46 protein-coding genes (1 of these 46 running past the window's edge) are annotated in these 57,671 nt (G+C 48.4%); 14 read left to right on the forward strand and 32 right to left on the reverse strand.

Annotated elements, in window-relative coordinates:
• Window positions 1-402 precede the first annotated feature (402 nt).
• Window positions 403-531, forward strand: a complete 129-nt coding sequence (locus QZT80_RS00780; RefSeq protein WP_295116636.1) for a hypothetical protein — start codon at window positions 403-405, stop codon at window positions 529-531.
• A 270-nt stretch (window positions 532-801) separates the two neighbouring features.
• On the opposite strand, the gene QZT80_RS00785 is transcribed toward QZT80_RS00780, so the two are convergent.
• From QZT80_RS00785 to QZT80_RS00795, 3 genes are all read right to left on the reverse strand, one after another.
• The gene (locus QZT80_RS00785) at window positions 802-1,320 is read right to left on the reverse strand and encodes a hypothetical protein (protein ID WP_295116638.1); all 519 of its coding nucleotides are present in this window, start codon (window positions 1,318-1,320) and stop codon (window positions 802-804) included.
• A gap of 361 nt (window positions 1,321-1,681) precedes the next feature.
• Window positions 1,682-2,122, reverse strand: a complete 441-nt coding sequence (locus QZT80_RS00790) for a tetratricopeptide repeat protein (RefSeq protein ID WP_295116640.1) — start codon at window positions 2,120-2,122, stop codon at window positions 1,682-1,684.
• A gap of 31 nt (window positions 2,123-2,153) precedes the next feature.
• Window positions 2,154-2,552 (reverse strand): hypothetical protein, encoded by a 399-nt coding sequence (locus QZT80_RS00795; protein WP_295116642.1) that lies wholly within the window; start codon window positions 2,550-2,552, stop codon window positions 2,154-2,156.
• 140 nt (window positions 2,553-2,692) lie between these two features.
• Between QZT80_RS00795 and QZT80_RS00800 the strand changes: the two genes are divergently transcribed.
• Complete coding sequence (locus QZT80_RS00800; RefSeq protein ID WP_295116643.1) at window positions 2,693-3,022, forward strand: hypothetical protein; 330 nt, start codon at window positions 2,693-2,695, stop codon at window positions 3,020-3,022.
• A gap of 35 nt (window positions 3,023-3,057) precedes the next feature.
• Here QZT80_RS00800 and uxuA read toward each other — a convergent pair whose 3' ends face one another.
• The 9 genes from uxuA to kduI form a co-directional block, all read right to left on the reverse strand.
• Complete coding sequence (gene uxuA, locus QZT80_RS00805; protein ID WP_295116645.1) at window positions 3,058-4,224, reverse strand: mannonate dehydratase; 1,167 nt, start codon at window positions 4,222-4,224, stop codon at window positions 3,058-3,060.
• A gap of 2 nt (window positions 4,225-4,226) precedes the next feature.
• Window positions 4,227-5,036 (reverse strand): SDR family oxidoreductase, encoded by an 810-nt coding sequence (locus tag QZT80_RS00810; protein ID WP_295116647.1) that lies wholly within the window; start codon window positions 5,034-5,036, stop codon window positions 4,227-4,229.
• A 326-nt stretch (window positions 5,037-5,362) separates the two neighbouring features.
• A complete protein-coding gene (locus tag QZT80_RS00815; protein WP_295116649.1) occupies window positions 5,363-7,618 on the reverse strand; it encodes a cation:proton antiporter in 2,256 nt (751 codons plus the stop codon).
• A 145-nt stretch (window positions 7,619-7,763) separates the two neighbouring features.
• Window positions 7,764-9,023, reverse strand: a complete 1,260-nt coding sequence (locus QZT80_RS00820; protein ID WP_295116651.1) for a DUF2264 domain-containing protein — start codon at window positions 9,021-9,023, stop codon at window positions 7,764-7,766.
• A gap of 11 nt (window positions 9,024-9,034) precedes the next feature.
• Entirely contained in the window at window positions 9,035-10,222 is a 1,188-nt protein-coding gene (locus QZT80_RS00825) for a glycoside hydrolase family 88 protein (RefSeq protein ID WP_295116653.1), read from the reverse strand.
• A gap of 93 nt (window positions 10,223-10,315) precedes the next feature.
• On the reverse strand, window positions 10,316-11,368 hold the full coding sequence (locus tag QZT80_RS00830; RefSeq protein ID WP_295116655.1) for a LacI family DNA-binding transcriptional regulator: 1,053 nt from the start codon (window positions 11,366-11,368) through the stop codon (window positions 10,316-10,318).
• 29 nt (window positions 11,369-11,397) lie between these two features.
• A complete protein-coding gene (locus tag QZT80_RS00835; RefSeq protein ID WP_295116802.1) occupies window positions 11,398-12,162 on the reverse strand; it encodes an SDR family NAD(P)-dependent oxidoreductase in 765 nt (254 codons plus the stop codon).
• Between the two features lie 18 nt (window positions 12,163-12,180).
• Complete coding sequence (locus tag QZT80_RS00840) at window positions 12,181-13,323, reverse strand: DUF4861 domain-containing protein (protein WP_295116657.1); 1,143 nt, start codon at window positions 13,321-13,323, stop codon at window positions 12,181-12,183.
• Between the two features lie 29 nt (window positions 13,324-13,352).
• On the reverse strand, window positions 13,353-14,180 hold the full coding sequence (kduI, locus tag QZT80_RS00845; protein ID WP_367112844.1) for a 5-dehydro-4-deoxy-D-glucuronate isomerase: 828 nt from the start codon (window positions 14,178-14,180) through the stop codon (window positions 13,353-13,355).
• A gap of 251 nt (window positions 14,181-14,431) precedes the next feature.
• Here kduI and QZT80_RS00850 point away from each other — a divergent pair, with 251 nt between their 5' ends.
• Complete coding sequence (locus QZT80_RS00850) at window positions 14,432-16,078, forward strand: UxaA family hydrolase (RefSeq protein ID WP_295116661.1); 1,647 nt, start codon at window positions 14,432-14,434, stop codon at window positions 16,076-16,078.
• A gap of 915 nt (window positions 16,079-16,993) precedes the next feature.
• Here the strand turns inward: QZT80_RS00850 and QZT80_RS00855 are convergent.
• Genes QZT80_RS00855 through QZT80_RS00875 form a run of 5 tightly spaced genes read right to left on the reverse strand, consistent with a single transcriptional unit; the run spans window position 16,994 to window position 22,890 of the window.
• The gene (locus QZT80_RS00855) at window positions 16,994-18,283 is read right to left on the reverse strand and encodes an MFS transporter (protein ID WP_295116663.1); all 1,290 of its coding nucleotides are present in this window, start codon (window positions 18,281-18,283) and stop codon (window positions 16,994-16,996) included.
• Window positions 18,284-18,315: 32 nt separating this feature from the next.
• On the reverse strand, window positions 18,316-18,978 hold the full coding sequence (eda, locus tag QZT80_RS00860) for a bifunctional 4-hydroxy-2-oxoglutarate aldolase/2-dehydro-3-deoxy-phosphogluconate aldolase (protein WP_295116665.1): 663 nt from the start codon (window positions 18,976-18,978) through the stop codon (window positions 18,316-18,318).
• A 2-nt stretch (window positions 18,979-18,980) separates the two neighbouring features.
• Window positions 18,981-19,982 carry a sugar kinase gene (locus QZT80_RS00865; protein ID WP_295116667.1) on the reverse strand — a complete coding sequence of 334 codons (1,002 nt, stop codon included), beginning with the start codon at window positions 19,980-19,982 and terminating at the stop codon, window positions 18,981-18,983.
• Window positions 19,982-21,376: a glucuronate isomerase gene (gene uxaC, locus QZT80_RS00870; RefSeq protein ID WP_295116668.1), complete on the reverse strand. Its 1,395-nt coding sequence runs from the start codon at window positions 21,374-21,376 to the stop codon at window positions 19,982-19,984. Before uxaC ends, QZT80_RS00865 begins: the two co-directional genes overlap by 1 nt.
• Window positions 21,377-21,381: 5 nt before the next feature.
• Entirely contained in the window at window positions 21,382-22,890 is a 1,509-nt protein-coding gene (locus QZT80_RS00875) for a tagaturonate reductase (RefSeq protein ID WP_295116669.1), read from the reverse strand.
• A gap of 224 nt (window positions 22,891-23,114) precedes the next feature.
• Between QZT80_RS00875 and mnmA the strand changes: the two genes are divergently transcribed.
• Entirely contained in the window at window positions 23,115-24,218 is a 1,104-nt protein-coding gene (mnmA, locus tag QZT80_RS00880; RefSeq protein ID WP_295116670.1) for a tRNA 2-thiouridine(34) synthase MnmA, read from the forward strand.
• 82 nt (window positions 24,219-24,300) lie between these two features.
• Window positions 24,301-25,965: a S8 family peptidase gene (locus tag QZT80_RS00885; protein WP_295116672.1), complete on the forward strand. Its 1,665-nt coding sequence runs from the start codon at window positions 24,301-24,303 to the stop codon at window positions 25,963-25,965.
• Here the strand turns inward: QZT80_RS00885 and QZT80_RS00890 are convergent.
• From QZT80_RS00890 to QZT80_RS00900, 3 genes are all read right to left on the reverse strand, one after another.
• A complete protein-coding gene (locus tag QZT80_RS00890) occupies window positions 25,955-27,115 on the reverse strand; it encodes an Fmu (Sun) domain-containing protein (protein ID WP_295116674.1) in 1,161 nt (386 codons plus the stop codon). The genes QZT80_RS00885 and QZT80_RS00890 overlap by 11 nt on opposite strands.
• Window positions 27,116-27,291: 176 nt before the next feature.
• Window positions 27,292-28,863 (reverse strand): 2-oxoglutarate dehydrogenase complex dihydrolipoyllysine-residue succinyltransferase, encoded by a 1,572-nt coding sequence (gene odhB / locus QZT80_RS00895; protein ID WP_295116676.1) that lies wholly within the window; start codon window positions 28,861-28,863, stop codon window positions 27,292-27,294.
• Window positions 28,864-28,932: 69 nt separating this feature from the next.
• Window positions 28,933-31,677, reverse strand: coding sequence for a 2-oxoglutarate dehydrogenase E1 component (locus QZT80_RS00900; protein ID WP_295116678.1), 2,745 nt, complete (start codon window positions 31,675-31,677; stop codon window positions 28,933-28,935).
• Between the two features lie 299 nt (window positions 31,678-31,976).
• Between QZT80_RS00900 and rpsT the strand changes: the two genes are divergently transcribed.
• Both rpsT and QZT80_RS00910 read left to right on the forward strand, forming a co-directional pair.
• A complete protein-coding gene (gene rpsT, locus QZT80_RS00905) occupies window positions 31,977-32,231 on the forward strand; it encodes a 30S ribosomal protein S20 (protein WP_295116680.1) in 255 nt (84 codons plus the stop codon).
• Between the two features lie 125 nt (window positions 32,232-32,356).
• Window positions 32,357-34,087 carry a M14 family metallopeptidase gene (locus tag QZT80_RS00910; RefSeq protein WP_295116682.1) on the forward strand — a complete coding sequence of 577 codons (1,731 nt, stop codon included), beginning with the start codon at window positions 32,357-32,359 and terminating at the stop codon, window positions 34,085-34,087.
• 150 nt (window positions 34,088-34,237) lie between these two features.
• On the opposite strand, the gene QZT80_RS00915 is transcribed toward QZT80_RS00910, so the two are convergent.
• The 12 genes from QZT80_RS00915 to QZT80_RS00970 form a co-directional block, all read right to left on the reverse strand.
• Entirely contained in the window at window positions 34,238-34,426 is a 189-nt protein-coding gene (locus QZT80_RS00915; RefSeq protein WP_295116684.1) for a hypothetical protein, read from the reverse strand.
• Between the two features lie 144 nt (window positions 34,427-34,570).
• Window positions 34,571-37,909, reverse strand: a complete 3,339-nt coding sequence (locus tag QZT80_RS00920; RefSeq protein WP_295116686.1) for a ThuA domain-containing protein — start codon at window positions 37,907-37,909, stop codon at window positions 34,571-34,573.
• A 59-nt stretch (window positions 37,910-37,968) separates the two neighbouring features.
• On the reverse strand, window positions 37,969-39,042 hold the full coding sequence (locus QZT80_RS00925) for a beta-ketoacyl synthase chain length factor (RefSeq protein ID WP_295116688.1): 1,074 nt from the start codon (window positions 39,040-39,042) through the stop codon (window positions 37,969-37,971).
• Window positions 39,035-40,243 carry a beta-ketoacyl-[acyl-carrier-protein] synthase family protein gene (locus QZT80_RS00930; RefSeq protein WP_295116690.1) on the reverse strand — a complete coding sequence of 403 codons (1,209 nt, stop codon included), beginning with the start codon at window positions 40,241-40,243 and terminating at the stop codon, window positions 39,035-39,037. The genes QZT80_RS00925 and QZT80_RS00930 overlap by 8 nt, the downstream gene beginning before the upstream one ends.
• Before the next feature lie 12 nt (window positions 40,244-40,255).
• Window positions 40,256-40,513: a phosphopantetheine-binding protein gene (locus QZT80_RS00935; protein ID WP_295116692.1), complete on the reverse strand. Its 258-nt coding sequence runs from the start codon at window positions 40,511-40,513 to the stop codon at window positions 40,256-40,258.
• Between the two features lie 118 nt (window positions 40,514-40,631).
• Window positions 40,632-41,921, reverse strand: a complete 1,290-nt coding sequence (locus tag QZT80_RS00940) for an ABC transporter permease (protein ID WP_295116694.1) — start codon at window positions 41,919-41,921, stop codon at window positions 40,632-40,634.
• Window positions 41,922-41,928: 7 nt separating this feature from the next.
• Window positions 41,929-42,675 carry an ABC transporter ATP-binding protein gene (locus QZT80_RS00945; protein ID WP_295116696.1) on the reverse strand — a complete coding sequence of 249 codons (747 nt, stop codon included), beginning with the start codon at window positions 42,673-42,675 and terminating at the stop codon, window positions 41,929-41,931.
• A 12-nt stretch (window positions 42,676-42,687) separates the two neighbouring features.
• The gene (locus QZT80_RS00950) at window positions 42,688-43,689 is read right to left on the reverse strand and encodes a BtrH N-terminal domain-containing protein (RefSeq protein ID WP_295116698.1); all 1,002 of its coding nucleotides are present in this window, start codon (window positions 43,687-43,689) and stop codon (window positions 42,688-42,690) included.
• 48 nt (window positions 43,690-43,737) lie between these two features.
• A complete protein-coding gene (locus QZT80_RS00955) occupies window positions 43,738-44,136 on the reverse strand; it encodes a hypothetical protein (protein WP_295116699.1) in 399 nt (132 codons plus the stop codon).
• A gap of 102 nt (window positions 44,137-44,238) precedes the next feature.
• Complete coding sequence (locus QZT80_RS00960; protein ID WP_295116701.1) at window positions 44,239-45,375, reverse strand: beta-ketoacyl-ACP synthase III; 1,137 nt, start codon at window positions 45,373-45,375, stop codon at window positions 44,239-44,241.
• A 140-nt stretch (window positions 45,376-45,515) separates the two neighbouring features.
• Window positions 45,516-46,436, reverse strand: a complete 921-nt coding sequence (locus tag QZT80_RS00965; protein WP_295116703.1) for a hypothetical protein — start codon at window positions 46,434-46,436, stop codon at window positions 45,516-45,518.
• A gap of 72 nt (window positions 46,437-46,508) precedes the next feature.
• Window positions 46,509-47,246 carry a head GIN domain-containing protein gene (locus QZT80_RS00970; RefSeq protein WP_295116705.1) on the reverse strand — a complete coding sequence of 246 codons (738 nt, stop codon included), beginning with the start codon at window positions 47,244-47,246 and terminating at the stop codon, window positions 46,509-46,511.
• Between the two features lie 301 nt (window positions 47,247-47,547).
• On the opposite strand from QZT80_RS00970, the gene guaA reads away from it, so the two are divergent.
• From guaA to QZT80_RS01005, 7 genes are all read left to right on the forward strand, one after another.
• Window positions 47,548-49,086, forward strand: a complete 1,539-nt coding sequence (gene guaA / locus QZT80_RS00975) for a glutamine-hydrolyzing GMP synthase (protein ID WP_295116707.1) — start codon at window positions 47,548-47,550, stop codon at window positions 49,084-49,086.
• A 126-nt stretch (window positions 49,087-49,212) separates the two neighbouring features.
• A complete protein-coding gene (locus tag QZT80_RS00980; RefSeq protein ID WP_295116709.1) occupies window positions 49,213-50,538 on the forward strand; it encodes an ABC transporter substrate-binding protein in 1,326 nt (441 codons plus the stop codon).
• 162 nt (window positions 50,539-50,700) lie between these two features.
• A complete protein-coding gene (locus tag QZT80_RS00985; protein ID WP_295116710.1) occupies window positions 50,701-53,121 on the forward strand; it encodes an outer membrane beta-barrel family protein in 2,421 nt (806 codons plus the stop codon).
• 80 nt (window positions 53,122-53,201) lie between these two features.
• Window positions 53,202-54,311 carry a sensor histidine kinase gene (locus tag QZT80_RS00990; RefSeq protein WP_295116712.1) on the forward strand — a complete coding sequence of 370 codons (1,110 nt, stop codon included), beginning with the start codon at window positions 53,202-53,204 and terminating at the stop codon, window positions 54,309-54,311.
• A gap of 4 nt (window positions 54,312-54,315) precedes the next feature.
• The gene (locus QZT80_RS00995) at window positions 54,316-55,044 is read left to right on the forward strand and encodes a LytTR family DNA-binding domain-containing protein (protein WP_295116714.1); all 729 of its coding nucleotides are present in this window, start codon (window positions 54,316-54,318) and stop codon (window positions 55,042-55,044) included.
• A 130-nt stretch (window positions 55,045-55,174) separates the two neighbouring features.
• Window positions 55,175-56,188, forward strand: a complete 1,014-nt coding sequence (locus QZT80_RS01000) for a ligase-associated DNA damage response exonuclease (protein WP_295116716.1) — start codon at window positions 55,175-55,177, stop codon at window positions 56,186-56,188.
• 4 nt (window positions 56,189-56,192) lie between these two features.
• On the forward strand, window positions 56,193-57,671 hold the 5' portion of the coding sequence (locus QZT80_RS01005) for an ATP-dependent DNA ligase (RefSeq protein ID WP_295116718.1). 120 nt of this gene lie beyond the right edge of the window; 1,479 of the gene's 1,599 nt are visible here — the first part of the coding sequence; the start codon lies at window positions 56,193-56,195; the stop codon falls past the right edge of the window.

Here is a 57,671-nt window from a genome sequence, read left to right on the forward strand (position 1 = left end):
GGATTTGATAATATGAGGGAGGGGAAATGCTAATTATTTAAACCAGCCATTAAACTGGTTTAACCGGTGGTTAACCCCGGTTCACCATTCATTAAACCGGGTTAACCAGCCATTACCCGCGGTTAACCGTTCATTTAGTTACCGGACGACCGCAAGGATGATGCCCGCAAAAGCAGGCCCATATTGCGGTTTAGTGCCATTCGGGCGATGCGCCTTGTCAACATGTACGAGGAGCAGTTGTGTATGGTATCACCAGCATTGTGAAGTAAATTCAATAACATTATTCAAAAAATATCCGCTCTTAAACACAGGTCATCGCGAATGAAGTGAAGCAAACCGTCGCTACAGTCGAGCCTATACCACGTTGCCATTGTTGATCTGGCTGGCCTTCCCCCGACCGTCATGGCGAGGAACGAAGCCATCTTCGTGCGCAGTCTTCGCTTAAGTAAAAGCACCGCACACGAGCAACGTTGGCGAAGCAATGCACTCACCAACCGTCGTGGCGAGCAACAAAGCCATCCTCCGCACTAGTAAAAGCTTTGCGAAAGGCAGCGTACCAGTTACGAAGACGATGCGCATTGCTATTATTCAATGGCATGTACAAAGGACGTATCTCGAGCTAAGACTACGCACGAAGATGGCTTCGTTCCTCGCCATGACGGCCTGGGTGATGCCCGCAAAAGCGAGCCAACATTAGGATTTGGCATCCGTCGGACGATGCGTATCGTCCCTCCAGCACTAAAAATAGGCTGCCCCCTCACGGAAGCAACCTATTCTTCTAATTCCAGATCAAACGTTATCTTATGGAGTTACCCCTGTAATCGTAAACGTTCCCGAAAACGTTGGCTGACCAGGATAATATGGCCCGTTCACCGTACCCACCATCTGTGCCGAGAAGTTAAACAACGTAGCCGTATTAGCGGAGTTTCTAACGGTACCGGTGCCAGTGTAGGTAGCCGTGTTTGTTGAGCCGGAGGAAGAACCGGTATGGCTAACCGCATACGTGGAACCTGAATAGGTATAGGAATTAATCCCTACTCCAATGGTATACACTTTCGTGTACGCATAATTACCATTATAAAAATTATGCTCCAGGGTGCTGAAGACGGTGTAGTTCACCGTAAGTGTACCACCGTACGTGGGTACCGTGGCGGAGGCTGTCAAAGTGCCGGACGGGTAGGTATACTGTACGGTATAACCTGTACCACGACTGATCTGCGGCAGTAATTCAAAAATAGTGCGGCTTTTAGCACCAGCTTCATGGCAAACGGAGAGTAACACGCATAGCGATGCTATGAGCATTTTTGAAACAATTCTCATGGGTTTAATTTATTAAGTGATTAAGAAAAAACGAGGTCCACAGCGGGCAGGGTCACGGGTTCAAAATAATAATGTTCACTAAACAACGACACGGGATTATTAACGTAATCAAATATATTAAACAGAATTGGAAATGGGTTTGCGTGAATTAACTGGTTGTGGACGGATTTTGTTCAAAGGTTCTTCTGAAAGATGAATGTTGCAAACAATAACACTAACCCCATGAGTATCGCAACGCCAACCAGGCCATTGCTGGACTCATTTCCCTTTATTATCATTTTAAAAGGCAGTCTAAAGCCTTTGAACAGCTATACTAAAAAAGGATCTGCTTCAAGAATGAGGTTACGTATCCTGATAATAATCATTCCCCCTTCCCCTCACTCCTGCTCAACCAAACCCTCGCCAGCTCCTGATCTGCCGCCACGCCCACACCATGATAAAAGCAACGGCCCACTTCATAAATAGCGCCCTTATCGCCCAGCAACGCTGCTTCCATATAATACAGAAAAGCCTGCCGCTCGTTTTTCGCCGTTCCCTGACCGGTTTCCAGCGAAACGGCCAGGTCGAAGTAGGCTTCGGGTATATCTCCTTCGATGGCAAACTGGAGGTACGGGATGGCCTGTTCGAAACTTTGCGCTACATGGATGCCTGACAAATGCCAGGAGGCGATCATGTAGGCTGCATCGTGATTGCCGGCGGAATGTGCGTCCTTTAGAAGGGTATATGCCGCTGTTAAATTTTCGCTCTTGTGCTCCCGCAAAAGTTTTACGGCTTCGCGGTATATCTTTTCGTGCTTTTTCATGTATGGTAACTTCTATCCGATTTTTAATTCTCTAACCGATCGCACTTAAAACTGCCAGATTTGCTGCTGTTAAAGTCAGCATAACAAATATCGAAATGAGTTGCAAAGTCAATCCGATTGATTCCGGATTATGAGACATATTCTCATAATCATTGCGATCGTAACAAACGTCAACATCTTCGCCAGGCAACGGAGAAATAAGCCGGTAGGAGGCGCTATCAACTTTATTGATCCCACCATCCATATCTCTGTATTCTACTACTATATTAAAAGGACCTTCCACTGATACAATTTTTCCAATAGTGTGCAGACCATCCTTTTGCAACCACTTTATTCTTCGAACCTCTAAAATAAGCGGCAGCAATAAAAACTTTACTGCCAGGATATCAACCACCAATAAAACAAGAGAGATAATTAGAATAGCATTCATAGTATAGGTATTTCAACCGTTACGAAAATATATATTTTTCCTCGAGGTTGGCACTTCCGATTTTAATTCAATTTTAAGTCTTTGGCATGTTAATATTATAAAAATTAAATCTATCTTTCCACCCTAATTCCGAACATACTATGAAAAAATTACTGACTGCCGCACTGGCATTACTCCTTACCGTATCGTTCTCTTTCGCACAGGAAAAAAAGAAGGCTGACACGAAAAAGCCTGCTACTGAAAATGTGAAAAAAGACGGTACGCCTGATAAACGTTACAAGGAAAATAAAGAAACTGCTAAAACTGAAGGCCCGAAGAAGAAAGATGGCACGCCTGACAAACGTTACAAAGAAAACAAAGAAGCCAAAGTAGAAGGCCCGATGAAGAAAGACGGTACGCCTGACAAACGTTACAAAGAAAATAAAGACACTAAAAAGAAAGAAACACCGAAAGCTAAAAAAGCTGCATAAAAAAGAAGCCGTCCCGCGGGACGGCTTTATAATTTCTACCAGCCTTCATTCTCTGCAATCCCCAACTCTAATCCTCTCAACTCTGCTAACCCACGTAATCTTCCAATAGCCGAATAACCCGGTACGCCTGTCTTTTGCAGATCGTCGAGCATCTGGTGACCATGATCGGGACGGAAAGGGATTTGATATGATAAGGATTGCTGCGTGCGCAGCAGCTCTTTCATTACAGCATACATATTCACACGACCGCCGAGGTGCGCATCTTCATAAAAATTACCTTCTGCTGTACGCGATACATTGCGCAAATGCGCGAAATGAATACGGCTGCCGAACTGTTTTACCATGGCAGGTAAATCGTTGTCAGGATTGGCACCCAAAGAACCTGTGCAGAAGCAAAGTCCGTTGGCCTTGCTTCCCGTGGCATCGAGAATAAACTGCAGGTCGGCCTGTGTACTCACAATGCGCGGAAGGCCCAGTATATCGAACGGCGGATCGTCGGGGTGAATGGCCAGGCGGATACCGGCTTCTTCGGCCACAGGCGATACCTGCTCTAAAAAGTATTTTAAGTTATTCTGCAACTGCTCACGACTGATGTTGTCGTACACCTCAATTCTTTCCAGCAGCGTGGCGGGCGTCAGTTTCTTTTCGCCGGGTATGCCTAATAGTATGGTGGTAACTAATGCATCTTTTTGGGAAGATGAATACTGCTTGTTTTTCTCCGCTGCTTTGGCCAGCGTGTTGTCATCGTAACTGGCTTCCGCATTTTTCCTTTTCAGGATGTAGATATCGAACATCGCCAGTTCGGCCAGATCGAAGTACAGGGCTTTAGCGCCGTCGGGCATTTCGTAATCAACACTGGTGCGTGTCCAGTCCTGCACGGGCATAAAGTTGTAAGTTAACACCGGTATACCACATGCCGCAATGTTACGGATGCTTTCCTGGTACTGCGCGATGTACTGTTGATAGTTGCCGCTGCGCGTTTTGATGTCTTCATGCACGGTAACGCTTTCCACAACATCCCATGTAAGCCCGGCAGCTTCTATTTTTGCTTTATGCTGACTGATCTCTGCGGCTGTCCATACATCGCCGTGCGGTACGTGATGAAGTGCCGACACAATGCCCTGCACGCCTGCCTGGCGGATGTGTGCAAGGCTTACCTGGTCGTTAGGGCCAAACCAGCGCCATGTTTGTTTTAGTCTCATATTTATACGCCTGAATAAATACTAAATCCACCGTCTACATTAATTACCTGCCCGTTTACAAATACGGAAGCATCACTCAGTAACCATACCAGTGCGCCAATCAGTTCGTCGGGATTACCGAAGCGGCCTGCAGGTGTATTGTTAATTACTTTGCCGCCACGTTCTGTATAAGTACCATCGGTATTGGTGAGCAGGGCACGGTTTTGATGCGTAACGAAGAAGCCGGGTGCGATGGCGTTCATCCTTACTTTATCGCCGAAGCGTAACGACATCTCGGTACTCATCCACTTTGTGAAATTATCTACCGCAGCCTTAGCCATTGAGTAACCCAGTACGCGGGTAATGGCCTGGCCGGCGGCCATCGATGATATATTTACGATACTGCCGCCGTTCTTTACGATCACTTCACCGAAAATACGGGTAGGTAAAATGGTGCCGAACAGGTTCAGGTCAAAAGCCTTGCGCATACCATCGATGCTAAAGCCGAACAGGTCATCGTTAGGGCCAATAATCGCTTCGGGCATATTACCACCGGCACCGTTTACCAGCCCGTCTATCCTGCCCCATTTCGCTAACACCTGGTCGCGGATGGCAGTTAAGGCGGCTTCGTCCAGCACATCTGCTGCAGCCGCTATAGCCTCACCGCCGTTTGCATTTACTTCGTCGGCACGTTGCTGTGCAATGTCGAGTTTACGGCCGATGAGTACCAGTTTGGCACCTGCCGTTGCAAGGCCGCTAACGAAGGCTTCGCCCAATACGCCGGTAGCGCCGGTTACGATAATTACTTTGTTGTCGAGAGAAAACATTTTCATACGTGTTAATTTGCTGTTTCAGCAACCCTTCTAAGTGTTATTATTATTGTTGAAGCACCCCGTTATGTGCGCAATTACTTTCTGCCATTAAGATACAAAGTAGTTTCGGACGATTTGCATAAACATTCGGCCACAGGCAACACTTCAAAAGTAATCGGCAAAGCAGCAAAATGAAAGTCGCTAACGCAGTTTAATCCCTAAACCCTTAAGTACAACGGTTGACTAAACAAGGTGTTGCGTATCGTCAGAACGACTATCTCCCCAAATACAAAGAGGCTGCTCATGATGCAGCCTCTTTGTAATCGTATTGTTGTAAAAGTTATGTGCTACTTTGGCTCCTGCTTCCTGGGTGCTTTCACGCGGAACAGGGCAGGCATCCTTTTGGGATTACCCACGATCCAGGCGATATCGCCTTCCTGAAGCACCAGCGTACTGTCGGGATTAAGTATCCTGTCGCCATTACGTTCTATACCTACTACCAGTCCATGGCCCAGTTCGCGGATGCCGGACGAACGGATGGTTTTGCCCAGTATAGGCGCACCGGCCAGTAACTCGTAACTGCGCAACACCACTTCCGAACGGCGCTGCTCATCGTCCTGCCCCTGCAGGGGTTCCAGGAAGGCGCTAAACTTCTTCACCTGTTCATCGGTGCCAATTACGTCGAGCTTATCCCCGGGGTACAGGCGTTCGTCTTTGGCAGGCAAACTTAACATGAGTTTACCCCTTTCTATCATGGCTACGTTTACACCGTATTGTTCACGTAAACCAAGTTCCATCAGGGTTTTACCGACTACGGGCGACTCGGCCCGTACCTCAAACGATGCCATATGGGCATCCCATGGAGCCAGCGCATTACGGCGGGCCTGTGCTTCGTTGGCTTTCGACTCGCGTTCGTTGAAGTTGCGGATAAAACGATTTTCGAGTTTATCATAGAATTTCTGGATCCTCTTAGAGAAGATCAGTAAGATCATGGCAATACCTAAAGTGGCGCCCAACGCTACATAAAACGAAAAGAACTGGCCTAATACAAAACCTACAAAAAACACCGCCAGTACTAATCGCGAGGTACGCAGGATGACAATGGGACCACGGTACTTCGACTGCTCCCACAACCTTGCTGTAATCTCTGAATGCACCTGCCGTACCGCCAGTGCCCAAAGGAACGGCGACATGATCAGCAATGTAACGACTGCCACGCCGATGGTAACCCAGCCATTCCCGTCGAGCGTACGCTGTATTAACGGAAGCAGGTAAAACGACGATACCAGTGTAATGGCCAGCAGTATCACCGAATAAATCACCACATTACTGAAATAACCACGCAGCACCCGCTGCCAGTCGCTCACCACAGAAATAGACTGCGCACCGCTGCTGTAACGGGCTAACGCATCTCTCCATTTAGCGGGTAAATTTCTTTCTATCCAGTAATAAAAAGGTTCTGCAAATTTGATCAGGTAAGGGGTAGTAAAGGTGGTTAAGGCCGATACAGCTACAGCAATAGGATACAGGAAATCGCTGGTTACTTTTAAGGTAAGACCCAGTGTCGCAATAATGAACGAGAACTCCCCGATCTGCGCCAGGCTCATACCTGTTTGCACGCTCGACTTCAGCGGCTGCCCCGAAAGTAATGCGCCACCGGTGGAGCTTAACATCTTTCCAACAATGGTAATACCTGATATCAATAACACGGGGCCGATGTATTCAACCAGCATTTTCGGATCTATCAGCATACCTACCGATACGAAGAAGATAGCGCCGAACAGGTCTTTTACGGATTTTACCAGGTGTTCAATTTTCTCTGCCTGCGTGGTTTCTGCTAAAATAGATCCCATAATGAAGGCGCCAAGTGCGGGCGAAAAACCTACCTGCACGGCTAATATCACCATCAAAAAACAAAGCCCAAGGGAAGTAACCAGCAGGGTTTCTTCGCTCATGAGCTTTTTAGTTTTCTTTAATAAAGTAGGAATAAAGAAGATGCCACCCACAAACCACAATACAAGGAAGAAGATCAGTTTCAATACGGAGATGATCATTTCTGTACCGGCAAACTGCTGGCTCACGGCCACGGTAGAAAGTAATACGAGCAATACGATGGCCACCAGATCTTCTACGATCAAAATCCCAAATACCAGCCCGGCAAACTTTTGTCCCTTCACCCCCAGTTCCTCAAATGCACGGATAATAATAGTGGTAGATGAGATGGATAACACGCCGCCGAGGAAGATACTGTCCATTGTTGACCATCCCAGCAACTTACCCGTACCGTATCCCAACCCCAGCATCACGATAACTTCCACTAAGGCTGTGATGGAGGCTGAACCTCCTACCTTCACCAGTTTTTTGAAGCTGAACTCCAAACCAAGACTGAACAGCAGGAATATCACCCCTATCTCTGCCCATACTTTAATATTTTCTTCGTCAGATATACTTGGAAAGAACTGGAAATGTGGTCCCACGAGGAACCCGGCTATCAGGTATCCTAATACGAGCGGCTGCTTTAATTTCTTAAATATAAGGGTGGTTAACGCTGCCGAACATAATATTAAGCCGAGATCTATAACAAGGTGCGGGAGATGAATCATTTATTTTTCCAGTTTTTACACATTTCCATTGGCAATACTACCAACCCCTAAAATAAGTAAAATCTGGCGGTGGGCAAAGGCGAAAACAGCAGAGGGATGACAATGGCCATCCCTCTGTTGCATAAATGCCCGTAAACAGGGCTCATCAGATCGCATGGTCTTTCATTACTTTTTTTCCGCTCCAGGCTTTCTGCATAGTCCACTCCTCCGCCGGGGCCGTCCAAAACGGGTTATCGGCAGGTAAGCCCATGTGCAGGAAGCCGGTGAGGGTCAGGTAAAGACTGCCTGTACAGGTATACACATCTGCGATCTCCGGCTGATGGCCGCAAAAGCCCAACTGTAACCAACCTTTATCGTCGAAGGTACCGGGTGCGTTAAATATTCTTTTAGATACGGCCGTAAGCGCGCAACGTACCTGGGCCGGACTCACCCCTTCCGGCAGTTTGCCCTCCAGCGCCAGCTGCGATAGCGGCTGGAACACGGAAGTACGGTAGGTCATTGACCTGCCCACTACCGGGAAAGTGGCTTCCGGGGAAATCAGGCGTTCAAGGATGGCGCCGTAACGCTGCATACGTGTCATGGCCAGGTCGTAATCGGCTTTGCTGCCGCGGCGGGCATCCATCATCACTTTCAGGATGTCGACCAGCATGGGCTGTATCACGAAGCTGTTATAATAATCGTAGTGGAAGTTCTCCCCATCTCCATACATACTATCGCCTTTGTACCAGCGGAAGTGGCTGGTAATAGCGTAGTCGATGCGTACACGGTCCCAGTCGGCCTCGCCAAACTTCAGCAGCGCCGCTTCGTTGATGGCCATGAACAGCAACCAGTTGCTTTGTCCGGGTTTCACATAACGCAGCTTGCGGAACATGGCGAACACCTGTTGTTTAGTAGTATCGCTCAGCGGTTCCCAGAGTTGCTTCGGCGCGCGGATCAGGCCATGGGCCAGGAACGCCGCATCTACCAGGTGCTGCCCGTCGTCGCCGTGAGCAAAAGCGTAGTCGGCCGACTCCGGATTTACCAGGTGCGCAATGCCTTTGCGGGTATAGTCAATGTAACGGGCACGAAGTTTACCTTCTTCCGTATTATCGCCACCCAGTTCCAGCCAGGGCGCTATGCCGGCAATGGTACGACCAAACCCCTCGAGGTTTTGCACCACGGCGGTCTTTTTATTATAGCCAGGTCCTTTTTCTTCGGGCATTATCTTACGTAACTGTCCTTTACTGATGTTCTCCAGCAAAGGCCCGGCGATTTTCACCATCAGTTTAACCCAATATTGACGGTCACTTTCGGGCGCCGCAGCTGCCTCTTCTCCTGTGCCTTCTGCAAAAAGTTTGCCCTTACCCGGTATTGCGGTAGCGATGCCGGCCAGCGGAACTGCCCTTATAAAATTTCGCCTGTCCATATACAATGTTTTTATTTTTTGCCTTCCATTTGTTTGTAACGCATCAGCGCTTCCACGTAGTAATAATCTGCATAAGTAAGCGGCACGTCTACTTCCGAGTTGGCCATTTTATGACCGGTGCTGTGCATCAGTATAAAATTGTTGTTCTGGCCTTCTTTTGCCCGGTAAGCAGGGCTGCTGAGGCTTACGAGCATTTTAGTGGCAGCGTTTTTATATTTAACCGCTGCTTTTTTAGGCACGTACGTACTCAGTTCCAGCAAGGCCGAAGCGGTGATGGAAGCGGCAGAAGCATCGCGTACAGCGTTCGGGATCTCTGGTGCGTTGTAATCCCAGTAAGGGATCATATCGGCCGGCATGCTGGGATGGTTTAACATGTACTCGGCAATATGAACTGCCTGGTCGAGGTACACTTTGCTTTTAGTTTCACGGAACATCACTGTGTAACCATACAATCCCCACGCCTGGCCACGTGCCCATGACGAAGCGTCGTTAAAGCCCTGTGCTGTTTTCTTTTCGTTTACAGCGCCGGTTTCGGGATTGTAATCAATCACGTGGAAAGAACTGTAGTCGGGACGGAAATGATTCTTGATCGTGGTATTGGCGTGCGTAACAGCGATATGCCTGAAAGAAGTATCGCCGCTGATTTTTGTAGCCCAGAACAGCAGTTCCAGGTTCATCATGTTATCGATGATCACCGGGAATTTCCACTTGCCATGGTCCCATGATTTAATACAACCTACGGTTGGATTGAAGCGGGTGGAGAGCGAACGGGCGCTGGTGAGCAGCACTTCTTTCGCTCTTTCATCTTTATACATATTATACTGAGGCCCCCAGCTGCAATACATCATAAAGCCCAGGTCGTGCGTGCCTTTATTGTTCTTTTCTTTTTCTACCAGTTCCATGGTCCTTACCGCCTCGGCCTTTACTTTCTCATCGTTAGAGAATTCGTACAGGTACCATAAGGTGCCTGGATAAAATCCGCTACACCACCAACTGGTATTGGATGTTTCGAGCCTGCCGGTTTTGGCGTTCGTAGTTCTCGGCAACACATTCGGGGGCAAACTGTCCATCATGTGTTTGTACTGTTTTACAGAAAACGCCAGGCTTTCGTCGGCTATTTTCAACATTTTTTTCTTAGACACCTGGGCGGTGGCGCCAATGGTACCGAATAACAGGAAGATCGCTAATAGTTGTTTCATACGTTTAAATTGTGGATGCCAGTTAAGTGTTTATACCAACGCAAACGATTGCGTAAATAAACCCACCACCGAAGTTGTATACAGTAACGTGGATTATTTTTTAGTTGACCTAGTTTTTTTCTGTTCGCTGCTGCTGGAATCGCGTTCCACCAGCTGTATAGGAATAATTTCCTGGGAATGCCTGTAGGCTGCGGGATGTTTCGCCTGTATCAGTTCCATTAACGCTGCAACAATCCTTTCAGCCATGGTAGACGGATATTGGTCTACCGAAGTAATAGAGGGTGTAATGATTTCCGTACGCGGATCATTACTATACCCAACGATCTTCACCTGCTCCGGTACTTTGATACCTGCTTCGCGGCAGTACTGAAGAATGGTGATCGCCGTGGTATCGTTCGTGGCAAATACACCATCGGGGTGTGGCTCCTGGCCAAATACCTTTTCGCAGGTCTGTAATGCGTTCTCACGGGTCAGCTCGTGGAAAAACACCCGGCTCTTTTTAAACGCGATCTTGTGTTTCTGCAATGCGGCTTTGTAACCAGAGAGCCTTTCTGTATAAAGGCTGCAGGTAAGCGGGCCGCCAATAAACACAATATCTTTACAACCCTTGTCGATCAGGTGTTCGGTAGCTTCAAAACCACCCATGTAGTCGTTACCCCTTATCACTTTTACATTGTAATCTTTCGGCACCCGGTCAAAAAACACCAGTGGAATATTCTGTTGTTTAAAGATGTCGAAGTGCGAAAAATCAGTAGTATACAGTGTGGTGGAAACCGCCAGCCCTTCTACTCTTGCGGAGTACAGGGCGTTTACCAGCGCCACTTCCTGTTCGTATGAATCATTACTCTGGCAAATGATCAGGTTGTATCCAACCTCATGCAATTTGTTTTGTATGATAGTGCTGATGGTGGCGGGGAAGAACATGGATATCTTCGGCACCACCAGCCCTATCGTACGGCTTTTATTACTGCGCAGTCCTGCCGCCAGGGCGTTGGGCCGGTAGCCCAGTTTCCGCGCCATCTTCTTCACCCTGTCTTTCGTTTTTACACTAATGTTGGGGTGATCGTTTAAGGCGCGTGATACCGTGGAAACCGAGAGTTTTAACTCTTCTGCAATATCTACAATCGTTTTGGACCGGTTGCTCATTTAACGGGACATTATAGCTGAATATACGCTTATCGGCCCATCCATCCACCATCTACGGTAAGAATAGTACCATGCACATAATCGGAAGCGGCGGAAGCCAGGAACACGGTAGGCCCTTTGAAATCTTCCGGCTCACCCCAGCGTGATGCCGGTATACGGTCCAGTATCGATTTGCTGCGACCTTCGTCGGCTCTTAACGCGGCGGTATTATCGGTAGAAATATAACCAGGCGCTATGGCGTTTACATTCACGCCTTTGGAGGCCCACTCGTTCGCGAACGCTTTGGTCAGCGAACCCACGGCGCCTTTGCTGGCTGCGTAACCCGGTACGGTAATACCACCCTGAAACGTTAGTAGTGATGCAGTGAAAATTACTTTACCACCACCGTTCTCTATCATCCTTTTACCAATTTCGCGGGTCAGGATAAACTGGGCGGTCTGGTTAATGGCAATCACCTCATCCCAGTATTCATCGGGATGTTCGGCGGCCGGTTTACGCATGATGGTACCGGCATTGTTTACGAGGATATCAATTTTAGGAAACTTCGCCGTTACTTCTTTGATAAAAGCATACAGGGAATCCCTTTTACCGAAATCGCACTGGTAGCCTGTAAACTCGCGACCCAGTGCTTTTATTTCCTTCTCTACCTCGCTGCCTGTAAGCTCCAGCGATGCAGATACGCCGATTACATTGGCGCCCGCTTCGGCCAGGGCCAGGGCCATGGCTTTACCAATACCTCTTTTACAACCTGTTACCAGGGCCGTTTTACCGGTAAGATCAAATTTATTGATGATACTCATTGCTGTATTATTTTATTTGATGGTTACGCTCACAGGACTTTTCAGTTTCGCTGCATAATCCTGCAGGTAAGTGAACCACTGCTGATCGTTCGTAATAACGCCTGCCTTGTTCCAGGCGGCGCCGGTATAGTATACGTAAGGTGCTGTGGCGTTTGCAGAAGAAACCGTAAGCAGGTGCAGCTTATCGGTGCGCATCTGTTTCACGGGTGCCGGAAAAATACATCCCACGCCAATCGTTCCGTCTTCGCCATGCTGGGGTTCCCAGTAAGCCATAATGCCACCCTGCTCGTTAAACACAATACTTCCTGGTTCATCGCGACGGATAATACCGATGGCTACCGGTAGGGTATCGCTGCCACTGTAGCTGAACTGCACTTCCAGTTTGTTCATTTGTGAACCTGCGTCCAGCGTGAACTTTTTGGTAACTGTTACGGGCAGTTTGCCTACGTTCCAGCTCTCGTAACCCAGTACGAAGGTGGTACGCAGCGCGCCGCTGTCCAGTATTTTGTAAGTGCGGTAGTTTTTTGGATAAGCGATGGTATCGGCATTCATGGGAGCAATGTTACCTGCGCCTAATGTATACCCTACATGGTAATAGTCCATTCCTTCGCCATTATCCTTGTGGTAGTTATTGAGTTTATACCATTTGTCGAGTATGAGGTTGCTGGTGCGTTTGCCCCAAACGTCCATACCATTGGCGTTTTCTTTTGGCGTGTTTTCCAGTGCTTTACCATACATGCGGAATGCGATCTTATCGTTTTCCCAGGCAAAGTCGTCTTTACGCTCGGGCACATAACGACCGTAGGTTTTTTTCTGCACAGGCTTAGGCGCACCGGGAACAATGGCCAGTTGTAATGAACTGTTGGCAGGAATGGTTACCTGCACGAGCAAATGCTGTGGGGTCTTTTCGCCCCCGTACACCAGCTGGTAAGGCACTTCTTCCCCTCTCCTGTTCACCACCCTGAAACTACCACCTTTTAAAGCGGTGATCCGGCTTGCTATTTTAGCGTACGGGATCTCCACCACTTCGGCGGTACGTTCGATCTTTAAGTCGTTAGCCAGTACAATATCCGTTACATAAGTCCCCTGAGCCTTTACTGCTCCTGTATGTAAGCCGAAGGCCGCACATACAAAGAGAAAAAATATCCTTTTCATACTTTCTGAATGGTTAATTACGTGGATTATTAACGGAGATCGTTCGTAGCACATACGTCCATATCACCGTAATCGAGGTTTTCGCCTGCCATGCCCCAGATAAAGGTATAGCTGCTGGTACCTGCGCCGCTGTGAATGCTCCAGGGCGGAGAAATCACTGCTTCTTCGTTCTGCATCCAGATGTGGCGGGTTTCCTGTGGCTGGCCCCAGAAGTGGCACACGCTCTGGCCCTGCGGCACTTCGAAGTACAGGTACACTTCCATACGGCGGTCGTGTGTGTGCGCCGGCATCGTGTTCCATACGCTGCCGGGTTTCAGTTCGGTCATCCCCATCTGCAACTGGCAGGTAGGCAATACTGAATTGACGAGCAGTTTATTGATGGTACGGTGGTTCGATGTTTCCAGTGCGCCCAGCGTTACCACTTCCGCATCCGCTTTAGTCACGCGGCGGGTGGGAAACTGGTGATGCGCCGGGGCGGAATTGATATAATACTTAGCGGGATTAGCGGCATCGTTGCTCGCAAACACCACATCCTTTTTACCCTGACCAATATAGAGCGCTTCTTTAAACCCTATCTCAAACACTTCGCCGTCTACTGTAATCGTACCGGCACCGCCGATATTGATAATACCCATTTCACGGCGCTCCAGGAAGTAACTGGATTTCAACTGGTCCGTGGTTTCGAGTTTTACCGGCTTCACAGGTTTTACGCCGCCCGCAATGTAACGGTCATAATGCGTGTACACTAAGTTCACTACGTTTTCTTCGAAAAGGTTGCTGATGTGCAGGGCTTGCCTGGTTTGTGCAGTATTCCAGCTCTGCACCTCGGCAGGACTGCTGGAATATCTAGTTTCCATATTAATGCTCATACTGATGAGTAGTTTGTATAATGATTTGGTACGTGGAAAATTGCCTCGTGATGCCGAAGTTAGCAGTTAAAAGTAAACTTTGCAAACGTTTGCATAAAAATTGCGTCACATTACGGAAAATTGGCTTAAACTCGCTAAAAAAATGGCGAATACGGCCCTGATTCCGCGTTAAAATCTCATTATGGATTAAGTGTATAGTATCAACGCGAAACAGGCTTATTTCCTACCTTAGCACTATCATGAACACGTACCTTCAAATACATCCTAAAGACAATGTGCTGGTGGCCCTGCAGGACCTCCCTGCCGGCCGTCAGGTCCAGTTCAACGACCAGTCAATTCAACTTGTAAAAGATATTCCCGCCAAACATAAATTCCCTGTAGCAGACCTCAAAAAAGGCGATCCTATTGTGATGTACGGTGTACTGGTAGGTAAAGCCATGAGCCCTATCGGTAAAGGTGATCTTATAAGCACCGGCAATACCGAACACATGGCCGATTCTTTCCACGAAAAAGATGAGGCTTTCAGTTGGCAGGCACCTGATGTAAGCAAGTGGAAAAACGCCACCTTCATGGGTTACCACCGTAACGACGGACAGGTGGGCACCCGTAACTACTGGCTGGTTATACCGATGGTTTTTTGCGAAACCCGCAATGTAAATGTGATTAAAACCGCCTTCGAAAAAGGTCTTGGTTTTGCTCCTCCTGAAAAGTATAACGAACAGGTAAATGATCTCGTAAATCTCTACAAAAGCGGTAACCTCGATGCGGTGAAAAACTACCAGCCAACGGAGGTAACAACTACCACTAAACGTAATGATATATTCCCGAACATTGACGGTATCAAATTCCTGATACACGAAGGTGGCTGCGGCGGTACACGTCAGGATGCAGACATGCTCTGCGCACTGCTGGCTGGTTATATTCACCATCCAAACGTTGCAGGCGCTACGGTACTGAGCCTTGGTTGCCAGCATGCGCAGGTGAGCATCATGCAGAACGCGCTGAAAAAGCTGAACCCGAACTTCGACAAACCGTTGCTGGTGTTCGAACAACAAACCAGCGGTTCAGAATTTAACATGCTGTCCACCGCTATTAAAGAAACCTTCCTGGGTATGGCCGAAGCAAATAAAAATGCGCGTAAACCAGCACCTGTCAATAAAATCATCCTCGGTCTCGAATGCGGTGGTTCCGATGGCTTCTCCGGCATTTCTGCCAATCCTGCTGTTGGACATACCTCCGATCTTATGGTGGGCTTAGGCGGCACCACGATCCTCTCCGAATTTCCGGAACTGTGTGGCGTTGAGCAGGAGTTGATTAATCGCTGCGTGGATGAAAACATCTCCAACAAATTCATCAAAATCATGCGCGCCTATGAAGCACAGGCAGAATCTGTTGGTTCAGGCTTTTACCAGAACCCTTCGCCAGGCAACATCAAAGACGGTTTAATTACCGATGCGATCAAGTCTGCAGGAGCAGCAAAAAAAGGCGGTACTTCTCCGGTTACAGATGTATTGGATTATACCGAGTACGCTGTTAAACCTGGCTTGAATCTGCTTTGCACACCTGGTAACGATGTTGAGTCTACCTCCGCAGAAGTTGGTTCCGGTGCCAGCGTTGTGCTGTTTACCACCGGCCTGGGCACGCCAACAGGCAATCCTATCGCCCCGGTGATTAAAATCAGCACCAACACCCGCCTGGCGCAACGCATGCCAGATATCATCGATATCAATACAGGCACCATTATCAGCGGCGAAACCAGCATCGAGCAAATGGGCGAAGACATACTGGACCACGTGATCAAAGTAGCCAGCGGCGAATTGCTCACTAAAGCCGAAACCTTACACCAGGATGACTTCATCCCATGGAAACGCGGTGTAAGCCTCTGATTCAAATACGTACTTTTAATACAGCAGCGCTCTACCGGGCGCTGCTTTTTTTATGGTATCCAGCAGTGGAATTACTATTCAGCCGCCGTTGTGTCACTCCCTTCAACTGTTTGAACATTATTGGGCAGAAACTAAGCACCACTGCCCGCGTTAGCGGGCGTCACTAAGATCGTCATGGCGAGGAACGAAGCCATCCTCCGCTTAAGTCTTCGCAACAGTAAAGCTTCCCGGAAGGCAACGCTGCCGTTACGAATAAAGTGCATGTTGCTATTACCTAATAGTCATGTAGACCGTGCGTATCTCGTGCGGAGACTGGAGCGGAGGATGGCTTCGTTCCTCGCCATGACGGGCAGGGTGATACCCGCTAACGCGGGCACACAATATAGTTTAGCATCCGCAGCGTCTCGCACTACGCAATAACCTGTTGTACCGCGCAACAAACCTAAAGGTCACTCCCTTCAGCCGCAACAACACGATAAGCAGGCTTTTCAACACCCGATCCCCCTGCGTATCCGTCGCACTGGATAGCTGCATCCTTTACAGATCCTTTAGAGATGTCCCGTATATGTCCCGTATATAAGCCGTATATGACCCGTATATGAGCCGTATCTTTAAAGATATGGGACATCTATGACTTAACTATGGCTCATATATGACTCATATATGGGACATCTCTAAAGGATCCCTATAGGATCTGACATGTACGGAGGGAGTATGCTGAAGCGGCGGGTAAGACATATTTTAGTCAGACGGGTGTGATTACGACAGGCTAATTATTCTTGCCCGGTATTGTTCCAACCGCTGAAGGGAGTGACACAACGGCGGCCTGGTCAGTGGTTTGCTGCCTGTTCCCTAATAAAAAAAACGCAGCACCTTGTGAGTGCTGCGTTGTATGATCATTGTTGAAATGACTAATTATTTTACTTCTACCTTTTCCATTTTTGGTGCAAAGAAGTGCATCATCAGCCAGGCTACGATGTAGGCGCCGGCGCAAATGGAGAAGAGGATGTTGTAACCGGCGTCGATGTTGCCGAGTAATTTGTAGTGATCGAGCATGGCGCCCACAAAAATCGGGAACAACATGCCACCGATAGAACCGGCCATACCGCCGATACCTACTACAGAACTCAACGCACTTTTCGGGAACATATCAGAAGCGGTGGTAAAGATGTTGGCAGACCAGGCCTGGTGCGCTGCCGCAGCAAGACTGATAAGTAATACACCTGCCCACATGTTAGTGGTAAACTGGATCAGGAAAATAGGAATTACGCAGATCGCGAAAATAAGCATAGAAACCTTTCTGGCCTTAAAGATAGGCCAGCCGCTGTTAATTAGTTTTGATGACAACCAGCCGCCACCGATACTGCCTACACTCGTAATAGTGTAGATAATAATTACAGGCAGGCCCAGCGTATCTTTCATGTTGATGTTGTACTTGTTGCCAAGGTATGATGGGATCCAGAACAGGAAGAACCACCAGATCGGATCAGTTAACAGTTTACCAAAAACGAAAGCCCAGGTTTGGCGGATACTGAATAATTTAACCCATGGAATTTTCTGCACTGGTGCATCTACACCCGCATCATCGCTATGGATATGCGCGAGTTCCGCCTGGTTGATCTTTTTGTGTTTTGTAGGAAGATCATAGAAAATCCACCACAAAATCAGCCATGCAAAACCGATGGCACCTGTCCAGAGAAAAGCGCTTTCCCAGCCATGCTCACGTGCTATCCAGTATACGATTACAGGTCCTACTACCGCGCCAATGTTAGCACCGGCGTTAAAAATGCCGGTAGCAAACGCACGTTCTTTTTTAGGGAACCACTCCGCCACTGCTTTAATAGCTGAAGGAAAGTTACCACCTTCACCAAAACCCAGCGCCACGCGGGCAACACCGAAGCCGAAGGTAGTTTTAGCAGCAGCATTGGCCATAGCGGCAATACTCCAGATAGTGATAGAAATAGTATAACCCAGTTTAGAACCCAGTTTATCTACAATGCGCCCAAAAGCCAGCAGACCAACGGCATAGGCGGCGGAAAATGCGGTTACAAGATTGCCGTAGTCGGTTTCCGTCCAATTAAATGCAACAGCAAGATCATCCTTCAAAAGACCCACCACCTGGCGGTCGATATAATTGATAGTCGTGGCAAAAAATAGTAAGGTTACAACGTTCCAGCGGTACTTACTCATTACGGTGGAATTCATGATATCAGTTTTGGAATATTATTCGAATCAATTTACGCTAATGCTTTGATATATGCAAACGTTTGCACGACATTTGCCTTTATCGCTGCCCAATCCTTACTATCCACCGCTTTTTTAGGCAACAGATTAGAGCCCATACCCACGCAAACCACGCCGGCATCGAACCAGGATTGAAGGTTCTTCTGCTCCGGTTCTACGCCACCGGTAGGCATAAACTTCATGGCAGGGAATAAAGGTTTAATGGCTTTTACGAAACCAGGCCCCAGGGAACTGCCAGGAAACAGCTTTACCAACTGTGCTTTGTTTTCTTCCGCCACGGCAATTTCAGAAGGCGTCATACAACCGGGCACCCAGAAAATACCGGCACCGTTGCAGTATTCAGCTACAGCCGGATTGATGATAGGGCTCACAATAAAATCGGCGCCCGTTTCCGTAAATGTTTTAGCATCAGTTGCATTTTTGATGGTGCCGATGCCCAGGTACATATCCGGCATGGTTTGCAGCTTTTTATCGCGCATAATGGCGAAGTTCCTGCGGGCATTTTCGCCCCTGTTGGTAAATTCAAATACACGGATGCCGCCATCGTAACAGGCCTGCATTACCTCACAACACACGTCCGCATCGTCGTGGTAAAACACCGGTATTACTTTACTGCGCTCGAAAGCTGCCAGTATGGTATCACTTGCTACTGCCATTTTTAATCAATTAGTTTTTGTATCGTTTCCTTTGATGTTAAGTTAAAATCGCCCTGGCGGAAAAGCTTGCTGTAAGCGGCTCCCGCTGCCCAGTCGATCGTCTGCTGCGGCGTAAACCCGTTCAATTGCGCATGTATCAAACCGCCCATAAAACTATCGCCACTGCCTACCCTGTCTACCACTTCGTTAGTTTCGTACTGTTTACTTACGTACAGTTTTTCTGCCTCGTAATAAGTAGCATAATACAGATTGTGCGTATCGCCCTTTGAAAAGCGGAAGGTAAACGCCACGCGATCGCACTTTTTATAGTGTTCTACGATCTCCTGCGCTACTGTAGCAGCGGCACCGAGATAAAGATCTTTTTCGTCTACTTCCAGCGCGTGTTCGTCCAACTGCGTACCCAGCATCATTTTGGCCGCCCAGATGTTACCCATGATCAAGTGGCAATAGTGCGCCAGTTCGGGCATTACATCGATCGGCGACTGGCCGTACTTCCATAATTTACTGCGGTAGTTAAGGTCGACCGAAATCGTCATGCCTTTACGGGTAGCGGCTTCCAACACTTCTTTACAAATGATGGCGGCGTCTTCGTTAAGGGCAGGGCTGATCGCGCTCCAGTGGAACCACTCGGCATCGCCCAGTGCTTCGTCCCAGTTAACGGTGCCAGGTTTAATATCCGCGAAGGAAGAGTATTTACGGTCGTACACCACTTCCGCATGTTTAAGGTCGCTGCCCTGGGCCAGGTAGTAGGCGCCGATGCGATCGCCGCCCAGCAGCATGCGGCCAGTATCTACCCCTACATTTTCCAGTTCCTCCAGCACCTGGCGCGACAAACCATTGTCGGGCACGCGGCTGATATAGGTTACGGGAGTGCCCCAGGTGGCTAAAGACGCAGCCACATTGGCTTCTGCTCCGCCTACATAGATGGCTGCCTTATTGGTAGCCCAGTCGGGCGATAAGCGCAGCAATATCTCTCCGAAGGTGATAACTTTTACAGGTTGCATTAGCAGTTGAAGTATGCTTTGGCGTTAAAATAAGAAATATCCTGCACCATTTTGCCTAACCATTTAATATCGCCCGGCAATTCGCCATTCTCCACATCGTTGCCGATGAGGTTACAAAGTATGCGGCGGAAGTACTCGTGGCGTGAGTAGGAAAGGAAACTGCGGGAATCGGTAAGCATGCCCACGAAGCGGCTGAGCAGCCCCATATTACTGAGCGTGTTCATCTGCTTCTCCATCCCATCTTTTTGGTCGAGGAACCACCAGCCGCTGCCGAACTGCATTTTACCTGCAACGGTACCGTCCTGGAAGTTGCCCACCATGGTGGCGAACATCTCGTTATGCGAAGGGTTCAGATTGTATACAATGGTTTTTGCCAGTTTTTCTTCCTGATCTAACCGGTCGAAAAACGCCGACATCGATTGAGCCGTGTTCCAGTCGCCGATAGAATCCACGCCCGCATCGGCCCCCACCGTTTTTAACAAACGGGAGTTGTTGTTACGGATAGCGCCCACATGAAACTGTTGCACCCAGCCCTTTTCATGGTTCCAGCTGCAAATGAAGTGCAGCGTGGCGGAGCGGTGCATATCCGCTTCTTCAGTAGTAAGCGTTTTACCAGCCATTACCTTTTTGAAGTTAGCGTCCAGTTCCAATGCAGTAAATGGTGTAGCATAAAAGAAACTAATGCCGTGATCCGACAAGCGTCCGCCTTTTTCATGAAAATAATCGTGACGCTGTTTCAAAGCCGCCAGCATATCATCAAACGTTTGGATGTTGATACCGGCAACGGCGCCCAGCTTTTCCATGTAAGCACGGAACGCAACAGGATCGTCGATGGCGAGCGATTTATCGGGACGGAAAGTTGGTAATACTTTGGTAGAAAAGCCCTGTTGCTGTATAGCGATGTGGTGCTCCAGCGAATCCGTAGGATCGTCGGTGGTGCAAAGTGATTCTACTTTAAAGTGTTGTAATAATGACTTCGTTGTCCACTTGTGGAGTTGTGCGTTGCAGGCGTTGTATACCGCTTCAGCATTCTGGTCGTTCAGTTGGTCGGTGATACCGAATGGATTTTTAAGTTCCATGTGCGTCCAGTGGTACAGCGGGTTTCGCATGGTATAAGGCACCGTAGCTGCCCAGGCTTTAAACTTCTCAAGATCAGTGGTGTTGCCGGTTATCAGGTGTTCCGGAACACCATTAGCGCGCATAGCCCGCCATTTATAGTGATCGCCGCGGAGCCAGGCCGCGCTGATGTTCTCGAACTGCCTGTTGCTGGCTATCTCGTCCGGCGGCAGATGATTGTGATAATCGATCACCGGCATATCTTTCGCATAATCGAAATATAATTGCTTAGCCGTTTCAGTTTGCAGTAAAAAGTCTTCTGACAAAAATTGCTTCATACAAATTAGTGGACCTTTGAAAAATTGGAAACATACGCATTCACACCTTCCTGCAACATGCCGTACAGGTGGTCCGTAATACTTTCGGAGAAACCAGGCACCTCATTCAGATCGGTTTCCCACAGGCGTATATCGCCCAATATCTGATGTACAAGGCCGCTTACCGCTGCCTTTTCATTTATTTTGATACCATTCCAATGCGCAGCGAAAATAGCGGCATTATCATCGTTAATATCGTAAAACACATCGCCGCGTTGTCCCTGGTACTTTCCACCCTCCTGTCTTACCGGCTTAATGAAAAGAATGCTCGCCGCCAGGCCGATGCTGATCATCGGTGGTAACATTTTCTTTTGCTCATAATAGCGCAACAGTGTGCGCACGTTACGGGTATTGGTTTTAGAACTTTGCTGGAAGGTAATGCTTAACAGCTTATGCTCAATGAACGGGTTGGCAAAACGGTCGAGCACATCTTTGGCAAATACTGCTGTTTGGGGCCCAAGGTCTTTCAATGTAGGCAAAATTTCTTCCAGCACTACTGTTTCAAAGAAACGTTTCATCACCGGATTTTGCATACACTCATAAACGGTATTGAGGCCCGAAAGGTAACCTACTGCCACGGCCGCAGTATGACTGCCATTGAGGATGCGCAGTTTCTGCTCACGGTAAGGTGTAATACTTTCCGCTACCAGCATACGTTCGTCGGCCTGTTTAAAACTGAGTTTCCCTGCTACTTTCTCACTGCCTTCGATCGCCCACAGCAGGAAAGGTTCCGCTTCTATCCACAAACTATCTTCATAACCCGCAGTTTCGTTCTGTGCCACCAGGTCTTTCGGTTTACCGGGAACGATCCTGTCTACCAGCGAACTGCAAAACGTATTGGCAGTATTTATCCAGTTAATGAAATCGGCCGGTAATTCGTTGTGTGCCGCCAGTTTCAATACTATTTCTTTCAACAGGCGGCCGTTATCCACCACTAACTCAGTTGGAATGATGGTAAAGCCTTTAGCAGCGTCACCGTTAAAGCAACGGTAGCGCTCCAGCAACACCGACAGTAATTTGCCGGGATAAGAAGCCGGCACCACACCATCCACTTTTTCCTCCACATACTGAATACCCACTTCGGTGGTGTTAGAAATAATAATATCCAGTTGTGGTTGCCTGATGGCTGTTAATACCTTGCCCCAATCTGCATTCGATTGCAGAACACGGGAAATAGAAGCGTTTACCAGTTGGCGATTAACCAGTTCTCCTTTCGCTTTTCCTTTAATGTGCGTGGTGAACAGGCTGTCCTGGCTATCAAAATCGGCCGTGCTGCCATCGGTAGATTTTACCACAACGATCCTTCCCTGGAAGATGCCTTGTTTATTGGCTTTGTCTACAAGATAATCGACCAGCCCGCGTAATAACACGCCGGTACCGAATTGCAGGATTTTTTCCGGATACTGGAAATATTCGGGTGAGATACCGAAGGCGGTATCGGAAGTAACGTGGTGCTTGCTAAGTTTAGTCAGCATGTATATCTAATTTGTTTAATAACTACACTATTCGCCGTTAAATATATAATTCCATTTTAACTTTTTTGTCGGGTAATTGAAATATATTTTAAACGGAAACCGCCACTACGATATATATACTCATTGTATTTCAGCTACATATGTTAATGGCGATGTTGACTGACGGCAGCGTGACAGGGCCATAGTTAATAAATCACTACCTTTGCAGCTCAATTTTTATTAAGATGAGCAGACATGGAAAAGTGCTGGTAGCAATGAGCGGTGGAATAGACAGTACCGTTACCGCTCTCATGTTGCACGAGCAGGGATATGAAGTGGTGGGCATCACCATGAAGACCTGGGATTACGCATCTGCCGGTGCCTCCAAGAAGGAAACCGGCTGTTGTAACCTGGACAGCTTCAACGACGCCCGCGCGGCTGCCGTGCATCACGGGTTTCCGCACTTCGTGCTGGACATTCGCGACGAGTTCGGCAATTTCGTAATTGATAATTTCGTGGAGGAATATATGGCAGGCCGCACACCTAACCCGTGCGTGCTTTGTAATACCCATATCAAGTGGCGCGCCCTTATAAAGCGTGCCGATGCGATGGATTGCGAGTTTATTGCCACCGGCCACTATGCCAAGGTACGTATGGAAAACGGCCGCGGTGTGTTAAGTAAAGGTATTGACGAGCTGAAGGACCAGAGTTATGTGCTCTGGGGACTTGACCAGGACGTGGTAAAACGCACCCTGTTGCCCCTCGGCACCTATCGTAAACCAGAAATCCGCCAGATGGCGCTTGATTTCGGTTACCCCGAACTGGCTAAAAAGGCAGAGAGTTATGAGATCTGCTTTGTTCCCGACAACGATTACCGCGGTTTCCTGAAACGCAGGATCGACGGTTTGGAAGAAAGCGTGGATGGAGGCAATTTTGTGCTGCGTGATGGCTCTATCGTGGGTAAACACAAAGGTTACCCCTTTTACACCATCGGGCAGCGTAAAGGGCTTGATATTGCCCTTGGCCGGCCGATCTATGTAACGGAGATCATCCCCGAAACCAATACAGTGGTTTTAGGTGATGAGGAAGACCTGAACAAAAACGAGATGCTGGTAAGCGGTATTAACATGGTGAAGTACGACCACATCCCCGAGGGAATGGAAGTAACTACCAAAATCCGTTATAAGGACAAAGGCGCGCTCAGCAACGTATACAACGACGGCGGCAACGCCCGTATCCGCTTCTACGAAGCGGTGAAAGGTATAGCACCCGGCCAGTCGGCCGTGTTTTACGAAGGCGATGATGTAGTGGGCGGCGGTATTATCCGCAGCGGCAGCATTTTCGGCTAAACTTTACGGTTAAAATTTATAGAAGGAGTTGTACAGTTATTTTTAGTAACATTGTACAACTCCTTTTCTATTGAATGTTCCTATGAAACGAAACCATCTGCTGTTACCTTCAGTTATTGCCATCCTGTTGTTACAGGCCCTGCCTCTTCGTACCCAGGCACAAACGTTTACCAAACATGTTATTTCTTTTACCGATAAAAACGGCAGCCCATACCAGCTTTCCCAACCGCAAAAATATCTTTCCTCCAAAGCCATACAACGCCGCCGCCGGCAAGGCATTGCGATAGAGGCTACCGACTTACCGGTTGCCCCCCGATACCTCGATAGCATCAGGAATATTGGTGGCGTAACGATACTATACACCTCGCGCTGGTTTAACCAGGCTGTTATACAAACCTCCAGCCCAGCGGCCTTACTGCGAATTCAGGACCTGCCGTTTGTGAAAGGCACTTCAGCGGTAGCAGCCCGTATGGCCCCACCCTCAGGCGAAGTGCCGGCCAAGTTTAATGCTAAAACAAGCGGTATCGAATACGGATCTGCCAGTGGACAAATCAATATCCATGAGGGCGAATACCTGCACGACAAAGGTTTTACGGGTAATGGTATGCTGGTAGCCGTACTGGACGCTGGCTTCCCGGGTGTTAATACGGCTGCGCCGTTCAGGCATTTAGATATTAAAGCGACCCGCGACTTTGTAGCCGGGGGCGCAAATGTATACACCGCCAGTACGCACGGCACACACTGTTTGTCAACCATGGCCGCACAGTCGCCACTGATGACGGGCACGGCGCCGAACGCATCGTACGTGTTATTAAGAACAGAAGAAGATGGAAAAGAGCAACCGATCGAAGAAAACAACTGGATTGCGGGCGCTGAGTTTGCAGACAGCATTGGCGCCGATGTTATTTCATCCTCACTCGGTTACAGCACGTTCGACAATCCTGCATTTAATCATAATTACTTCCAGCTTAATGGTGATGCCCTGGAAATAACGCAGGCAGCCGACCTCGCCGCCCGTAAAGGCATGATCGTAGTTAACTCCGCCGGCAACGAGGGCAACAGCAACTGGATATACATTACTCCGCCCGCCGATGGCGATAGTGTGCTAACTGTTGGCGCCGTAAATAACGCGGGACAAATTGCCTCTTTCAGCAGTTACGGCCCGGCATCGGATGGTGCGGTTAAGCCGGATGTGGTGGGTGTTGGCGTGGCTACGCAAATCATTACGGCCGATGGGAGCCTTAGCGCCGGTAACGGCACCTCCTACTCCACTCCCATTATCGCCGGACTGGTAACCTGCCTGTGGCAAGCCTTTCCACAGCGAAGTAATATGGAGATCATTGACGTGGTAAAAGCCAGCAGCAGTCAATACAACGCCCCGGACGATCAAATGGGATACGGCATTCCTAACTTCCGTTGGGCGTACGATAGCCTGTACAAACGCGCGCAGCAGGACACTGCTTTTATCCGTACGATCTTAAAAGAAGAAAGACTGAAAGTGACGCCCAATCCGTTCTACAGCCAGCTATACATCTACTACCACTCTACATCTTCTGAAGATGTACACCTCCGCCTTACCGACAATACGGGTAAAACGCTGGCACAGCGCAAGCTGGGGGCAGCTGCGGCTACTTATGGCTATTACCTGTGGCAGGAAAACCTGTTTGGCGGGTTGCCAACGGGTATTTATTATTTGCAGTTAGTACAGGGAAATAAAAAAACGTCGGCGAAGTTGCTTAAACTTTAACCAGTCGAGCCGCGAACATAGTATCGGCCGCACGGTCGTATCCTTTAATAACACCGGCCTGCTGTGCCTGTAACCCAAGTTCCGTCACCATATATTCCAGCACTTCTTCGTTCTCCTCACGAAAAACGGAACAGGTAATATATATCAATGCGCCGCCGGGTTTCAGGCATTTTACCACGTTAGCGGCAATACGCTTTTGCAGGGATTGATAATAACCGATTTTATTGATGTCGAAGTAGTAAAGGTTTTCGGGCGTACGGCCCCAGGTACCGGAACCGCTGCAGGGCGCATCCAGTAATATGTTATCGAACTGGGTACGGGGCAGAATGTGATCTACATTATCGTCGGTAAGGTCCAGCACTTTGGCGTGGAAATTCTTTACACCGGCTTCTTTAAACCTGCGTTGCAGGTTCTCGAGAATAGAGGTGCGCACATCACTTACCAACAGTTCTACAGAGGGTTCTATATCTTTTAAAAGGATGGATTTACCACCGCTGGCCGCACAACAGTCCCACCAATAACTTTTCGGTGCGGGCTGAAACAACTGGCCGGTTTCCTGGCTTGACAGGTCTTGTATTTCGTACCAGCTTTTATCGGTGATCACCGCATCGACTTTCGTACCATTGGGTAAGGCAATAGCCGTTTCGCCGGCTAAGGCGTATGGTATGGCCGCTTTTTCCAGCAGCTGTGTAATATCGGCCAGTTTGTTATAACGGGCGCGGACGTACAAATTAGGCTGACGCAGGAACGAGGCGGAATATGCCCATGGATCTATGTTTGCAGACAGTTCATCGGCATAAGGAAATATATCAGAAACAGATGGGAGGTCGAGGAACTGGAGTTTCTCGGTTAATGACAAGGCGATTTGGGCATTCCATGCAGGGCGAAAGAACTCCAGCACAGGGTTAGGTGTTTCTTCGCAAAGGAACAATGCGATCAGTATACGATCCTCGCGGAGCATCGTTTCCCTGCTCCAGTGGCCAAGGCGGAAGTAGTCGTATACCAGCTGACTTATCTGCTTCCTGTCGCGGCTTCCCATTTGGGGATTGGATTTGAAGAAGGTCTTCAGGAAGTGATGAAGGGGCAGGCTGCCATTGTATTGGTCCAGTATTTTCTTAGTGGTAAGGAGATAATTTTCCCATCTTGTCATGAGCGCAAAAATAACGTATTCGCGGGGATTGCCATAAAAAGAGAATCCCCTGGCTTTTGAATACCAGGGGATTACTTTTATTTTTTATTCATGTGGATGGGTGTTGTTGCCGCTGAAGTGTGCGACGCAACGGCGGTTTTATTGAAAAACTAACGCCGGGCCCCTCCCCATTTTTATTATTTGACGTTCAGTAAAGTCTTTACCGGATCGCGACCGAACAGCAGTTGCTCGGGGTTTTCCAGCATTTCCTTCACGCGCACCAGGAAACTTACAGACTCACGGCCATCGATAATACGGTGGTCGTAGCTAAGCGCCAGGTACATCATCGGGCGGATCACCACCTGGCCGTTAACAGCCATCGGGCGGTCCTGGATTTTGTGCATGCCCAGTATAGCCGACTGCGGGATATTGATGATCGGGGTACTCATCAGGGAACCAAACACGCCACCATTGGTGATAGTAAAGGTACCACCGGTCATTTCGTCCATGGTCAGTTTGCTGTCACGTGCTTTGGTAGCCAGTTCTACTACTTTCTTTTCTATTTCGGCCATGCTCATGCTCTCCGCATTACGGATAATTGGCACCACCAGGCCCTTCGGCGCCGACACCGCGATGGAAATATCAGCGTAGTCGTGGTACACCAGCTCTTCTCCGTCGATGTAAGCATTTACCGCCGGGAATTCGGCCAGGGCAAAGCAAACAGCTTTAGTGAAGAAGCTCATGAAACCGAGGTTTACACCATGTACGGTTTTAAAAGTTTCTTTGTACTTCGCACGTATGGCCATGATGTTGGTCATATCTACCTCGTTGAAAGTAGTGAGCATTGCCGTTGTATTTTTCGCTTCTACCAGACGGCGTGAAACGGTTTTACGAAGGTTGCTCATTTTCTCTCTGCGGGCGTTGCGGCTGTTCAGTTCAGTACCGATAGCCACGCCGGGGTTTTGCAGGGCCGCCCAAACATCGTCGCGGAGGATTTTACCACCAGCGCCGCTGCCTTTGATAGAAGTCGGATCTACATGTTTATCTGCAATCACAGCCGCTGCAAGCGGTGTTGCTTTAATATCGTTAGGGATAGCAGTAACGGGAGCCTGCTGCGCCTGTTGTACGCTCTGTTTGGCTTCAGGAGCTGCGGTAGCGGCCGGAGCGGCTTTACCGGCAGGCCTTGCAGCATCAGTATCGATTTTGCAGGCAATGTCGCCAATGTTAAGCGTATCGCCTTCTTTTGCTACCGTTTGCAGTACACCAGCTTCTTCAGCGTTCAGTTCGAAAGTAGCTTTCTCTGATTCCAGTTCGCACAGTACTTCATCACGCTCAACATAATCGCCGGTCTTTTTAGACCATTTTATCAAAGACACTTCGCTGATAGATTCACCAACAGTAGGTACTTTGATGTCGATTACGCCTTTACCGGCGGGAGCGGGAGCAGCAGGAGCGGCAGTCGCTTCAGGAGCAGGAGCAGCTTCTTTGGCCGTGGCAGGCGCAGCTGCAGGAGCTGTGCCAGCGGGGGCAGCAGCATCCGTATCAATAGTAGCAGCCACGTCACCAATTTTGAGGGTGTCGCCTTCGGCGGCTTTAGTTTTAAGTATACCGGGCTTCTCGGCATTCAGTTCGAACGTCGCTTTTTCAGATTCCATTTCGCACAACACTTCGTCCTGTTGTACATAATCGCCATCCTTCTTGAGCCATTTTGCTATTGTTACCTCGCTAATAGATTCTCCTACCGTAGGAACTTTAATTTCGATAACCATATTTCAGTTTTGATGGGTCATAGCCGGTGCTAACCTGCTACTAATATGTTCAAATTTAGCTTTTCCTGATTAAATGTTGAAAGCCGTTTCAATGATCTCTGCCTGTTCCTGTGCGTGTACTTTAGCGTAACCGGTAGCCGTTGCAGCGCTTGGGTTGCGGCTGATAACACCGTAGTTCAGCTGCTTCAGGTTCATTTGCAGGTAGCTGGCAGCACCCATGTTCAGGGGCTCTTCCTGTACCCAGAACCAGGTGGCTCCTTTGTACTTCTGGTTAATAGCGTCCAGTTGTACGGTTGGCAGCGGATAAAGCTGTTCCATACGCACTACTGCTACATCTTTACGGTTATCCTTCATCTGTTTTTCACTCAGATCGAAGTACATTTTACCGCTGCACAGCAATACTTTCTTCACTTTAGATGCATCGTCGATAAACGGATCGTCCAGTACTTCTTTAAAACCACCGCTGGTAAACTCGCTGGCCGGGCTGTAGCTGCGTACGTGGCGCAGGTTGGCTTTCGGTGAGAAGTTGATCATCGGCTTCCTGAACGGGAACGCCAGCTGACGGCGTAATGCGTGGAAGAAGCTGGATGAGGTGGTACAGTTGGTGATGATCATATTGTACTCGGCACACATTTGCAGGAAACGTTCGAGGCGGGCGCTGGAGTGTTCCGGACCCTGACCTTCGTAACCATGTGGTAACAGCAATGTTAAACCGCTCATTTTACCCCACTTGGTTTCAGCAGATGAAATGAACTGATCGATCAGCGTTTGCGCGCCGTTGCTGAAGTCGCCGAACTGCGCTTCCCAAATGGTGAGCGTGTTGGGGTTAGCGATCGAGTAACCATATTCGAAGCCTACTACCGCGAATTCGCTGAGCAGGGAGTTATAAATTCTGAATTGGCCCTGTTCGGGGTTGATGTTGCTTAAACGGCTGTACTCTTTATCATTCTCTTCGCTGCGCAGTACGGCGTGGCGGTGAGAGAAAGTACCGCGTTTCACGTCCTGACCGCTGAGGCGAACGTCCGTTCCTTCGTTCAGCACACTTGCATAAGCCATCAGTTCACCCGAAGCCCAGTCTAACAACTGCTGCTCTTTATACAACTTCTGTTTTTCGGCCAGCAGCTTTTCTACTTTTTTCAGGGGTTTAAAGCCTTCAGGAATAGCCATGATAGCATCGAACACTTTGGTAAACTGTTCCTGCGAGATAGCGGTATCCGGAGATTTGTGAAAATCTTCTGGTGTAGACTTACGCAGTTCCAGCCAGGCCTGTTCAGGTTTCTGGCGGCTGTAAGGCAGCGGGTGCTGCTTCACTTCGTCCAGGCGCTCCTGCAGTTCCGACCAGAAAGCTTTTTCCAGTTCCTGTGCCATTGCTGCATCTACATCACCTTTGGCAATCAGTTGTTTGGAATATACTTCACGGGGATTGGCGTGTTGGTCAATTGCCTCGTATAATTTAGGCTGGGTGAATTTCGGATCATCGCCTTCGTTGTGGCCGTGCTTGCGGTAGCACACCATATCTATATAAATATCCGAGTTAAACTCCTGGCGGTAGCGGGTAGCAATTTCGGCCACTTTCACTACAGCTTCAGCATCGTCGCCATTTACATGGAATACCGGTGCCTGTACGATAGCAGCAACGCTGGTACAGTAATCAGAAGAACGGGCGTCTTCGAAATCGGTAGTAAAACCGATCTGGTTATTAATTACATAGTGAATGGTACCACCGGTGTAGTAACCTTTCAGTTTGCTCATTTGCGCCACCTCGTACACAACACCCTGACCGGCAATGGCCGCATCGCCGTGAATGAGGATGGGGAGAATTTTATCGTAATCGCTGTTGTAAATCACATCGGCCTTGCTGCGGGCGAAACCTACTACAACCGGGTCTACCACCTCAAGGTGCGAAGGGTTTGGAGTGAGCTGGAGATTTACGTCTTTGCCATTGAACGTTTTAACCTGCGCGCGGAAACCCAAATGGTATTTCACGTCGCCGCTGCCCATAGTGGTATCGGGGATAGCGCTGCCTTCGAATTCAGAGAAAATCTGTTCGTAGGTTTTGCCGAGTATGTTGGCCAGGATGTTCAGGCGGCCACGGTGTGCCATCCCGATCACCACTTCCTGTACGGTGTTATCCGCAGCAGTGTTGATGATAGCATCCAGCGCAGCGATGGTGGTTTCGCCACCTTCAAGCGAGAAGCGTTTCTGACCTATATATTTGGTATGCAGGAATTTCTCGAACATCACACCCTGGTTCAGCTTCTGCAGAATACGTTTCTTCTGCTCCACCGCCAGCGGTTTGTTCATGGTGGTCTCCATTTCATTCTGGAGCCATTCCAGCTTTTTAAAATCGTTGATGTAGGTAAACTCTATGCCCACAGAAGCGGCATAAACTTTTTGAACGTGGTCAATGATTTTCTCTAACGTGGCTTTACCGAGCCCGACGATCTGGCCGGCATGGAATTCAGTTTTGAGGTCAGCATCGCTAAGACCGAAGTGCGCTAGGTCGAGGTTGGCCTGGCGGTCCTTTCTTTCACGTATAGGATTGGTTTTCGCAATAAGGTGGCCCTTTTTGCGATAGGCCTGTATCAGGCGGTAAGCACCCAGCTCTTTCACCAGTTGCTCATTGGTCACCGGTAATCCACTTCCTGCGGCCGCCGGGGCTGCTTTGCCATTTGTGTTGGTCACAGCAAAATCAAACCCCTCAAAAAACTTGATCCACTCAGGATCTACACTGGCAGGATCCTTTCTAAAATCCTGGTACAACGATTCGATATACGCCGGGTGTGAATTGGTGACAAATGAAAAGTCCTTCATTTACAACGAATTTAAGCTTGGTCCTTGATTCAATAAACTTTCTGATGTTCCCCATTCAGGACCAGTACTGATAAGCATACCTTTTGTCTTTAACATGTTCATTTGCATCTCCTATATATACTAAGGTGTATGAATGGGACTGCAAATATCGCTTGTTTTTTGTTAATCCCTTAGCAAAAAAAAACCAATATGTATGTATTTTTGCCCTATTCCGGGAATTGGGAAATCATTTCCATTAAATTTTGTTTGTAAGAAGAATAAAGCTACCTTTGCCCTCCGAAACTTTTGAAAATTATACAATGGCAAACCATAAAGCAACGAAAAAAGACGTACGTCAGAGCAAAAAACGTAATGAACGTAACCGTTACTACGGTAAAACTACCCGTAATGCCATAAGGGACCTGAAAGCAATAACTGATAAAGCTGCTGCCGGTAAAGAGTTACCTGAAGTGCTGTCGCTGATCGACAAACTGGCTAAACGTAACGTTATCCACAAAAACAAAGCTGCTAACCTGAAGAGCAAACTGACTAAGTCAGTTAACGTGCTCGCCTAATCAGTTAGCTGAAAGATATACTGCTCTTCCTCACAAGGGAAGGGCTTTTTTCATTTAATATATATGAAGATCAACTCGTTATATATTTTGACCAAAATCTCCTCTCCCATTTGTATTTTACCTTTATGAAGAAATTAACAGCCGCCCTCCTGCTCGGCCTGGCTATCTCCGAAACCCAGGCCCAGGACCTGACGACAAAATACGAGCGCACTAGCGCCCGCGAAACGGTCACCTACCAGGAATGTATCGATTATTATAAAATACTGGACAAACGCTTCCCGCAGATTAGTATGCAGGAGATCGGCGGCACCGATGCCGGCTTCCCGCTTCACCTCGTTACCTTTTCGGCTGATGGCGACTTCAATTTCGCCAGCCTGCGTAAGAAAAATAAACGCATCATCCTGGTAAACAATGGCATACATCCCGGCGAACCCGATGGTATTGACGCCAGTATGATGTTACTCCGCGACCTCGCCCTGGGTAAAAAGAGACTGCCTTCCAATATTGTACTGGCAGTTATCCCTCTCTACAATATTGGCGGCTCGCTCAACCGAAGCGCTTACTACCGCGTAGACCAGGACGGCCCGGCGGAGTTTGGCTCCCGCGGTAATGCCCAGAACCTCGACCTCAACCGCGACTTTATCAAGGCCGACTCCCGCAACGCCCGCAGCTTCCAGCAAATCTACCACCTCACCGATCCTGACGTATTTATCGATAATCACGTAAGTAATGGAGCTGACTACCAGCACATTATGACGCTTCTCTGCTCCCAACATAACAAAATGGGCGGCGCTATGGGCGAATTTATGAACAAACAGTTTGAACCGGGAGTTTACCGTTTGATGAAGGAAAAAGGCTACGACCTGGTGCCCTATGTAAATCATTTCGGCAATACACCCGATAGCGGTTGGGTAGAGTTTTACGATGCTCCCCGTTATTCCAGCGGTTACACCACGCTCTTCCATACCTTCGGTTTTGTACCCGAAACACATATGTTAAAGGCATATGACCTGCGGGTGAAAGCCACTTATGCGCTCATGGAGGCCTTTATCGCCTTCACCAGTCAACACAGCGAGGAAATTAAAACCCTTCGCGCCCAGGCAAAAGCAGCCGTAAAAACACAAACTTCTTTCCCCCTGGATTGGAAAGCAGATATGTCGCAGTACAGCAGCATTCCGTTTAAAGGTTACCAGCCGGGCTACAAACCCAGCCAGATCTCAGGCCTGCCAAGATTGTATTACGATAAGAGCAAATCTTACGAGCGCCAGATCAAATTCTACAACACCTACAAAGAAGCTAATTTCATCACCAAACCCACCGCCTACATCATTCCCCAGGGCTGGTGGACGGTTACGGATTTACTGAAGAATAATAAAGTGAAGATGGAACGGTTGAAGAAGGATACTATAATGGTGGTAGAGGCGTATCATATAGAAGATTATAAATCAGCCCAACGCCCTTACGAAAAACATTATATACACACCGGCGTAAAAGTATCTGTTAAACAAGATACTATCCATTTCCGCAAAGGCGATTACTACATTCCAATGGACCAGGAAGCCAACCGTTACCTGGTAGAAACACTGGAGCCTACCGCCGGCGATTCCTTCCTTGCCTGGAATTTCTTCGATGCCATACTGGGCCAAAAGGAATGGTATTCCACCTATGTGTTTGAAGATACCGGCTGGGAGTACCTGAAACAGCATCCTGAATTGCAGAAGAAGCTGGAGGAACAACGTGCTGGCGATACCGCATTTGCAAAAAGTGCAGAGGCACAGTTGAATTTTGTGTTTAAGAACTCGCCGTACTTTGAGCCGGATTTTAACAGGTATCCGGTGTATAGGATAATGAAATAAAAAAAATTAAACGGTTTTGTTTTACATCATACATGCAACTGAAATTTTTACAGTTAAAAATTGTAGCTGATTGGAGAAATAGTGGGATAATAAACAGTGATCAGTTGCTTCTTGTTCGGATAGTAACCACTTGGGGAAGGTTAGCATTTTCTAATACGATGGCCTGGCTTCCCGCCCAAAAAACCAGCCAATATGCTGATAAGGCTCGGTCATATAACCCTCATCATCAATAATGCCGGCGCGTTGTAAGGAGGCTAAACCTCTCTCCGGCGTCCAATCGCGCTTTAATTCTTCAATCAGCTCATTAATTTGCTGTAATCGATAATCGCGTTCCAACATAGTAGTACAATTTTGTTTACTGTAAAATTAAACAATCAAATAAACGTATATCACTCAATTCGCCACTGCTTCAATCGTTCTTAAAACAAGAAATCCCGATGCTGAAAAACACCGGGATCTCTTGTTCTATTTTCTATCAGATATCTACTTTTTAAATTCCATCCAGTCTAATGTAAACATATGCTGGTTGGGTTCTTCGTCTTTTCTAAATACGAAGTAAAGATCGTTTTTGCCGCCCGGGTCGGTTACTGGTGTGGTTACTTCGATAAACTTGTTCCAGTCACCGGTTTGTTTAAAATTAAGGGTACTGATGATCGGGCCTTTCGGGCTCTTTACATGCACTTCCAGTATACCATCTTTATCGAGAGAAGAATAGCGGTAAGTGATATTACGAACACCTGTGAGGTCGATGTTTTTGAACAGGAACCACGACTTATTATGGATGCTGCCCAGCTGATCGGCACCGCGGCCGATGTTGCGTACATCGTCCGCATCTTCTGCCTGTACTTTGGCGGCACGCAGGCTCAACAACGCTGTGCTGCTCAGCGGCACAGCCTGTCCGCCACCATCTGTATAAGTAGCAGAAAGAATGTAGTTGCCGCCCGCTCCTTTTGTAAGATGATCTTTAAATTCCACTGTTCCCTCCTGTGGCAGGCTGGCCAGTTGCTTGTCCGTAAGCGTCATAATGTATTTCACGATCTCACCCGCCTGTGCAGTTGACAGCTGCGGGTGCGCCGCCATAGAGTGTTCGCCCCAAACGCCACCACCGCCTTTGATAATTTTGCCGGACAGGTAATCGAGGAAATCTTTATTGCCTTTATACTTCTGCGCTACTTCCACAAAAGCCGGACCTACAGATTTTTTGTCCAGCTGGTGACAAGCTTTACAGTCGCTGCTTTCCATCAGTATTTTACCAGGGTGAGAAGGAATGGCTGTTATCTGCTGGTGACCGATCTGCGGCTGACCACTGATCCTCGGCATGTAGTGCAGACTGATCATCAGCCTGTCCTGCGCGATGGTCGCATCTTCCTTATCACTTACTGTTACTGCGTACTGAAGCGGCGTGTTGTTAAAGTAGAAAGTAGTGTTGCCTGTATTCTTAACACTCACATCCGGCAATGTATTACCTACGCGGATAGCGATGGTAGCTTTGCCGCTTTCGCCGGAAGGATCTGTAACAGTGAGGGTTACATTGTAAGTGCCGTTTTTAGCAAATGTATACTCCGGATTTGCTTCGGTCGATTTCGCATTGCCTTCGAACGTCCATTCGTATTTCAGTTCATCTTCTTCATCATAATCATAACTGTCTTTACTGCTGAACTTCACTTTCAGCGGGGCAATACCTACTGTATCGGCAGTAGTGATCACTGCCTGTGGTTTACGGTTGCCTGCATTATAAGTCACACGCACTAAACGCGCATCTTCATTATCAACACCATAAACTGATCCGTACTCCAGCATATAAATATCGCCTGCAGGACCAAAAGCCATGTCTATCGGACGCCTGAAGTCGCCATTAGTACCCATGAAGGGCTCCATACGTTTGTAGTTCAACTGATCGTCGAGGCGTACGGCAAATACCCAGTTACGCATCCAGTCGTAGATAAAAAGCGCTTTGTCGTAATACGCAGGCAACTTGGTAGACGATTTCAAATCTTCGCTGTAATGATATACTGGTCCTGCCATGGCAGAACGGCCACCATTACCCAGCGCAGGGAACTCGTCGGAGAAGTTGTACGGGTACCAGATAATAGGTTTACGCGCAGCCGGCAAAGCATTAATGCCAGTGTTATTCGCGGATGGATTAAACACTGAATCGGGATTAAACGCGGCACCCAGTTGTTTGGTGATAAAGTCGTATTCAAGGTACGGCTTGTTGTCGCCCACAAAATAAGGCCAGCCATAGTTACCGGCTGTTTTCGCCTGGTTGATCTCGTCGTAACCTCTCGGCCCCTGTTTGCCATCGCCGCCGGCATCAGGACCAATCTCGCCCCAATACAAAGTATTAGTAACCGGGTCTACCGAAATACGGTAAGGGTTGCGGCAACCCATGGTATAAATTTCAGGCCTTGTTTCAGGTGTGCCTTTCGCAAACAGGTTACCTTCAGGAATAGTATAAGTACCATCTGCTTCGGGATGAATACGTAATACCTTTCCGCGCAGGTCGTTAGTGTTAGCAGAAGAACGCTGTGCATCGAAAGTAATGCGGCCTGGTGTTTCATCGATGGGCGCATAACCGTCGGATGCAAATGGTACCGTATTGTCACCAGTGGATATAAACAGGTTGCCTTTACCATCAAATTCTAATGAACCTCCCGTGTGCGCACTCACTTCCAGCTCCAAAGGAACGGTGAGTAATACTTTCTCAGAAGCCAGGTCGATAGAATCGGCGCTGGCCATGGTAAAGCGCGATACACGTTGCGCTGCAGGCATGGTGGGCGGTGTATAATAGAAGTAGATAAAATGATTCTTAGCAAACGAAGGATCGATCGAGACACCCAGCAGGCCGTTACCAAAACCTTCTTTCGTGTCTGGCATTACCGGGAAAGTATATACCGTTTTAGTTGTGTTCGTAACTGGGTTATAGTAAAAAAACTTACCACTGCGCTCGATAAAGTAAACACCACCTTCGCTCGTAACCGCCAGCTCCATCGGCTCGTTCAGATCGTTGGAGAGAATCGTTTTAGAAAAACGGTTGTCCTCAGGCGTTTTTACAGAATAAGCTTTACTGTAGTCCAGTGCTTTACCTTCACCCATCACATACTGTATACCGCCTAACAGGTGCTGCAGAAACAGCGGTTCAGCATAACTTTCAGCGGTATGACCACCGCCCGTGTAAAAGGCGCGGCCGCCATCGTATTCGTGGTACCAGGCAATAGGATGATTATCACCATTCTCCCCACCTTCGTAGGTGTTCTCGTCGAGTTTTGCCAATACTTTCACCGCTGGGTTAATGCTTTTGTAGCTATACCATTCGTCGGTACGCTCCCAGTTAGCAGGTAATCCTTTCATAGCGGGATGCGCGGTATCGGTTACGTTCACGGTTGCTTTCAGCACATTGGGATCATGCGGATGGCTTTTAAAGTACGCGCCCACCAGTTTGTTGTACCAGGGCCATTCGTACTCCGTATCGGCCGCAGCATGGATACCCATAAAACCGCCACCGGCCTGTATGTAACGTTCGAAAGCTACCTGCTGGGTGCTGTTAAGCACGTTGCCGGTAGTGCTCAGGAAAATCACCGCCTGGTACTTTTTCAGTTTGTCTTCTTTAAACCAGGAAGCATCGCTGGTGGTATCTACCGCAAAGCCGTTCTTTTTTCCCAGTTCAATAATCGCTGCTGCGCCAGCCGGAATAGATTCGTGATGATAAGCTGCTGTTTTCATAAATACCAGCACACGGGGGCCGGAATTGGTACAGGATTGCAGCGCAATGATCAGTAATGATAAGAGCAGTATGCTACAAGAGCGTAAGCGTACAAACATTGATTTTAATGATTTGGTTCAGGTATTAAAATATAAGAATAGTAGTCTTTCTAAAAGTATTACACATGCTCCAGCAGGAAGAACGTATGCTGCTCCCCAATAAAGTGATTGTAGATGAGGATGCGCCGGAAGGCTTTGGGTGGGTTAGCCACAAATGCCTGCAGAGAGACCGGCAACTGCTGTTGTTTCAGTATCTGCGCAGCCAGCCAAACAGCAAAAGCACCTGCGGTATCGTGTTCACCGCACAATTGTTTGAACGGCACTTCGGGAGTGGCAGGACAGTTGGCAGAAAATAATATGCGGTAGTAATGATCTGTGTTAGCATCGCCGTTGCGACCGCTGATTACCAGGTCGATGTCGCCAATACCAACATCATGTTTATCTAAAAAATCCTTCAGACCTCTTTCCAGGGCTTCGGCCGAAGGTTTATACAGCATCTTCATGCCTTTTATGCAGGCTTCCGTATTTTCGGTACGCTCATCCCCCAGCATAAAAAAGGTGGACCCTTCTCCTGAAATACTTCCAGGTGTGTTGCGATCAAAAAGTTGTGCGTTGCCTGTATCGGCTTCCTTCCAGAAACCGATACGGCTTTTAATATAAAAATGCTCGGCGGTCATTTCTTCGAAGCAACCGGTGAGCGTACGTTTCACTTCTCCTTCGGCCAGTTGCAGCATACTGTCGAGCAAAGCGTTTTCAAACGAAAACCCGCGGTGTACAAATGTATTGTTATACCCCGTACTCTTTTGCTGTAATGCAATAAGACCGTTAACCGAATTGTAAGTCGATTGTATAAACGGCGTAGGGTTAAGCGCACGTTCCTGGTACTCCACGATGTCGCGGATAAATTTTTCTGTGTCAGATAAACTGCCTTTACCGGTGCCTGTAATAATAACATCAGGCGAAGGCTGGCCGCTGTTCTGTACTGCTTTTAATGCAGCCGTAAGTCCCATTTTAAGCAGGCGGCTCATGCGACGCAGGCTGTTGGGAGGAATAAATGCCTTGTAATCAGGTTCTACAGCCACGAGGTTATTGGCCTCCGTAACGATCATAGGCAACGAGAAAAAGTCACCCTCAAAAGTAGGTTGTGCTGAAATTGCTGCGCTGCCCTGTATGTAACACCTGTTATTACTCATATTTGCTGATCACCAGTGAGGCGTTATTACCGCCAAAACCGAAAGAGTTAGAAATTACGTTCGTTACCGGGTATTGCTCCAGCAGCCTGGTTTCGGGCGTAACGCCTGCCTCTTCCATCTTTTCTGAAAAATTTAAATTAGGGAACACTACCTGCTCACGGATGGCCAGTACGGAGAAGATGGCCTCTATAGCGCCTGCCGCTGCAAGGGTATGACCTGTAAAAGGCTTGGTAGAACTGAACATTGGCACTTTATCGCCAAACAACCTTAACAGCGCTTTACCTTCGGAGGCATCGTTGTTAAGTGTGGCAGTGCCATGCACATTTATATATTGTACTTCATCAACACTCCGCCCGCTCATGGCCAGCGCATTTTTCATGGCGGCATAAGCACCATCACCCTCGGGCGAAGGCGCGGTAGGGTGAAATGCTTCGTTCGCATTACAATACCCGCTCAACTCGGCCAGTACAACGGCGCCGCGGCGTTTCACCTGCGACTCGCTTTCCAGTACCAGGTAAGCGGCCCCCTCGCCCAGATTAAGTCCATTCCGGTGCTGGTCGAAAGGTTTACAATGTGCTTTATCTATATTTTTAAGCGAATTAAATCCATTGATCGTGAAGCGGGTCAATGCTTCTGTGCCGCCACAAATCGCCGTGTCCAGCATACCATGTTTAATTAACCTGGCACCATACATCAAAGCATTGGCGGAGGAAGAACAGGCGGTGCTGATAGTGGCAATATGAGCGCCAATACCCACGGTATCGGCAATACGCTGTGTACAGTCGGCACAATCAAGGGTATCGATGTAGTCGAGAAATTCGCCGTGTTTGTTGGGGTCGATGATGTCGTAGTATACTTTTTCAGTATCACACATACCACCCACGGTGGAGGCATTTACCAGGCCGGTGCCGGGCATATCAGCCTCGGTCAGACCAGCGCTTTGCAATGCTTCTTTCATTGCAATAAGGCCCAGCAGTGTAGTGCGGGTATAACCCAGCACCGGCACGCCGGCCATTACCGCCAGCTGCTCCGTACTATGACGTACTTCTGCAACAGGCAACACCTCTTTATGAATTGTATCTATATGGCGGGTATAACCAATGCCGGCCTGCTGCAAACGCAGGCTGCGCAGGTTTTCCATCACATTATCACCAATGGCGGTGATCAAACCCATCCCTGTAATAAACACACGTTCCGCCATGAAGAGAAAGTCTTACGCAGTTTGTTTAGACTGGATAAATTCGGCCATAGACTGAACAGATGCCAGTATTTTACGGCCTTCGCGGGGATCTTCTACTTTAATACCATATTGCCTTTCAAGCAACACCATCAGCTCCAGTGAATCGATGCTGTCCAGACCCAGACCATCGCCGAACAAAGCCGCGTTGTCGTCTATGTCTTCTGGTTTGGTGTCCTGAAGGTTAAGGGCTTCAATGATCTGTTGTTTCAGTTTCTGTTTTAATTCTTCCATAATGTTGCAGGTTTATGCACCTCTTTAAATAGTTACGAGGCTAACCGGGCTTACCGGCAAACGGTCGTAAAAATAATGATTTAAGATAGTTTTGAAAACATTAATTCTCCCGGCATCCTTAAGCCATCCGGCGTTTTTCCCACCAGGCGGCTACGCCCAGCAGTACCATACAGAATAGCAGGAGCCGGCCAATCTCCGTTAATATCATACCCAACCCGCCATTTCGCAGGTACAGGTCGTTAATAGCGTCTAATCCCCAGCTGAGTGGCGAAAGCCGCCCCATGAACTGTATATTTTCGGGCATAATGTCCAGCGGTATCCAAATACCACCTATGGCCGAAAGAATAACGATGGAAATGGCCCCAAAACTGAGCGCCTGGTTGGGAGTGCGAAACAGTGTACCAACCAGTATGCCGTACGAGGTAGCGGCCAACCCAATACTGATGGCGGTTATAAATGCCGCCACATGATCGCGCCCCAGCGCCAGGCGGGGCAGGTCGAGCAAGGGCAGCAGGTACATACCCACCAGTATCATCAGGTAAAACTGTACTACGCAGATGCTTACAAAGAAAAACATCTTACCGGTCAGTATCTGCAGGTACGAGCCGGGTATCAGCTTCATCCGCAGCAGACTGCCGTCTTCCCGTTCACGTATCATATTACCGGCTATGGGTATTACGATAAAGAACATCGCAAATATGCTCCAGGCCGGCACGTTATGCTGCACCGAATTGGAAATAACGTCTATTCTCTTTTCTGCCGAGGTAGTTTGTTCTTTCAGCCCTACCGCTTTGAGGTTGATGGCAGGGAACGTATCTGTTTCTGTTGAGTTCCTGCTTTTCAGTTGCTGCCTGATCCGCTCCAGCAGCAAATCAGTTTCTACCTGTGTGAGAAAATTATCGATCGCCTGGTGTATGGCACTTCGGAACGCCTTTTTGGCTGCGGGATCGAAATACACCTGCACATGCAGCGTATCGTTGGTGGCCTTTACCGGTAACTCGGAAGGCAGCCCCATACGTTTTGAAATATCGTTGACGATACGGTTGGCATTACTTACAATGCTGGCCGTAGCGCCCTTCGGGATAACAATGCTGATCTTGTATTCGCCGCTGTTCACTCTTTTTATAGCATCTTCTGACGTTACAGGCCGGCCATCGAGGGAGTCGAGCATGTTAAACTGGCCTGTATTTCCCAAACCTTGTTTAATATAACGCGCGAGGCGACCGTGATCATTATCTACAGTGAGTATGTCGAACTTTACTTCCTGGTAATCTTTAAACGGGGCGTCCTGTATTACGGCCATTACGGTGATCAGCACCATGGGCATAATGAACAACAAGGCCAAACCGGCCTTATCGCGTAACAGCAGGAGCCATTCTTTTCTTATGGTAGCTACGATCCTTAACATGTTATATTTAATCTCTCAGGGCATGACCGGTGTAATGCAAAAACACATCCTCCAGGTTACGGCAACCGGCGTTCTGTTGTATTAACGCCATGGGCTGGCCCTGTATAATCAGTTTGCCTTCGTCCATAATTACCACTTCTTCACAAAGCGACTGCGCTTCTTCCAGCAAATGGGAAGTATATAGTACGCTCACTCCTTTTTTATTGTATTCTCTCAGGAATTGCAGGATCATACTGCGCGACTGCACATCCACACCTGCTGTAGGTTCGTCGAGCACCAGCAGTTGGGGGTCGTGCAGGATGGCGGCGATGATGTTGGTGCGGCGTTTCATACCACCTGAAAACTTGTGCACCTCTTTATTACCGGCCTTTTCGAGCCCGAACTGTTCCAGGTAATTCTCCACTTTGGTGCGGAGCGATTTGCCTTTGAGTCCGTAGAGATTGCCGAAGTAAACAAGGTTTTCTATCGCGGTTAGTTGCGGGAACAAGGCGATTTGCTGGGGCACGATACCGATCACTTTCTTAATAGCTTCGCGGTGCGCCGCGCCTTGCAGCAGCTCGTGTATACGTACTTCTCCACTATCAGCCCTCACCAGTCCGCAAAGAATGGAGATGGTGGTGGTTTTACCGGCGCCGTTAGGTCCCAGCAAACCAGTGATCTTACCTTCGGGGAATGAAAAGCTGAGTCCCTCCAACGTAGGTTGCAGTGCCCCTTTATAGGTTTTGAAAAGATCCTTTACCGTTATACTGTTCATTCTTATCGTTCCCTAAAATTTTACCTGCGCCAGTTTTTTAAAGAAAGCTTCTTCTGCATCGGCCACCTGCAGCAACATATCTGCCAGTTGCTGATAAGATGTACCGCCAGCAGAACGGCTTTTACAAACACGGCCTGCTTCGAACGCGAAGTTGCGCCACATGTCGCCCACTTTCGTGAGTTCCAGCGCCAGTGTTTTCAGCTCGGGCTTTTCCATAATCACCGAGGCTTCCTGTAAGAACGCGGCGTAAATGAAACGGAAACCTGCTCCGCCCGTACCAATCTCCTCCTGCATGCGGATCACGTTACCCAGGTACAATGAAGCCCTGCGGTCGCCTACCTTTGCTGGATATTTGGCCAAACGTTTGGCCAGGAAGCGGATACCTTTTACGCCGAACATCGGCAAAGGTATTTTGAGCATATAGTGGCAGGTTTGTTTAATCCCTTCTATAATGCCTTTTTTAAGCGAAACGGCTTTAGGCACGTTTACCGGGTAATACATTTTCCCTTTGGGTGCGGGAAAACCTTTGGCGAACCGTGCCTGGGCCAGACTTTTGGAGTCTATCTCGGTTACCATTTCCATGATAGGATCGCTGACGAGATAGGTGTCATTATCTTTTTTTCCATACACCACCAGGTTGTGGGCATTAAAATGGAAGCGGTAAGATTCGGGGAAGTAAGGCAGGTAATAAACGCTGCTGAGCATGCCCACGGGCGTACCCTGTTGCAGCACGTTATCCAGTTCGGCCATGGCCTTTTCAGGTGTGCTGAACTTCTGCGTTTTCACATCTACCCCCACCCTTTTGCAAACATTTTTAAAGATCATACCTGGCGCTACGCGGTACGTAGAACCCGGCACGCCGTTTACTTTTACAAAGGGAAGGTGGGCGAAAAAGATGCCCGCGCCAATACCGAAGGCCATCGGCTCGCTGATCTCCAGTCCGTAGTGACGGAACATGTTCGATACAACCCCACATTCACAATGCGCTGTTTGCTGGTGCTTAAATGCTATCATATAGTTGATGTAATGCTCCGGCATGGCGCTGGAACAAGGTCTTTCTTATTATTGTACCTGCTTCAGTTGCGCTACGCTGATATTAAAAGTAGATGCGTAACGTTGCAGCAAATCTTCGCTTAACGTCTCAAATACGGCAGGTTTCATATGCCGTTTTACCTGCCACTGCCATTTGTTTACGTAGGCGGCCAGTTGGGGCAGGGTGAGTAATGACTTTTCCATATGGTATGCAATGGGGCTCAGCTTTCCGGCCAGTACGTCCTTACGTGTTTGCTCCACTTTTTCGTTGATCTCTTCCCAGGCCTGCGACATGGCGATGTTCTCGGGTTCCCAGCCAACGCTGGTGGCGGTGGTGTATTTCCCGGAATCGTCCACGGCATAAAATAGCTGCTTAAAGGTGCCATGATGCATATTTTCCCCGTCCTGGGGTACTTCATCTTTTTTCATGGTGGGCAGTTTTGAGGCTTAAAAGTATCAATTATGCGCTACAATAAAAAAAGGAGGCCGCCTAAACGGCCCCCAATCTATCTAAATGCAATTGTTTGCAGTTTAAACTACGGTGATATGCGCGTAAGCGTACGAGAAACGTGCGCTTTCGGGCACCATCATCGCAATGGTGTCGCCCTTCTTCAGTTTACCGCTTTCCAGCAGTTCTTCCAGCATAAAATAAGGAGATGCGGTGCCTACGTTACCTACACGGGTAAGGTTGGTAAACCATTTTTCCTGCGGGATGGGTACACCCAGCCTGCTGATTTCCTCATCAATCTTAAAACGGAAGTATTCAGAAGAAAGGTGTGGAAGGAAGTAAGTCAGCTTATCGATATCGATACCATGCTTTTCTACCAGCTCTTTCCACATTTTAGCACCGGAAGGCACTATGTTTTTACCGAGCAGGCGCGTATCCTGTTTAAAGGAAAACACGCTGTTGTTGGACCATTCTTCAGGACTCATATCTATCCAGCCTGTAGTAGAACCATCGGGCTGTTTGATAGCGCCAGCGTACATACAGGTTTCCAGTTCATGTGCGTAAGAGGCAATCTCCACCCAGTCGACCCTCAGCGACAAACCTTCTTCATTTGGTTTATCCTGGAAAAGGGCGGCACTTGCACCGTCAGACAACATCCAGCGGAGGAAGTCTTTTTCGAAAGCAATGATAGGGTTATCAGTCAGTTGTTTCAGGTTATCTGTTTCCGGGTTGAATTTTTCGGCCAGCAACCAGCTGGAGAATTTTTCGGAACCGGTACTTACTGCATTTTCGGAGTTGCCGCTTTTAATTGACATAAAAGCGTATTTAAAAGCCTGCATACCAGCAGCACAAGCGCCGGTGGCGGCTATCAGTTCTACGGGCTGACATTTCAGCAAACCGTGTACCATGGCGGCATGGTTAGGCAACATCTGGTCGGGGCTGGTAGTGCCGCAGGCCAGTAGCTGCAATTTGCTCATGGGAAACTTTTCATCAAACAATCCTTGAACCGCCTCTGCCGTCATCTGGGCGTTGGTATGGGTCGTTTTGCCATTCTTGTCCAGGGCGTAATAACGGGTTTTTATCTTGTTATTGCCTAATACGATCGATCTCGCACGGGAAGGCCTGCCATCAACCATCCCCAGTATACTTTCCATTTCGTCATTTCCTACCGGCTCATTGGGTAAAAATTTGGCGAGCCTCGTAATAAAAACTTCTTTCATGTCTGAATTTAAAAGTTATTGCGGTCGTAAATATATAATTCTAAACGTAAATACCAATCAGCCTGCCTTGCGAGCTGTCTCAAAAATCACATGTAGTTCATATTCCAGCTGCAAAGCTACTGATATTGACACCAAATGTGTTAACGCAGCGAAACGCTTTTATGGTATTCCACCTCCTGCTCCAGTTCTTTCTTCCTGAAAACAACCGCAAGTTTGGCAGAGATGGCGCTGATGGGGGTGAGCGTAAATATGCCCAGTATCAGCAGTGTCCTGTACATTAATATACGGCCCTGCCTGGCGGGGTCGCCGGGACCGCCCTTTTCACTGATATATTTTGCCCAAAAACGGAAGGGCTTCTGCGCCTTGGCTTCCAGCACCACCAGTCCGGGGTTAATTTCTACCGCATTAAGGCTCAGCAAATCGTTCTGTAGTGTATTCCAACTTTTTTGAGAAAGTGCTTTGTAGATGGGTTCGCCAAACCGCGTAGCTGCTTTAATGTCGGCCTGGCTCACACCGGCTTCTGGCAGCAGGCCACTGGCCTCTTTCTGTCCCTTAAACGCCCAGCGGAACACCGTGAGTACCGATACCAGGTTATTATGTTTATCCACCAACACCACATTTCCCACCAAATTAGCGCCAGCATCGGCCAGGTATTGTTTCACTCTTTCCTGCGGATTTAACCACATATTGCGTGCGCCTACAATGGTCATCACGTTTTTACCTTTCAGCAAACTTTTACCTGCTTCGCTTTGCAGGAAGGCGGTAACGGGCTGCGAGGGGGAAAGGAACCAGGGTTGGTATGCCAGCACTACCAGGTCAAAATGCTCGTCCGCACTGGTCTTAACAGGCTGTATGGGCCCCGGCCTGTGTAATACACACTCCGGCATACAGTCGTAAAACTGCTGCTTGGACCACGGAAAAGGGAAGGGCTTAACCGGAACGATTTCTTCATATTTAATATCGGCTTTACCCTGCAGGGGAGCCAGCACATTGTCTACTATCGCTTTCAGTTGGCCAGTTTGGGTGAAATAAATCACCAGTATCTTAAGATGATCAGTCATAGTTGGTGTTCCGAGATGCAACAATTGGAGGCGTAAATTTAGCTATTTTTTTAATAAGACTACCTATGACGACTATTCCTTACGTAACGATCCGGAGCCAACAACGCTGCTGGTAGTGGCTATAGCGTCGCCACGGTAGCGCACATCGCCGCTGCCGGCAATACTGGCGGTTACTCTCATGCTGGCATACACGTGCGCGTCGCCACTGCCAGCTATGTTCACTTCTGCATTTTCGGCCAGCAGATCGGTACCGTGGAAGTCGGCGCTGCCTGCAATATCTACTTTCACTTCCCTTGTATTACCTTTTAAGCTGATATCTCCGCTACCTGCCATATCGGCCTCAATCCGAGGGGCATCCAGCTCATCGCTTTTAATATTGCCGGAGCCGGAAAGTGAAAATGCCAGCTTATCGCCTGCCACAAACTTTCCATTTATATTAATATTACCTGAACCAGAGAGAGAGATAAGACGCAGGTCGGCTACGGTAATGTAGACCTTGGTGGCGCGGTTGGTACGGAGCGAGGTATTATCTTTTTGTTTGATTTCCAGTTCGCCCTCGTTTTCTTCCAGAATAATATATGGCTGGATGTTTTCGTCGATTTCCACGACTACCTCCTGCTGCTCGCCCTGGCGGATGTACACGTCCATATTTCCCTTAAGCTCGAGTTGGTCGAACCTGGCGGTTTGGCGGGTTTGTTTCACTACGTTCCCGTTGCCCTTAATTTTTTCGTGGCCCAGCATTTCGTCGCAACCGGTTAACGTTGGGGCCAAAGCGGCGCATAATAACAGTGATAATAATGATGTTCTCATAAAAAGCTGAATTTTAGATATGACGGCGATTAATATATTATGATATTGGGATGATGTTATATTACCTACCTTCTCCTTGCTCTCTCCTTGCTTTCAGGTAGCTTTCAGGTAGCTTCCAGGTTGCTTCGGCCATAAATGCGAATATAGTACCAGATTTATATACGCTGCTTATAAAAACCGGGGTAAACCGATGGAAAATTACGAAAAGCTGAGAATTGCGTAACCCAATTTTTATTTCCCGGCCCGAATACCCCGATCGGCTTTTCTCCTTTTCTTGGTTTAACCTATCTTTGCACCCATCATGACAGAAAAGATATTGATCCTCGACTTCGGTTCCCAGTACACACAACTGATTGCACGTGTAATCAGGGAGCTTAATGTATATTGTGAAATACAGCCCTGCACCCACCCGATTGCCTGGGAAAGCAGTATCAAAGGTGTGATCCTTTCCGGCAGTCCCTTTTCAGTAAACGATCCAAATGCTCCTGTTGTGGACATTGCGGCCATTGCTGCAAAAGTTCCCGTACTGGGCGTTTGTTATGGCGCACAGCTGATGGCCAAGGTATTTGGCGGCGAAGTAGCTAAAAGTAATTCCCGTGAATACGGCCGCGCCTTTATGGAGCATCAGGATAAAGAAGAGAAATTATTATATGATATAACTGGCCGTAGCCAGGTATGGATGAGCCATGCCGATACGATCGTTCGCATCCCGGAAGCATTTGAAGTAGTAGCTAACACCGAAAACATACCGGTAGCTGCGTTCAAATGCACAACCCTCACCACGCACCCGCTCTTCGGTTTGCAGTTCCACCCGGAAGTAACACACTCTGTAGAGGGCAAGCAAATCGTTCGCAACTTCCTGGTACACATCTGTGGCATGCAGCAGGACTGGACGCCGGCAGCATTTGTTCAGGAAACCATTGCCCGCATCCGCGAGCAGGTAGGTGATAAAAAGGTAGTAATGGCGCTTAGCGGCGGGGTTGACTCCACCGTAGCGGCCGAACTGATCCACAAAGCGATTGGCCCCAACCTGTACTGTGTATTCGTAGACAACGGCCTGCTCCGCAAAGACGAATTCGAAACGGTACTGGATTCCTATAAACATATGGGCCTCAACGTTACAGGCGTAAACTCAAAAGACCTTTTCTACGGCGAACTGGATGGCGTTAGTGATCCTGAACAGAAACGTAAGATCATCGGCCGCCTGTTCATCGAGGTGTTCCAGCAGGAATCTACCCGCCTGAAAGACATCGCTTTCCTGGGTCAGGGCACCATTTACCCCGACGTAATTGAGTCGGTATCTGTAAACGGCCCTTCTGCTACCATTAAATCGCACCACAACGTGGGTGGTTTACCGGAGAAAATGAATATGCAGCTGGTAGAACCACTTCGTTTCCTGTTTAAAGACGAAGTTCGCCGCGTAGGTAAAGAAATAGGTATCAGCGAAATATTCCTGGCCCGTCACCCCTTCCCGGGGCCTGGCCTGGCTATCCGCATACTCGGCGCCATTTCTGCCGAAAAAGTGGCCATGTTGCAGGAAGCCGACGCTATTTATATCGACAACCTTAAAGAATCGGGCCTGTACAACCAGGTTTGGCAGGCTGGCACCATCCTGCTGCCGGTACAGAGCGTTGGCGTAATGGGTGATGAAAGAACATATGAATTCACTATCGCCCTGCGCGCCGTGACTTCTACCGATGGCATGACCGCCGACTGGGCGCACCTGCCATACGAGTTCCTCGCTAAAGTATCGAACGACATTATCAATAAAGTAAAAGGCATTAACCGCGTGGTATACGACATCAGCTCCAAACCACCGGCCACCATCGAGTGGGAATAAGCTTAATACCATACTGGCGGCCTGTAAAAAAGGCCGCCAGTATCATTTGAAATACACCCTATTTTAATTCCTGTCACCCCGTTCCCCACTACAGTTGGGAACGATTTTTGCAATTTCATGGACGCTATGAACCGATCTACGTCAATATACAGCTTCCGTTTCATCCTGGTGATTTTCACCATGATAATGACTAGTTGCTCCGTATTCAAAAAGGCACCGGCCAAAACAGACGGCCCGCCCCCTACACTGTCGAAACCAACAGAAGAGAAAAAAGCAGAAGAACCGAAGAAAGAAACTTCCAAAGCCGCTCCGTTTAACGTAGCCGCCTTCGGAAAGGACGTTAAAAAGGATGCTTACAACATTGCTGTTTTCGCACCACTGTACCTCGACTCTGTATTTGCCACCTCCACTGATATTCCAGGCCGCAGCATGCCGCGTTATGTATTGCCCGGACTGGAGTTTTACGAAGGTGTGCAACTGGCCCTGGATTCCCTGGAAAAACAAGGCGTAAAACTGAGCGTGTTCGTATACGACAACAAAGCCCGCCAGGCAGATGTACCCACCCTCATCCGCAATAAACAGCTGGATGCCATGGACCTCATCATCGGCGCCGTTAGCACACCGGAACTGAAACAACTGAGCGACTTCTCCAAAGAGAAAGAGATCAACTTTGTTTCTGCCAGTTACCCTAACGATGGCGGCATTACCGACAATCCGTTCCTGCTCATTACCAACAGTACCCTTAAATCGCATTGCGAGGCTATACAGAACTATGTGCAGAAGGGCTTCACCAATCGTAATGTACTTATCGTAAGGCGCAATAACAGCTTTGAAGCCAAACTGGCCGAAGACCTGATAGCGGCGAATGAGAAAATGGCGTACGACAAGAAATCACGCATTCGTGAGGTAATCTGGAGCGACGCTACACCAGAATCCGAACTCTCCAAATACCTGCTCACCGATCGCCCGAACCTTTGCATTGTAACGGCACTGGATGAAACAGGTGCGCGTTCCATCGTTCGCAAGTTTGCCACATTGGCCACCACTTACCCGATACAGGTGTTTGGCATGCCCACCTGGGACGTGATGAAGTTTAAAGAACCCGAGTACAGCGGCGTAACGCTCTACTACTCTACTCCCTACTTCAACGACAAAACCGACAGTTTCTCCAAATACATCAGCGAGTACTTCCGCAAAAATTATAAGAGCCGCCCTTCAGACATGGCATTTAAAGGTTTTGAATACACCTGGTATTTCGTGAAATTACTGCAGCAGGACGGCATGTACTTTAACAAAAATCTGAACCGCGAACCGCTGAGAATGTATACCCAGTTTAACTTCCAGCCGGTATACATCAAAGAAGGGGCAGAAACTCCTTCCTACTTCGAAAACAAGAACGTGTATATTATCCAGAAAGGCGACAGCGCCGATTACCGGATGAACGCATTGTAATACAATATTTTAGCTTAAAAAGGAGGCTGCCCGTACGGGACAGCCTCCTTTTTTTATGATCATTTCCTTCCGGCTTTTCATCCTCTAAAATCACCTGTTCGTGTATCAGATTTTCCAGGCGGCGGCTGTGCAGCTAAGTTTGTACCATCAAAATAAACATATATGCAACTCCTTAACCGCCGTTTTCTCCTTTTAGCCTTTCTGCTCCCCAGCGTTGCTTTTGCACAGGCTCCGGCAGGAGCCGTTAATGGCAAAGTGGCCGATAAAGAAAACAAGTTACCCCTCAAACAAGCCAGCGTTACCCTCATTAAAAACGGAAAACAATTTGCTAACCAGCTCACCGGCGAGCAGGGTGGCTTTACCTTTAAAGCATTGGAGGACGGGCAGTACAGCCTCGGCATTTCCTTTATGGGTTACCGCGATACGCTTATCAATCCCCTGACAGTAGCCGGTAAAACACTTGAACTGCCGGTGATAGGTTTAAGCGCCACCGCTAAAGATCTGAAAGGTGTAACCGTTAGCACCATGCAGCCCGTCATTACCCAGAGCGGTGATAAAATGATCGTAAACGTAGCGCAAAGTGCCGCCGCTACTGGCAGCAACGCATTCGAAGTCATATCCAAATCGCCAGGCGTAATGGCCGACCAGGACGGCAACCTCAAACTGAATGGTAAAGCCGTGGCCATTTACATCGACGGTCGCCCGTCTTATCTCTCCGGCGAAGATTTAAAAACGCAGCTGAGCGGCATGCCCTCTTCCAGTTTGGACAAACTGGAGCTGATGAGCAATCCCTCTACAAAGTACGATGCGCAGGGCGCAGCGATCATCAACATCAAACTGAACAAACCTAAAGATATGGGCACTAACGGTACGGTTACACTTGGTGCTACCCAGGGCCGTTACGCCCGCGGTAACGCAGGCGCTACCCTGAACTACCGAAACAAAAAAGCAAACATCTACGGTGCGTACGATCACCTGTATACCCGCCAGTTCGTGGAGAACAAATCCAAAAGGTATTTTGATGATAACTACCTGATCAACGATGTGGACTTTTCCAAAGAACGCAGGAACACCGGCAATGCACGTATAGGCCTCGACTACGATATCAACAAACAAAACTCATTCGGTGTTTTGCTGAAAGGCACGATGGCAGACCGTTATAAAACATCTGACAACCGCACTGTACTTGGTTTTAGCGGGCAGCCGGCCGACTCCGGCACGCAGCAAAACGCACATGGCGACCAGGACATACTGAACCCATCGGTGAACGTTTACTACAAAACCGGTAGTGAGAAAAAGAAGAGTGAACTAACGCTCAACTTCGATTATTTCAACTATAACAAAGACTGGGACGATCACTTCAATTCACAGCGAACTAATGCTGGTGGCGTAAAAGAAGGCATCCCTAATAACATCCGCAACAACTCCGATTCACGCATTGACCTGTATTCGTTTAGCGCAGACTTCACCCAGCCTACGAAGTTCGCCAAGTTCGAAGCAGGTATTAAATCCACCTATACTAAAACCGATAACAACACCATCTGGGAAAACCAGGCCGGCAATGTATGGTTGAACGATGATGGCAAAACCAACCACTTTATCTATAAAGAAAATGTAAACGCCGCTTACGCCGGGCTCAATAAAACAATCAAAAAAGTAACCTTTAACGCCGTACTGCGTATGGAACACACCCACGCATCCGGTAATTCACTGACCACCGGCGAGGAATTTAACAGGGATTATGTGCAGCTGTTTCCCAGCGCCAGCATCAGCTACCAGAAAAGTATGATGAACAGCCTCTCCTTCTCCTACCGCCGCAGCATTCAGCGTTTTGGTTACGAGATCGTGAACCCGTTCATTACTTACAAAAATGCTTATACTTACCAGCAGGGTAACCCGAACATCAAACCCTCTATCAGCAATACAGTAGAAGCAACCTGGTCGTACAAATACATGCTGTTTACCACGTTGGGTTATGTGCATGGTAAAGACAACCTCAGTCCTACTTTTAAACAAGATCCGGGAAGGAAGATACTGATTAACGGGTACGACAACCTGGGTAAATTTGATGTGGTATATGCGAACGTGGTGTTCACCAAAGCCCTTACCAAAAAGTTCCAGACAACCGCTGTGGTAACAGGTATGTTCATCAATATCAAAACCGATATGGGTGCAGGCGAAGTATTTGAGAAGAAAAGTGTAGCCGCACAAATTAACTGGCAAAACACCATCAACCTGCCCAAAGCTTTTTTCCTGGAAGTAAATGCGCAGATGATGACACCTATGAGCGCCGGATACGCCGCCATCAACACGATGGGCAGTATAGATCTGGGGTTACGTAAAAACGTACTTAAGGGCAAAGGCACCCTGAAGCTGGGGCTCAATGACATACTGAACACCAAACAGTATAACATCGATGTAGATTATCAGAACGTACGCTCAAACAATAAGATCAATATGGATACCCGTACCGCTGCCCTCACCTTCACTTACCGCTTTGGTAACAAGAACGTGAAACAGACGAAAACCCGTAAAAACACTATTGAAGCCGAAAGCAATCGTACAAACGTGAACACATTCTAATATAAAATTGTAAATTCAAGCCAGTGCCCCGATCCGCCATTCCGGGGCATTGGCAATTTTAACCAACCACCACATCCGGGATGAACAATGTATTAAAAGCGATAGCAGGATTCTTTAAGAGCGAATGGAAACGGCTGCTCATCATATTTCTTTTTGTGACAGCCTATTACGTGTTAGTGTTATTCGTAGCCTTCAGCCTGAACCCCGAAAGCCTGGAGGCCGCGTATAAGGCCCGTGGCAGCAAAATGATCTACCGGATCACCGCTATTCTCGAAACCACCATCACCTATTACGTACTGATTTTTGTGATCATACTACCTGCCCTGCAAAACCGCAAAGCAGGAAGGTTCTTCGTACTCTTCATCGGGTTCTTCCTATTTAAGTGCGGTTATAGTTACCTGCTCGATTATGAGGCCGTTACCAATGTAAAAGTGACCACCAGCAGCGAAAAACAGGTACAGGTTTTCACCCGTTTCATTAAGGACCACCGCTTCCTGTTCTTTATGCTCACAGAACTGTTCTCCTACATATTTGGCGCCATGATCAGTTTTGTAGTGGCTATCCTTGCATTCTCCAACCAGCGCGGCAAACGACAGAAGGAACTGGAGAAACAGAAGATGGATGCCGAATTGAGCGCTATCAAATACCAGATCAATCCTCACTTCCTTTTTAACTCCCTCAGCTTTATTTACAGTAAAACCGTGCCTTTGAGCGAAGAGGTGTCGAATGCAGTAATGCTGCTTTCCGATATTATGCGGTATGCACTGGGCAAGGAAGAAGACTCTCATGGCAAAGTGGCCCTGAGCAGCGAGATTACCCATATGAACAACGTGATCGCTATTAACCAGATGCGGTTTAACAACAAACTCAGCATCCTTTACAGTGAAGAAATAAACAATCCCCGGGCCCGCATTACGCCGCTGGTACTCATCACTTTAGTAGAAAATGCCTTTAAGCACGGCGACCTTGCCGATCCCGCCAATCCCTTAATTATACAGGTGGAGGCCAGTGAAGAACGAATCCGTTTTTATATTTGCAATAAGAAAAAGAAAGGACCCAAAGAACTGTCGACCGGTATAGGCATTCAAAACGTACGTACCCGCCTGGAACTGATGTATGGCAAACAACACAGCTTTACTGTAAAAGAAGACGAACAGTTTTATATTTCTACCCTTATTATTAACCTGTAAGCACATGATCAACTGCATCATCATAGACGACGAACAACATGCTATAGACCTGCTCACGCATCATATAGAAAAAACGCCGTTCCTGAACCTGGTATATTCCACCACCGAACCGCTGGAAGCCTTACAGTTATTGAATCAGCAAAAGGTCGACCTCATCTTCCTGGACGTACAAATGCCATCCATGACCGGCATCGATTTCATTAAAGCTATTAATGGAAAAAGTAAAGTAATACTCACCACCGCTTACACCGAGTACGCCATGGAAGGCTTCGAAAACGAAGTGGTCGACTACCTGCTTAAACCCATTTCTTTCGTCCGCTTTATCAAAGGCGCACAACGTGCCCTTACTCTCATACAACCTTCGGCCCAGCCACAGCAGCAGGAAGAAGAGGACTATATCTTTGTAAAAACTGAGCAGAAAGGCAAACTGCTAAAGATCAATATCGAAGACATCCTGTTTATCGAAGGCTTAAAAAACTACGTCACCATCCACACGCGTCAGGGTGAACGCATCATCGCCTTACTCAACATCCGCGATCTTGAAGAGCGCCTTAACCCACCCAAATTCTTCCGTACCCACAAATCCTTCCTACTGGCCACCACCTTCATCCGCATGATCGAAGGCAACATGGTACACCTCGAACACACCAAAGAAACCATCCCTATCGGCGATACGTACAGGGATAGCTTCATGGCGCAAATGAAGGAGAAGATCATGACTAATAAAAAGTAGGGGACTACCAAATGCCGCGGCATCACAATAGAATTTGGCATCCGTGTAATGATGTGATGACAACGCCCACTAATCAGGCGGTGTATACACCTCCACCTACGAGCGGCCCGCTTCTTGATAAAGCATTACCATGAACCTCCTGCAATTCACCGACAGGGGCATCTACTGCCCGGCGGGCGATTTTTACATCGACCCCTGGAAACCTGTTGACCGTGCGGTAATTACCCACGCCCACTCAGACCATGCCCGCTGGGGTAACAAACATTACCTCTGTCATACCGATAGTGTGCCCTTACTGCAACTGCGGCTTGGGCAGGATATATCCGTACAGGGTATCAAGTACCGTGAGCCCTTGCTCATCAATGGTGTGAGTGTAAGTCTTTATCCCGCGGGCCATATGATAGGCTCGGCACAGGTAAAGATCACACATGAAGGCCAGAGCTGGGTAGTAAGCGGCGACTATAAAACGGAGAACGATGGCATCAGCGGCGAGTTTGAGCCCGTGAAGTGCCACACGTTCATAACCGAATCCACTTTTGGCCTGCCTATCTATACATGGAAACCGCAGGTACAAATATTCTCCGATATCCGTGAATGGATACAAAGCAATCGCCAGGCGGGTAAAAACAGCGTACTGCTGGCTTACAGTCTTGGCAAAGCCCAGCGGCTGCTCTACAACCTCAAAGACCATGTATCGAAATTCATGGTACACGGCGCCATTTACAACGCACAGGAAGTATTGCAGCAACAACACTGGCCATTGCCTGCAGTGGAACGCATCACGCCCGACACACCCAAATCTGCCTACACCGACAGCGTTATTATTGCCCCACCCTCTGCCGCAGGCAGCACGTGGATGAGGAGATTTAATCCATACGCTTTAGGCGTATGCAGCGGCTGGATGCAGGTGCGCGGTAATATGAGGCGTAGTAACGCAGACGCAGGTTTTGCCATATCCGACCATGCCGACTGGCCAGGCCTGCTCGATGCCGTGAAAGCCACCGGGGCCGAACGCGTGTTCGTTACCCACGGCTTCAGCAGCACATTTGCCCGTTATTTGCAGGAGCAGGGATTAGAGGCAGGTGAAGTAAAGACCGAGTTCGGACAGGAGGAAGAAGAAAAAGAAGTAACTACAGAAACATAAGCTTATGTATCATTTTTCAAGCCTGGTAAAAACGCTCAGTAACAGCACCAAAACCAACGAAAAGCTGGAGGCCCTGAGCTACTATTTTGCCACCGCCGATGAAAAAGACAAACCCTGGGTGCTGGCCCTGTTTTCTGGTCGGCGCCCTAAACGTGTGGTGAGTTCTACGCAGCTAAAGACCTGGTGCATGCAGAAAACAGGACTTAGCGAATGGCTGTTCGAAGAATGTTACCACACGGTAGGCGACCTTGCCGAAACCATCGCGCTGTTATTGCCCGAGCCCGAGCGCAAAGCTGCTGCCCAGCCACTGCATTACTGGCTGGAGCAATTACTGCAACTCACAACAGCCGAGGAATCAGTAAAACAATCCTTCATCCTGCAAAGCTGGGAAGAACTACCCAATAGTGAACGCCTGGTGTTCAACAAACTCATTACCGGAGGCTTCCGTATTGGCGTATCCCAAAGTATGATGGTAAACGCCCTTGCCAAAACCTACCAGATAGCGCCCGCCACACTTTCCCATATGATCAGTGGTAACTGGGCCCCGCAGACTACATTACTCAGCGATCTTTTAAGCACCGAAAACACGCAGACAGATAATTCAAAACCTTACCCCTTCTACCTGGCCTACGCCCTTGATAACGGCCCGGAAAGTTTGGTCAGCCCGGAGGAATGGAATGCGGAGTGGAAATGGGATGGTATTCGCGGTCAGCTCATCAAACGGAATGAAGAAATGTTTGCCTGGTCGCGCGGGGAAGAACTGATTACCGACAAGTTCCCTGAATTTACTCCACTACTGCCACTGCTGCCCAATGGTACCGTGATAGACGGAGAGATACTCAGTTTCGACAGAGAACAGAACCGGCCTTTACCCTTTCAGTCGCTGCAAACCCGTATAGGCCGTAAAAATGTAACAAAGAAACAGTTGCAGGAAGCACCGGTATCGATGCTCTGTTACGACCTGCTTGAGTGGCAGGGCGAAGACATCCGTCCGCTACCGCTGCGGGAGCGCCGGCAGTTGCTGGTGCAGTTGGTAGAGCAGGTAAACCACCCTGCCCTGCGCCTGAGCCCATCCATTAATTTCGATAACTGGGACCAACTGACCGCACTGCGTTTGCAGGCAAGAGATAATGGAAGCGAAGGACTGATGCTCAAAAGGATCGCATCCCCCTACCAGGTTGGCCGTAAACGTGGCGACTGGTGGAAGTGGAAGGTAGACCCACTGGTGATAGATGCCGTGATGATTTACGCCCAGAAAGGGCATGGCCGCCGCTCGAACCTTTACACCGACTACACATTTGCTGTTAGAGATGGCGGGCAACTGGTACCGTTCACCAAAGCCTATTCCGGGCTCACCGACAAGGAAATAGCCCAGGTAGACAACTGGATCAAACGTAACTCCCTGGAAAAGTTCGGGCCTGTACGGACGGTGAAGCCCGAGCTTGTGTTCGAAGTGGCTTTTGAGGGCATTGCTGCTTCCGGC

It is taken from the genome of uncultured Chitinophaga sp., assembly GCF_902168175.1.
Taxonomy (GTDB): domain Bacteria; phylum Bacteroidota; class Bacteroidia; order Chitinophagales; family Chitinophagaceae; genus Chitinophaga.

What these genes read in the sequence shown, in the direction of transcription:
- QZT80_RS00920 (WP_295116686.1), bottom strand. Translation starts at nt 37,909, where the DNA reads ATGTTTGTACGCTTACGCTCTTGTAGCATACTGCTCTTATCATTACTG.
- QZT80_RS00820 (WP_295116651.1), bottom strand. Translation starts at nt 9,023, where the DNA reads ATGGACAGGCGAAATTTTATAAGGGCAGTTCCGCTGGCCGGCATCGCT.
- QZT80_RS00970 (WP_295116705.1), bottom strand. Translation starts at nt 47,246, where the DNA reads ATGAGAACATCATTATTATCACTGTTATTATGCGCCGCTTTGGCCCCA.
- QZT80_RS00910 (WP_295116682.1), top strand. Translation starts at nt 32,357, where the DNA reads ATGAAGAAATTAACAGCCGCCCTCCTGCTCGGCCTGGCTATCTCCGAA.
- QZT80_RS00825 (WP_295116653.1), bottom strand. Translation starts at nt 10,222, where the DNA reads ATGAAACAACTATTAGCGATCTTCCTGTTATTCGGTACCATTGGCGCC.
- QZT80_RS00885 (WP_295116672.1), top strand. Translation starts at nt 24,301, where the DNA reads ATGAAACGAAACCATCTGCTGTTACCTTCAGTTATTGCCATCCTGTTG.
- QZT80_RS00945 (WP_295116696.1), bottom strand. Translation starts at nt 42,675, where the DNA reads ATGAACAGTATAACGGTAAAGGATCTTTTCAAAACCTATAAAGGGGCA.
- QZT80_RS00785 (WP_295116638.1), bottom strand. Translation starts at nt 1,320, where the DNA reads ATGAGAATTGTTTCAAAAATGCTCATAGCATCGCTATGCGTGTTACTC.
- rpsT (WP_295116680.1), top strand. Translation starts at nt 31,977, where the DNA reads ATGGCAAACCATAAAGCAACGAAAAAAGACGTACGTCAGAGCAAAAAA.
- odhB (WP_295116676.1), bottom strand. Translation starts at nt 28,863, where the DNA reads ATGGTTATCGAAATTAAAGTTCCTACGGTAGGAGAATCTATTAGCGAG.
- QZT80_RS00915 (WP_295116684.1), bottom strand. Translation starts at nt 34,426, where the DNA reads ATGTTGGAACGCGATTATCGATTACAGCAAATTAATGAGCTGATTGAA.
- QZT80_RS00790 (WP_295116640.1), bottom strand. Translation starts at nt 2,122, where the DNA reads ATGAAAAAGCACGAAAAGATATACCGCGAAGCCGTAAAACTTTTGCGG.
- QZT80_RS00990 (WP_295116712.1), top strand. Translation starts at nt 53,202, where the DNA reads ATGAACAATGTATTAAAAGCGATAGCAGGATTCTTTAAGAGCGAATGG.
- QZT80_RS00980 (WP_295116709.1), top strand. Translation starts at nt 49,213, where the DNA reads ATGAACCGATCTACGTCAATATACAGCTTCCGTTTCATCCTGGTGATT.
- QZT80_RS00930 (WP_295116690.1), bottom strand. Translation starts at nt 40,243, where the DNA reads ATGGCGGAACGTGTGTTTATTACAGGGATGGGTTTGATCACCGCCATT.
- QZT80_RS00875 (WP_295116669.1), bottom strand. Translation starts at nt 22,890, where the DNA reads ATGCTGACTAAACTTAGCAAGCACCACGTTACTTCCGATACCGCCTTC.
- QZT80_RS00900 (WP_295116678.1), bottom strand. Translation starts at nt 31,677, where the DNA reads ATGAAGGACTTTTCATTTGTCACCAATTCACACCCGGCGTATATCGAA.
- QZT80_RS00995 (WP_295116714.1), top strand. Translation starts at nt 54,316, where the DNA reads ATGATCAACTGCATCATCATAGACGACGAACAACATGCTATAGACCTG.
- kduI (WP_367112844.1), bottom strand. Translation starts at nt 14,180, where the DNA reads ATGGAAACTAGATATTCCAGCAGTCCTGCCGAGGTGCAGAGCTGGAAT.
- QZT80_RS00955 (WP_295116699.1), bottom strand. Translation starts at nt 44,136, where the DNA reads ATGAAAAAAGATGAAGTACCCCAGGACGGGGAAAATATGCATCATGGC.
- QZT80_RS00985 (WP_295116710.1), top strand. Translation starts at nt 50,701, where the DNA reads ATGCAACTCCTTAACCGCCGTTTTCTCCTTTTAGCCTTTCTGCTCCCC.
- QZT80_RS00960 (WP_295116701.1), bottom strand. Translation starts at nt 45,375, where the DNA reads ATGAAAGAAGTTTTTATTACGAGGCTCGCCAAATTTTTACCCAATGAG.
- QZT80_RS01000 (WP_295116716.1), top strand. Translation starts at nt 55,175, where the DNA reads ATGAACCTCCTGCAATTCACCGACAGGGGCATCTACTGCCCGGCGGGC.
- QZT80_RS00890 (WP_295116674.1), bottom strand. Translation starts at nt 27,115, where the DNA reads ATGACAAGATGGGAAAATTATCTCCTTACCACTAAGAAAATACTGGAC.
- uxaC (WP_295116668.1), bottom strand. Translation starts at nt 21,376, where the DNA reads ATGAAGCAATTTTTGTCAGAAGACTTTTTACTGCAAACTGAAACGGCT.
- QZT80_RS00925 (WP_295116688.1), bottom strand. Translation starts at nt 39,042, where the DNA reads ATGAGTAATAACAGGTGTTACATACAGGGCAGCGCAGCAATTTCAGCA.
- QZT80_RS00855 (WP_295116663.1), bottom strand. Translation starts at nt 18,283, where the DNA reads ATGAATTCCACCGTAATGAGTAAGTACCGCTGGAACGTTGTAACCTTA.
- QZT80_RS00935 (WP_295116692.1), bottom strand. Translation starts at nt 40,513, where the DNA reads ATGGAAGAATTAAAACAGAAACTGAAACAACAGATCATTGAAGCCCTT.
- guaA (WP_295116707.1), top strand. Translation starts at nt 47,548, where the DNA reads ATGACAGAAAAGATATTGATCCTCGACTTCGGTTCCCAGTACACACAA.
- uxuA (WP_295116645.1), bottom strand. Translation starts at nt 4,224, where the DNA reads ATGAGACTAAAACAAACATGGCGCTGGTTTGGCCCTAACGACCAGGTA.
- QZT80_RS00795 (WP_295116642.1), bottom strand. Translation starts at nt 2,552, where the DNA reads ATGAATGCTATTCTAATTATCTCTCTTGTTTTATTGGTGGTTGATATC.
- eda (WP_295116665.1), bottom strand. Translation starts at nt 18,978, where the DNA reads ATGGCAGTAGCAAGTGATACCATACTGGCAGCTTTCGAGCGCAGTAAA.
- QZT80_RS00815 (WP_295116649.1), bottom strand. Translation starts at nt 7,618, where the DNA reads ATGATTCATCTCCCGCACCTTGTTATAGATCTCGGCTTAATATTATGT.
- QZT80_RS00800 (WP_295116643.1), top strand. Translation starts at nt 2,693, where the DNA reads ATGAAAAAATTACTGACTGCCGCACTGGCATTACTCCTTACCGTATCG.
- QZT80_RS00830 (WP_295116655.1), bottom strand. Translation starts at nt 11,368, where the DNA reads ATGAGCAACCGGTCCAAAACGATTGTAGATATTGCAGAAGAGTTAAAA.
- QZT80_RS00780 (WP_295116636.1), top strand. Translation starts at nt 403, where the DNA reads ATGGCGAGGAACGAAGCCATCTTCGTGCGCAGTCTTCGCTTAAGTAAA.
- QZT80_RS00940 (WP_295116694.1), bottom strand. Translation starts at nt 41,921, where the DNA reads ATGTTAAGGATCGTAGCTACCATAAGAAAAGAATGGCTCCTGCTGTTA.
- mnmA (WP_295116670.1), top strand. Translation starts at nt 23,115, where the DNA reads ATGAGCAGACATGGAAAAGTGCTGGTAGCAATGAGCGGTGGAATAGAC.
- QZT80_RS00865 (WP_295116667.1), bottom strand. Translation starts at nt 19,982, where the DNA reads ATGCAACCTGTAAAAGTTATCACCTTCGGAGAGATATTGCTGCGCTTA.
- QZT80_RS00965 (WP_295116703.1), bottom strand. Translation starts at nt 46,436, where the DNA reads ATGACTGATCATCTTAAGATACTGGTGATTTATTTCACCCAAACTGGC.
- QZT80_RS00840 (WP_295116657.1), bottom strand. Translation starts at nt 13,323, where the DNA reads ATGAAAAGGATATTTTTTCTCTTTGTATGTGCGGCCTTCGGCTTACAT.
- QZT80_RS00850 (WP_295116661.1), top strand. Translation starts at nt 14,432, where the DNA reads ATGAACACGTACCTTCAAATACATCCTAAAGACAATGTGCTGGTGGCC.
- QZT80_RS00950 (WP_295116698.1), bottom strand. Translation starts at nt 43,689, where the DNA reads ATGATAGCATTTAAGCACCAGCAAACAGCGCATTGTGAATGTGGGGTT.
- QZT80_RS00810 (WP_295116647.1), bottom strand. Translation starts at nt 5,036, where the DNA reads ATGAAAATGTTTTCTCTCGACAACAAAGTAATTATCGTAACCGGCGCT.